Origin of the sequence: Micromonospora sp. NPDC049114, from assembly GCF_040648635.1 — a bacterium.
GTDB lineage: Bacteria > Actinomycetota > Actinomycetes > Mycobacteriales > Micromonosporaceae > Micromonospora.
Genome location: NZ_JBEZEA010000001.1, coordinates 756,135 through 811,067, shown reverse-complemented (window position 1 = coordinate 811,067; position 54,933 = coordinate 756,135). Strand labels below are relative to the sequence as shown.

Annotated in this window: 56 protein-coding genes and 1 tRNA gene; 30 read left to right on the top strand and 27 right to left on the bottom strand. The window is 70.8% G+C overall.

The window, feature by feature from the left end; all coding sequences use genetic code 11:
* Positions 1-85: 85 nt before the first annotated feature.
* Positions 86-2,542: a ricin-type beta-trefoil lectin domain protein gene (locus AB0B39_RS03855; protein ID WP_357573418.1), complete on the bottom strand. Its 2,457-nt coding sequence runs from the start codon at positions 2,540-2,542 to the stop codon at positions 86-88.
* Between the two features lie 335 nt (positions 2,543-2,877).
* On the bottom strand, positions 2,878-4,248 hold the full coding sequence (locus tag AB0B39_RS03850; RefSeq protein ID WP_357573417.1) for a lectin: 1,371 nt from the start codon (positions 4,246-4,248) through the stop codon (positions 2,878-2,880).
* A gap of 560 nt (positions 4,249-4,808) precedes the next feature.
* Between AB0B39_RS03850 and AB0B39_RS03845 the strand changes: the two genes are divergently transcribed.
* Complete coding sequence (locus tag AB0B39_RS03845; protein WP_357490789.1) at positions 4,809-5,171, top strand: STAS domain-containing protein; 363 nt, start codon at positions 4,809-4,811, stop codon at positions 5,169-5,171.
* On the opposite strand, the gene AB0B39_RS03840 is transcribed toward AB0B39_RS03845, so the two are convergent.
* Entirely contained in the window at positions 5,172-6,395 is a 1,224-nt protein-coding gene (locus AB0B39_RS03840; protein ID WP_357573416.1) for a PP2C family protein-serine/threonine phosphatase, read from the bottom strand.
* Between the two features lie 192 nt (positions 6,396-6,587).
* On the opposite strand from AB0B39_RS03840, the gene AB0B39_RS03835 reads away from it, so the two are divergent.
* The 3 genes from AB0B39_RS03835 to AB0B39_RS03825 all read left to right on the top strand — a co-directional run bounded on the left by AB0B39_RS03835 (position 6,588) and on the right by AB0B39_RS03825 (position 10,015).
* Positions 6,588-7,121 carry a SigE family RNA polymerase sigma factor gene (locus AB0B39_RS03835; RefSeq protein WP_234584297.1) on the top strand — a complete coding sequence of 178 codons (534 nt, stop codon included), beginning with the start codon at positions 6,588-6,590 and terminating at the stop codon, positions 7,119-7,121.
* Entirely contained in the window at positions 7,108-8,343 is a 1,236-nt protein-coding gene (locus tag AB0B39_RS03830) for a hypothetical protein (protein ID WP_357573415.1), read from the top strand. Before AB0B39_RS03835 ends, AB0B39_RS03830 begins: the two co-directional genes overlap by 14 nt.
* Before the next feature lie 268 nt (positions 8,344-8,611).
* Positions 8,612-10,015 (top strand): glycoside hydrolase family 6 protein, encoded by a 1,404-nt coding sequence (locus tag AB0B39_RS03825; protein WP_357573414.1) that lies wholly within the window; start codon positions 8,612-8,614, stop codon positions 10,013-10,015.
* A gap of 199 nt (positions 10,016-10,214) precedes the next feature.
* Here AB0B39_RS03825 and AB0B39_RS03820 read toward each other — a convergent pair whose 3' ends face one another.
* Complete coding sequence (locus AB0B39_RS03820; protein WP_357573413.1) at positions 10,215-11,435, bottom strand: MFS transporter; 1,221 nt, start codon at positions 11,433-11,435, stop codon at positions 10,215-10,217.
* A gap of 254 nt (positions 11,436-11,689) precedes the next feature.
* On the opposite strand from AB0B39_RS03820, the gene AB0B39_RS03815 reads away from it, so the two are divergent.
* Complete coding sequence (locus tag AB0B39_RS03815) at positions 11,690-12,340, top strand: CGNR zinc finger domain-containing protein (RefSeq protein WP_357573412.1); 651 nt, start codon at positions 11,690-11,692, stop codon at positions 12,338-12,340.
* Positions 12,341-12,436: 96 nt separating this feature from the next.
* Positions 12,437-13,840: a nitrilase-related carbon-nitrogen hydrolase gene (locus tag AB0B39_RS03810; RefSeq protein WP_357573411.1), complete on the top strand. Its 1,404-nt coding sequence runs from the start codon at positions 12,437-12,439 to the stop codon at positions 13,838-13,840.
* A gap of 1,156 nt (positions 13,841-14,996) precedes the next feature.
* On the opposite strand, the gene AB0B39_RS03805 is transcribed toward AB0B39_RS03810, so the two are convergent.
* From AB0B39_RS03805 to AB0B39_RS03795, 3 genes are read right to left on the bottom strand one after another with little or no spacing between them, the layout of a single operon-like run.
* Positions 14,997-15,668, bottom strand: a complete 672-nt coding sequence (locus AB0B39_RS03805; protein WP_357573410.1) for an HAD family hydrolase — start codon at positions 15,666-15,668, stop codon at positions 14,997-14,999.
* Positions 15,668-16,423: a phytanoyl-CoA dioxygenase family protein gene (locus AB0B39_RS03800; RefSeq protein WP_357490773.1), complete on the bottom strand. Its 756-nt coding sequence runs from the start codon at positions 16,421-16,423 to the stop codon at positions 15,668-15,670. Before AB0B39_RS03800 ends, AB0B39_RS03805 begins: the two co-directional genes overlap by 1 nt.
* Positions 16,420-17,448: a DUF5919 domain-containing protein gene (locus AB0B39_RS03795; protein WP_357573409.1), complete on the bottom strand. Its 1,029-nt coding sequence runs from the start codon at positions 17,446-17,448 to the stop codon at positions 16,420-16,422. The genes AB0B39_RS03800 and AB0B39_RS03795 overlap by 4 nt, the downstream gene beginning before the upstream one ends.
* 132 nt (positions 17,449-17,580) lie before the next feature.
* On the opposite strand from AB0B39_RS03795, the gene AB0B39_RS03790 reads away from it, so the two are divergent.
* From AB0B39_RS03790 to AB0B39_RS03765, 6 genes are all read left to right on the top strand, one after another.
* The gene (locus tag AB0B39_RS03790) at positions 17,581-17,769 is read left to right on the top strand and encodes a hypothetical protein (protein ID WP_357490769.1); all 189 of its coding nucleotides are present in this window, start codon (positions 17,581-17,583) and stop codon (positions 17,767-17,769) included.
* Positions 17,770-18,447: 678 nt separating this feature from the next.
* A complete protein-coding gene (locus tag AB0B39_RS03785) occupies positions 18,448-18,975 on the top strand; it encodes a DUF6244 family protein (RefSeq protein ID WP_357492030.1) in 528 nt (175 codons plus the stop codon).
* Between the two features lie 185 nt (positions 18,976-19,160).
* Positions 19,161-19,571, top strand: coding sequence for a hypothetical protein (locus tag AB0B39_RS03780; protein WP_357490767.1), 411 nt, complete (start codon positions 19,161-19,163; stop codon positions 19,569-19,571).
* A gap of 14 nt (positions 19,572-19,585) precedes the next feature.
* Positions 19,586-20,041, top strand: coding sequence for a SitI3 family protein (locus AB0B39_RS03775; RefSeq protein WP_357490765.1), 456 nt, complete (start codon positions 19,586-19,588; stop codon positions 20,039-20,041).
* Positions 20,038-20,175 (top strand): hypothetical protein, encoded by a 138-nt coding sequence (locus tag AB0B39_RS03770; RefSeq protein WP_357490763.1) that lies wholly within the window; start codon positions 20,038-20,040, stop codon positions 20,173-20,175. Before AB0B39_RS03775 ends, AB0B39_RS03770 begins: the two co-directional genes overlap by 4 nt.
* Before the next feature lie 284 nt (positions 20,176-20,459).
* Positions 20,460-20,532 (top strand) — tRNA-Arg (locus AB0B39_RS03765).
* A gap of 156 nt (positions 20,533-20,688) precedes the next feature.
* Here the strand turns inward: AB0B39_RS03765 and AB0B39_RS03760 are convergent.
* Positions 20,689-21,654 carry an aminoglycoside phosphotransferase family protein gene (locus AB0B39_RS03760; protein ID WP_357573408.1) on the bottom strand — a complete coding sequence of 322 codons (966 nt, stop codon included), beginning with the start codon at positions 21,652-21,654 and terminating at the stop codon, positions 20,689-20,691.
* Positions 21,655-21,841: 187 nt separating this feature from the next.
* Here AB0B39_RS03760 and AB0B39_RS03755 point away from each other — a divergent pair, with 187 nt between their 5' ends.
* A complete protein-coding gene (locus AB0B39_RS03755; protein ID WP_357573407.1) occupies positions 21,842-22,363 on the top strand; it encodes a GNAT family N-acetyltransferase in 522 nt (173 codons plus the stop codon).
* A gap of 9 nt (positions 22,364-22,372) precedes the next feature.
* Here the strand turns inward: AB0B39_RS03755 and AB0B39_RS03750 are convergent, their stop codons facing one another.
* Positions 22,373-23,275 (bottom strand): NADP-dependent oxidoreductase, encoded by a 903-nt coding sequence (locus tag AB0B39_RS03750; RefSeq protein WP_357573406.1) that lies wholly within the window; start codon positions 23,273-23,275, stop codon positions 22,373-22,375.
* Between the two features lie 105 nt (positions 23,276-23,380).
* On the opposite strand from AB0B39_RS03750, the gene AB0B39_RS03745 reads away from it, so the two are divergent.
* Positions 23,381-23,779: a helix-turn-helix domain-containing protein gene (locus AB0B39_RS03745; protein WP_234584306.1), complete on the top strand. Its 399-nt coding sequence runs from the start codon at positions 23,381-23,383 to the stop codon at positions 23,777-23,779.
* A 40-nt stretch (positions 23,780-23,819) separates the two neighbouring features.
* Here the strand turns inward: AB0B39_RS03745 and AB0B39_RS03740 are convergent, their stop codons facing one another.
* Positions 23,820-24,170, bottom strand: a complete 351-nt coding sequence (locus AB0B39_RS03740) for a DoxX family protein (RefSeq protein ID WP_357573405.1) — start codon at positions 24,168-24,170, stop codon at positions 23,820-23,822.
* A 120-nt stretch (positions 24,171-24,290) separates the two neighbouring features.
* Positions 24,291-25,061 (bottom strand): hypothetical protein, encoded by a 771-nt coding sequence (locus AB0B39_RS03735; RefSeq protein ID WP_234584308.1) that lies wholly within the window; start codon positions 25,059-25,061, stop codon positions 24,291-24,293.
* 258 nt (positions 25,062-25,319) lie between these two features.
* Between AB0B39_RS03735 and AB0B39_RS03730 the strand changes: the two genes are divergently transcribed.
* The 3 genes from AB0B39_RS03730 to AB0B39_RS03720 are packed head-to-tail and all read left to right on the top strand — an operon-like array spanning position 25,320 to position 27,966.
* Positions 25,320-26,156 carry a CPBP family intramembrane glutamic endopeptidase gene (locus AB0B39_RS03730; protein ID WP_357573404.1) on the top strand — a complete coding sequence of 279 codons (837 nt, stop codon included), beginning with the start codon at positions 25,320-25,322 and terminating at the stop codon, positions 26,154-26,156.
* On the top strand, positions 26,156-27,310 hold the full coding sequence (locus tag AB0B39_RS03725; protein ID WP_357573403.1) for a histidine kinase: 1,155 nt from the start codon (positions 26,156-26,158) through the stop codon (positions 27,308-27,310). The genes AB0B39_RS03730 and AB0B39_RS03725 overlap by 1 nt, the downstream gene beginning before the upstream one ends.
* Positions 27,307-27,966: a response regulator transcription factor gene (locus AB0B39_RS03720; protein ID WP_357573402.1), complete on the top strand. Its 660-nt coding sequence runs from the start codon at positions 27,307-27,309 to the stop codon at positions 27,964-27,966. Before AB0B39_RS03725 ends, AB0B39_RS03720 begins: the two co-directional genes overlap by 4 nt.
* Before the next feature lie 10 nt (positions 27,967-27,976).
* Here AB0B39_RS03720 and AB0B39_RS03715 read toward each other — a convergent pair whose 3' ends face one another.
* Together AB0B39_RS03715 and AB0B39_RS03710 are read right to left on the bottom strand one after the other, a co-directional pair.
* On the bottom strand, positions 27,977-28,576 hold the full coding sequence (locus AB0B39_RS03715; RefSeq protein WP_357490745.1) for an ATP-dependent Clp protease proteolytic subunit: 600 nt from the start codon (positions 28,574-28,576) through the stop codon (positions 27,977-27,979).
* Positions 28,577-28,711: 135 nt separating this feature from the next.
* Positions 28,712-29,299 carry a helix-turn-helix transcriptional regulator gene (locus AB0B39_RS03710; RefSeq protein ID WP_357573401.1) on the bottom strand — a complete coding sequence of 196 codons (588 nt, stop codon included), beginning with the start codon at positions 29,297-29,299 and terminating at the stop codon, positions 28,712-28,714.
* 265 nt (positions 29,300-29,564) lie between these two features.
* On the opposite strand from AB0B39_RS03710, the gene AB0B39_RS03705 reads away from it, so the two are divergent.
* Positions 29,565-30,578, top strand: a complete 1,014-nt coding sequence (locus AB0B39_RS03705; RefSeq protein ID WP_357490741.1) for a potassium channel family protein — start codon at positions 29,565-29,567, stop codon at positions 30,576-30,578.
* 10 nt (positions 30,579-30,588) lie between these two features.
* Here AB0B39_RS03705 and AB0B39_RS03700 read toward each other — a convergent pair whose 3' ends face one another.
* Positions 30,589-31,068, bottom strand: coding sequence for a MarR family winged helix-turn-helix transcriptional regulator (locus tag AB0B39_RS03700; RefSeq protein ID WP_234584315.1), 480 nt, complete (start codon positions 31,066-31,068; stop codon positions 30,589-30,591).
* Positions 31,069-31,150: 82 nt separating this feature from the next.
* On the opposite strand from AB0B39_RS03700, the gene AB0B39_RS03695 reads away from it, so the two are divergent.
* Positions 31,151-31,795: an NAD(P)H-dependent oxidoreductase gene (locus AB0B39_RS03695; protein WP_234584316.1), complete on the top strand. Its 645-nt coding sequence runs from the start codon at positions 31,151-31,153 to the stop codon at positions 31,793-31,795.
* Between the two features lie 69 nt (positions 31,796-31,864).
* Here AB0B39_RS03695 and AB0B39_RS03690 read toward each other — a convergent pair whose 3' ends face one another.
* From AB0B39_RS03690 to AB0B39_RS03680, 3 genes are all read right to left on the bottom strand, one after another.
* Entirely contained in the window at positions 31,865-32,899 is a 1,035-nt protein-coding gene (locus tag AB0B39_RS03690; protein WP_357490737.1) for a 2-oxoacid:ferredoxin oxidoreductase subunit beta, read from the bottom strand.
* The gene (locus AB0B39_RS03685; RefSeq protein WP_357490735.1) at positions 32,892-34,739 is read right to left on the bottom strand and encodes a 2-oxoacid:acceptor oxidoreductase subunit alpha; all 1,848 of its coding nucleotides are present in this window, start codon (positions 34,737-34,739) and stop codon (positions 32,892-32,894) included. Before AB0B39_RS03685 ends, AB0B39_RS03690 begins: the two co-directional genes overlap by 8 nt.
* A gap of 223 nt (positions 34,740-34,962) precedes the next feature.
* Entirely contained in the window at positions 34,963-36,405 is a 1,443-nt protein-coding gene (locus AB0B39_RS03680) for a hypothetical protein (RefSeq protein ID WP_357573400.1), read from the bottom strand.
* 127 nt (positions 36,406-36,532) lie between these two features.
* Between AB0B39_RS03680 and ndhC the strand changes: the two genes are divergently transcribed.
* Positions 36,533-36,910 carry an NADH-quinone oxidoreductase subunit A gene (ndhC, locus tag AB0B39_RS03675; RefSeq protein ID WP_234584320.1) on the top strand — a complete coding sequence of 126 codons (378 nt, stop codon included), beginning with the start codon at positions 36,533-36,535 and terminating at the stop codon, positions 36,908-36,910.
* A gap of 70 nt (positions 36,911-36,980) precedes the next feature.
* On the opposite strand, the gene folP is transcribed toward ndhC, so the two are convergent.
* Positions 36,981-37,850, bottom strand: a complete 870-nt coding sequence (gene folP, locus AB0B39_RS03670) for a dihydropteroate synthase (RefSeq protein WP_357573399.1) — start codon at positions 37,848-37,850, stop codon at positions 36,981-36,983.
* A gap of 151 nt (positions 37,851-38,001) precedes the next feature.
* Between folP and AB0B39_RS03665 the strand changes: the two genes are divergently transcribed.
* Both AB0B39_RS03665 and AB0B39_RS03660 read left to right on the top strand, forming a co-directional pair.
* Complete coding sequence (locus AB0B39_RS03665; protein WP_357573398.1) at positions 38,002-38,637, top strand: DivIVA domain-containing protein; 636 nt, start codon at positions 38,002-38,004, stop codon at positions 38,635-38,637.
* Positions 38,634-39,131 (top strand): SRPBCC family protein, encoded by a 498-nt coding sequence (locus AB0B39_RS03660; RefSeq protein WP_357573397.1) that lies wholly within the window; start codon positions 38,634-38,636, stop codon positions 39,129-39,131. The genes AB0B39_RS03665 and AB0B39_RS03660 overlap by 4 nt, the downstream gene beginning before the upstream one ends.
* On the opposite strand, the gene AB0B39_RS03655 is transcribed toward AB0B39_RS03660, so the two are convergent.
* Complete coding sequence (locus AB0B39_RS03655; RefSeq protein WP_357573396.1) at positions 39,076-39,969, bottom strand: sterol desaturase family protein; 894 nt, start codon at positions 39,967-39,969, stop codon at positions 39,076-39,078. The genes AB0B39_RS03660 and AB0B39_RS03655 overlap by 56 nt on opposite strands.
* A 138-nt stretch (positions 39,970-40,107) precedes the next feature.
* Between AB0B39_RS03655 and AB0B39_RS03650 the strand changes: the two genes are divergently transcribed.
* Both AB0B39_RS03650 and AB0B39_RS03645 read left to right on the top strand, forming a co-directional pair.
* Entirely contained in the window at positions 40,108-40,677 is a 570-nt protein-coding gene (locus tag AB0B39_RS03650) for a DNA-3-methyladenine glycosylase I (RefSeq protein ID WP_357490725.1), read from the top strand.
* Between the two features lie 25 nt (positions 40,678-40,702).
* Entirely contained in the window at positions 40,703-41,326 is a 624-nt protein-coding gene (locus AB0B39_RS03645) for a hypothetical protein (protein ID WP_357573395.1), read from the top strand.
* Here the strand turns inward: AB0B39_RS03645 and AB0B39_RS03640 are convergent.
* Genes AB0B39_RS03640 through AB0B39_RS03625 form a run of 4 tightly spaced genes read right to left on the bottom strand, consistent with a single transcriptional unit; the run spans position 41,323 to position 45,553 of the window.
* Positions 41,323-42,564, bottom strand: coding sequence for a DUF1501 domain-containing protein (locus tag AB0B39_RS03640; RefSeq protein WP_357573394.1), 1,242 nt, complete (start codon positions 42,562-42,564; stop codon positions 41,323-41,325). The two genes, AB0B39_RS03645 and AB0B39_RS03640, sit on opposite strands and share 4 nt — an antisense overlap.
* 16 nt (positions 42,565-42,580) lie before the next feature.
* Entirely contained in the window at positions 42,581-43,879 is a 1,299-nt protein-coding gene (locus tag AB0B39_RS03635; protein WP_357573393.1) for a DUF1800 domain-containing protein, read from the bottom strand.
* 59 nt (positions 43,880-43,938) lie between these two features.
* The gene (locus AB0B39_RS03630) at positions 43,939-44,730 is read right to left on the bottom strand and encodes an enoyl-CoA hydratase-related protein (RefSeq protein WP_234584328.1); all 792 of its coding nucleotides are present in this window, start codon (positions 44,728-44,730) and stop codon (positions 43,939-43,941) included.
* A 4-nt stretch (positions 44,731-44,734) separates the two neighbouring features.
* Entirely contained in the window at positions 44,735-45,553 is an 819-nt protein-coding gene (locus AB0B39_RS03625; protein WP_007455243.1) for a PaaX family transcriptional regulator C-terminal domain-containing protein, read from the bottom strand.
* 190 nt (positions 45,554-45,743) lie between these two features.
* Between AB0B39_RS03625 and AB0B39_RS03620 the strand changes: the two genes are divergently transcribed.
* Both AB0B39_RS03620 and AB0B39_RS03615 read left to right on the top strand, forming a co-directional pair.
* Positions 45,744-45,911, top strand: a complete 168-nt coding sequence (locus AB0B39_RS03620) for a DUF3117 domain-containing protein (protein WP_007455245.1) — start codon at positions 45,744-45,746, stop codon at positions 45,909-45,911.
* A gap of 148 nt (positions 45,912-46,059) precedes the next feature.
* Positions 46,060-47,535, top strand: coding sequence for a leucyl aminopeptidase family protein (locus AB0B39_RS03615; protein ID WP_357573392.1), 1,476 nt, complete (start codon positions 46,060-46,062; stop codon positions 47,533-47,535).
* Positions 47,536-47,538: 3 nt separating this feature from the next.
* On the opposite strand, the gene AB0B39_RS03610 is transcribed toward AB0B39_RS03615, so the two are convergent.
* Positions 47,539-48,126 (bottom strand): O-methyltransferase, encoded by a 588-nt coding sequence (locus AB0B39_RS03610; protein WP_234584332.1) that lies wholly within the window; start codon positions 48,124-48,126, stop codon positions 47,539-47,541.
* Positions 48,127-48,407: 281 nt separating this feature from the next.
* Between AB0B39_RS03610 and AB0B39_RS03605 the strand changes: the two genes are divergently transcribed.
* Positions 48,408-49,754 carry a trypsin-like peptidase domain-containing protein gene (locus AB0B39_RS03605; protein ID WP_357573772.1) on the top strand — a complete coding sequence of 449 codons (1,347 nt, stop codon included), beginning with the start codon at positions 48,408-48,410 and terminating at the stop codon, positions 49,752-49,754.
* A gap of 76 nt (positions 49,755-49,830) precedes the next feature.
* Positions 49,831-50,253 (top strand): preprotein translocase subunit TatB, encoded by a 423-nt coding sequence (locus AB0B39_RS03600; protein ID WP_234584334.1) that lies wholly within the window; start codon positions 49,831-49,833, stop codon positions 50,251-50,253.
* A 70-nt stretch (positions 50,254-50,323) separates the two neighbouring features.
* Here the strand turns inward: AB0B39_RS03600 and AB0B39_RS03595 are convergent, their stop codons facing one another.
* From AB0B39_RS03595 to AB0B39_RS03585, 3 genes are all read right to left on the bottom strand, one after another.
* The gene (locus AB0B39_RS03595; protein ID WP_357573391.1) at positions 50,324-51,472 is read right to left on the bottom strand and encodes an Mrp/NBP35 family ATP-binding protein; all 1,149 of its coding nucleotides are present in this window, start codon (positions 51,470-51,472) and stop codon (positions 50,324-50,326) included.
* 87 nt (positions 51,473-51,559) lie between these two features.
* The gene (locus tag AB0B39_RS03590) at positions 51,560-52,186 is read right to left on the bottom strand and encodes a DUF1003 domain-containing protein (protein ID WP_234584336.1); all 627 of its coding nucleotides are present in this window, start codon (positions 52,184-52,186) and stop codon (positions 51,560-51,562) included.
* Positions 52,179-53,465: a CBS domain-containing protein gene (locus AB0B39_RS03585; protein ID WP_234584337.1), complete on the bottom strand. Its 1,287-nt coding sequence runs from the start codon at positions 53,463-53,465 to the stop codon at positions 52,179-52,181. Before AB0B39_RS03585 ends, AB0B39_RS03590 begins: the two co-directional genes overlap by 8 nt.
* A 33-nt stretch (positions 53,466-53,498) precedes the next feature.
* Here AB0B39_RS03585 and AB0B39_RS03580 point away from each other — a divergent pair, with 33 nt between their 5' ends.
* Together AB0B39_RS03580 and AB0B39_RS03575 are read left to right on the top strand one after the other, a co-directional pair.
* On the top strand, positions 53,499-54,374 hold the full coding sequence (locus AB0B39_RS03580; RefSeq protein ID WP_234584338.1) for a PhzF family phenazine biosynthesis protein: 876 nt from the start codon (positions 53,499-53,501) through the stop codon (positions 54,372-54,374).
* 12 nt (positions 54,375-54,386) lie between these two features.
* On the top strand, positions 54,387-54,917 hold the full coding sequence (locus tag AB0B39_RS03575; RefSeq protein ID WP_234584339.1) for a hypothetical protein: 531 nt from the start codon (positions 54,387-54,389) through the stop codon (positions 54,915-54,917).
* Positions 54,918-54,933: the final 16 nt, after the last annotated feature.

Below are 54,933 nucleotides of genomic sequence, written 5' to 3'. Positions count from 1 at the left end.
TCCCTGGCGACGTCGGCCGCCCGCACGGACGGCGGCCGGCCGCTCAGTTGAGCGGCCGGCCGTCGCGAATCGGGTAAGCGTCAGGTCAGCTACGAATCCACTGCTGGTTGCTGCCGCCGGTGCAGGTCCAGATCTGCACGGCGGTGCCGTTGGCGGTGCCCGCGCCGTTGACGTCGAGGCAGAGCCCCGATCCGACGCCGGTGATCGTGCCGTCGGCGTTGACCCGCCACTGCTGGCCGCTACCGCCGTTGCAGGACATGATCCGCGCGCGGCTCCCCGCGGCGGTGCCCGGCACGTCGAGGCACTTGTTGCCGTAGACGGTCAGCTGGTTGCTCGCGGTGAGCGTCCACTGCTGGTTGGCGCCGCCGTTGCAGTCCCAGATCTGCACGACCGACCCGTCGGCCTGGCTGGCCCCGTTGACGTCCAGGCACCGGTTGGAGCCCGCGCCCCGGATCGCCCCGGTCGCGCCCGGCTCACCGGAGTTGCCGACCGGCGTGATGGAGAGGTTGTCGAACTGGGCGGTGACCCCCTGACCCGTGCCGTACCCGATCTGGCCGGCGACCCAGGTCGAGTCGGAGACCGTCCCGACGGTGTTGCCGTCGATGGCCCCGGTGAGGGTGCTCCCGTTGAGCGTCAGCGACAGGGTGTGCCAGCGCCCGGTGCCCAGCGCCGAGGTGTTCCCGCTGGCCAGCGTGCGCCAGTTGCCGCTGGTGTTGTTGCTCCGGATGGACCACGCGCCACCGTCGGTCACCCGGAAGTAGTAACCGTTGAGGTTCTGCGGCCCCTGGTGGTTGTACGTGTTGGCGCGTCCGATGAGCTGCGCGTAGCCGGACTTCTCCAGCATCACGTCCGAGGAGACCGTGTAGTTGCGCCACGACAGGTCACCCAACAGCGTGTACGGCTCGGCCTGACCGGACGTCCAGAAGATCGGCGTCTGCTCGGACATCTGGCGTACGCACTGGCCTGCGCGACCGCCCCCGCAGCCGGCGATCTCGAACGAGCCCTGCTGGTCCATCAGGTACTTCGCCTCGCGCCCGACGGCGTAGCTGTCGAAGGTGTCGCTGTACGGCAGCTTCAGGTTGCCCGCCGCCGGGCTGGTCGCCGTGCTCTTACCCTGCCCGGTGGTGGTGGTGATGCTGTAGACGTAGCCGGGCTGGACGGTGAGCGAGAAACGACCGCCGCTCGGCGTGATGTCGCTGCCCCTGACGAAGTGGTCGGCGGTGTTGTTCGACCGGACGTTCGTCGACCAGACGTGCACGGCGCCGGTGGACAACCCGCCGGTGACGGTGAAGTCGAGGGTCTGCGCGGAGCCGGCGTCCATCGTCTCGATGATGGTGCTGTAGTCACTGTTGTTGGTGGACTTCAGCGAGACGTAGCTGCCGTTGTTGCGGTTACCGCCGAGGTAGCCGGTCGACCCGTCGAGGTAGCGCCAGCCGGGAGCGGTGAACTGCGTGGTCTGCGCCATCACCCACGTGCTCTTGCCGATCGAGTACGCACCGGACCAGGGCTGCTGGGCCACCGCCACGCCCGTGGTCGCCCACGGGATGTTGGGCGTGATGGCGGCGATGGCGGGCCAGTTGATGTAGCCGGTCATCTTGCCGTCGATGTAGCCACGGTTGATGCCCCGGGCGAGGGCCTGCGCGCCGGCGTTGTAGTCGTCGGAGCCGTTCTCGCTGGCCCAGAGCGACTTGCCGGTGGATATCGCGTTGTTCGAGCTGGGGCAGCTGGTCTGTGCGCTGCGGTAGCCGCAGACGTAGTGGCTGCCGAAGACCTGCACGGCGTTGGCGAACGCCGGGTCGCGCAGCGATTCGTCGGCGGCGCCCCACCCGAAGTCGTCCGAGGCGACGATCTTCACGCTGCTGTAGCCGTGGGAGTTGAGGGCCGAGCGCAGGTTCTTGTACCAGGTGGCGTTGTAGCCCTTCTCGTTCCACCCGCCGAGGTAGTTGATGGTGAGCCCGTGGGTGGCCGCGCAGTCCAGCCAGGCCACCAGGTAGTCGATCGAGTCGTTGGACCAGAAGTTGCCGTTCCCGATCCAGCCGGGCGCTCCCCAGGCCAGGCCCGCCAGGGCGATGTTGGCGTTGCGCGACCGCGCCTGCTCCATCAGCCACCACTCGTAGCCCCGGTTGCAGTTGATGTTGCCCCGGGTGTGCTCGTGGCTGGGCTCCGCGCCGGAGGTCGAGTTGGTGTCCCCGCCGATCTCCGTCTTCAGCAGCTGCATGGCGGCGCCGCGGCCCGGCTTGAACAGGTAGTCCAGGATGTCACTGCGCTGAGGCTCGGGGTAGTCGATCAGCAACCTGCTGTTGCCGCCGCCGCCACTGACCGCGCCGATCCCGTCGAGCGCCCGTCCACCGGATCCGCCGTTGATGGTGATGGCGGTCGCCGCCTGGGCGGGGGAGGCGAATCCGGTGAGCACGGCTGCCGCCAGGACCACCCCTCCCAGCACCGAAGCGGTCAGCCGACGCGGAGGTCGCGTGCTTCGCCATGCCCAGCGGCGCGGCCCGCCCTCGCCAGTACTGCGCCGATGACTCCCTCTACCGAACATCTGACTCGCCTCCCCAACCGCTTCCGACCCCAGAAGCCGTACGGCAGGTGTCGAGCTGTCGTACCGCAGAAGGCCGTTAATCGAAGATCATTAATAACTAGACGTCATATGTTAGGCACCGCATGGATCGGCGGTCAACGGGTTCGACCAACCACAAATGCCGCGATCTTGGGCGGCGGGATCACCGGGCGCCCTCGAAAGATTTGATGAATGCCGCGAGCACGCACCGGCAGGGCGGGCCGGCTCGGCTGCGGAACCGGGTGGTTCCGCAGCCGAGCCGGCCCCGTGGTGGGCTCAGCGATCCCGATCGGTGCGCCCCTAGGTGTTCGCCGGGTTCAGCTCCGACTCCATCGCTGGTTGGCCCCGCCGTTGCAGTCCCAGATCTGGATGCGCGTGCCGTTGGCCGTACCGTTGCCGACCACGTCCAGGCACCGGCCCGAGCCAACTCCGGTGATCGAGCCGTCGGCGTTGAGCCGCCACCGCTGGTTCGACTGGCCGTTGCAGTCCCAGATGATCACCGAGCTGCCGTTCGCGGTGGCGGCGCCGTTGACGTCGAGACACTTGTCGCCGAAGACGCGCAGCTCCTGAGCGGCGGTCGAGGTCCAGCTCTGGTTGCTCTGGCCGTGGCAGTCCCAGATGATCGCCGCCGTGCCGTTGGCCTGCGAGGCGCCGTTGACATCCAGGCACCGCCCGGAGGCCGTGTTGCGCAGGGCCGACGTGCCGCTCGGAGGCGGGGTGGTCGGAGCGCCGGTGGGTGACACGGTCGGGGTCGGCGTCGGATCGGTGCTGCCGAACTGGGTGAAGAACCGCCACACCTCGCCCTTGGTCCAGGTCCGGGCTCCGCTGTCCCCGCCGCCGTCCACCGGGCCGGGGGTGTGCCCGCCGTCGAAGGCGGCCCACACCACGGGATAGCCGGCACGGCATCCGGAGTAGGTGGTGGTGATGTGGGTCAGGCTGCCCGCTCTCGGCTCGGGCGGACTCTGTGGGGTACAGCCGTTGTTCCGCACGAACGTGTCCCGCAGGGACCGTCCGGCCGAGATGTTGAGCACCGGGTCCCCGATGCCGTGGATTCCCATGTACGCGATCGGTTGGGTGCCGCCGCCGCACCCGCTGAGCTGCCCGCCGGAGTAGACCGCGACCGCGCGGAAGACACCCGCGCGCGAACAGGCCAGCGAATAGCTCATGCCTCCGCCGTAGCTGAAGCCGAGGGCGAAGAGCTGCGTCGTGTCGACGCAGAGGTCCGCCTCGATCAGGCTGATCATGTTGTCGACGAAGGTGACGTCCTGGCCGCCGGGGTTGGCCCAGCCGTTGCCGTTGCCCTGCGGGGCCACGAAGATGGTGCTGTTGTTCGCCTGCTGCCGCAGTCCGTAGTAGGACCAGGCCGCGCCGTCCGAGCCGCCGCCGTCGACGTCGTTGGCGGTGCCGCCGTTCCAGTGGAATCCGAAGATCAACCGGTACGGGTGGTTCCGGTCGTAGTTGTCGGGGATCCTCAGGATGAAGCTGCGGTTCTGGCCGCTGCTCTGGATGGACCGTGAACCGCTGGTCAACGTGGGCGCCTTGCCGCATCCGGCGGTCGCCGCGGCCGCTGTGACGTTCGCGGTCGACGCGTTGGCGCTCAGGCCACCGGTCATTCCCGCCACGCCCACGGTCGCGACGACGAGTGCGGCCGTCGCAAGAGAACCAAGGAGGGGTCTACGTCTTGTCATGAGGGGGCTCCCGCCATTCGGCACGAACTGATTCAGGTCAAGGGGTGCGGGACGACCACCCTCGGTCACCCCGCCGACTCCGCTCGTCGTCGAGGAACGTGGAAGACGCGATCTGCCCACGACGACGGCCGGCTCATCGCCACAGGTTTCCGCCCCTGGCCTCGCCGCCCATGCGGGACCAGGTGGTCGTCGAATCGTCGGTGGCCACGTCGTTCGCCCGAACACCACACGACCGGCCGCCGAAGGACGCCGGAGGTGTTCGGCAGGTGGCCGAACCGATTCGACCCGACGCTAGATCGCACAGTGAAATATGTCAATGCCGTGTCCGGCGGGTTGCGATTCGGTCAGCCGGGGCGTCCGCACTGCGGTACGGGGCCACTCGTCGGTCGGCGAGGCGCCTGGCGATGCGGAGCGGCGCCGGCCCCGGTGCGTCGGGAGGAAAGGCGACCACGTCGGCGAGTGCGCTGGTCAGCGGCAGTCCGCGGCCGGCGATGGCCGACGGCGGTTCACCCCTCGGCGAATTAGGGTAAGGGTGAGGTCAACGGCGTGGGGAGGCTGTAGTGGATCTAGGGTTGTCGGTCCGGCCGGGCCGCGGCTGCACCGTTCTCGAGGTGCGCGGCGAGCTGGACATGGCGACGTCCCCACAGTTGCGCGAAGGCCTGCAACGGCTGGTTGAAGCCGGGGAGCGTCTGGTGGTGGTGGACCTGGCCGAGGTGGGGTTCATGGATTCCAGCGGGCTGGGCGCGCTGGTGGTGATGTTCAAGGCGTTGCGCGAGGCCGGGGGCCGACTGTGCCTGGCCACTGTGCAGCCCGCCGTCCGCAGCGTCCTGTCGGTCACCTCGGTGGACCGGGTCATCGGCGTCTACGACGACGTGCCGGCGGCTGAGGCGGATCTCCGCCCCGCCGACGCGACCGGCCGCTAGTCACCCCAGAGAGCTGGCGCGTTCCTGGTCGGCGCCGGCGCTGGTCCGCCGGTCCTCGCTGTGCCCGCCGTGCCAGTCGACGACGAACAGGGTGGCGTCGTCAGCGAGGGTCGGCCCGCTGACCTCCAGCACGGCGTCGGCCAACGCCCGGACGGCCTCGCGGGGGTGCAGACCGGCGATCGACCGCAGCATGGATGGCAGATCCAGGCTGGCCGCGTTGCGCTCGCGCACCCCGTCGGTGACCACCACCAGACGGTCGCCGGGGCGCAGCGTGACCTCGCCGGCGCTGTACGTGGCCTCGGTGAACATTCCCAGCGGGAAGTTGCCCGGCAGGGACAACGCCCGGGTGTCCCCGTTGCGTACCAGCATCGGCGGGACGTGCCCGGCGTTGAGCAGCGTGCACACCCCGGTGCGCAGGTCGAGACGGCCCAGTAGCGCGGTGACGAAACTGCCGGGCACGGCTGTGTGCCCGGCCACGTCGGCGTTCGCGGCCTCGGCCTGCTCCACCAGGCTCACCCCGCGACGTCGACCGTTGCGCAGACTGCCCACCCCCAGAGTGGCCGTCAGCGCGCTGGCCACCCCGTGGCCCATCGCGTCGGTGACGCTGAAGTGCAGCACGTCGCGGGCGAGGCTGTAGTCGAAGGTGTCCCCGCCGACGCTCGCGGCGGGCTCCAGCCAACCGGACAGGGTGAACGCGCTGGCCTCACACGTGAACGAGCCGGGCAGCAGGCGGCGTTGGATCTCTCCCGACAGGGTGAACGGGGTCGTGCGTTGCCCCCACTCGAAAAGGTCGGTGTGCCGCCGGTTGGCGATCACCACGAACGCCAGCACGTGCGCCGTGCGGCCGATCTCCTCCAGCTCCCGTGAATCCGGGTCCCTCGGCAGGACCATCTCGAGCAGGCCGATCGCCTCACCACGGTCGGTCACCGGTGCCAACACCGTCCAACCATCGGGCTGCCCGAAGACCCGCACCGTCTGGCTCCGCAACGCCTGCTCCACTGGGCCGCTGTCGAACGGCAGGACCGTGGCGAACTCAGCGCCGTCCCGGCGTCCGCCACCGGCGTCGGCCCCGGCGAACGGCACATGGGCCAACCGGACCAGGGCCCGGCCGCTGAGGTCGGCGATCAGAAACGCGACGCTACGTGCTCCCAGCGCCGCACCGAGTTCCCGGGTGACCGCCTCGACCGCGTCGACAGGCGAGGCGTTCTCCGCCGCATCCAACATGTGAGCCATTATCTGGCTCCGACTGCTCTCCACCATCCGAGCCTACGAGAGGCCCGAGCTGCGGCGCACAGGCGGCGAAGGTCCGCGCTGAGCCGCGCCGTCACGGTCGGTGCGCGAACAACTACTTCTTTCGGCGTGCAACTTCCCGGGCGACCGGCTCCGTTCTACCTCCGTCACGAGGAGGCAGTGGACTTGAGAGCCGAAGACGAGCAGGCATTCCGCGAGTTCGTGACGTCCGAGATGGCGTCGCTGCGCAAGCTGGCGTACGTGACCTGCGGCGACTGGCACACGGCGGAGGACGCAGTGGCCAACGCGTTGGTCAAGCTCTACCCCCGCTGGCGCAAGCTGGACCGACCCGATCTCTACGTCAAGACGATGGTCTATCGGGCAGCGGTCGACGAGACCCGCCGGCCCTGGCGGCGTGAGCGGGCGGCCGGCGACGCCATGCCGGACGTCGCGCTGCGGGACCCGACCGGTGCGACCGACGAGCGGATGCGCCTGCGGGCGGCGCTCGACGCCGTACCGCCCCGACAGCGGGCCGCGGTCGTGCTCCGGCACTACCTGGGTCTGAGCCTGGAGGACACGGCCGGCGTCCTCGACTGCACGGTCGGCACCGCCAAGAGTCAGGTCTCCCGGGGCCTGGCGAAGCTGCGCGTGTCACTGGCCGCCGAACGCATCAATCTCACCGGAAAGCCGATCGAGGAGTGGACAAATGCAGTTGCATGAGTTCGTGGACGCCGTGACGGGCGAGGAGCCACCGATGGCCCGCACCGCGGACGACATCATCGCGGCAGGGCGGCGGGCCGAGCGGCGTCGCCGGGCCGGGTTCGCGTCGGCCGGCGCGGCCGGTCTCGTCGTGGTCGCGGTCGCGGGCGCGTTCGTGCTGCCCACCCTGGGCGCCGAGCGGAACACGCCGGCCCCGGTCGGCGCGGCGACGTCCAAGCTCGCCGCGGCCACGTGGTCCGACGCCGCGCCGTTCACCTTCACCTTCCAGGGGTACGACGCCGGCACCCTGCACGTGCAGGACCCGATCGTCGCGTCCACCGCCTACCAGATCGCCTCCGTCTACTCCGACGGTCACACCTCGAACGACAAGCCCCTCACGGAGGAAGAGGCCGCGGCGCTGGGCGGCGCCACCGAGCAGGACAAGAAGAAGGCCGCCGGGGGAAAGCCGAGCCTGTGGGCGTACCTGACCGTCTACCGGCCGGGCGTCTTCGACCCCGCGAAGATCAAGGACGGCACGGACGTCACAGTTGCCGGGCGCAGGGCCGTGCAGGCGCTGCTGCCGGTCGGCCTCGACCCGCGGAACGATGCCGACGCAGGCAACAAGCTGTTCGCCTGGGAGTACGCCGACAACGCCTGGGCGGCTGTCACGTCGATCTCCAGCGACGAGGCCACGCCGAGCTTCGAGAATCTGGGCGGCCTGGTCGAAGGTCTGAAGCCCACCAAGCCGACGCCGGCTCTGGTGCCGTTCACTCTGGGCTACGTGCCGGGCGGCTACGCGCCGTTGCAGATCGGCAGCCACGCGATGCCCGGCCTCAGCGGCATCGCCGCGGCCCGTGCCGGTGACTACGGCGGCGCGACGTACACCAAACCAGCCGCGCCCACGACGGGCCTTTCCGCGCCGTACGACACCGTGGAGGGCGCCATCAAGGACGGGTTCCACATCTTCGTCACGCCGAGCACCAGCTCGAACCAGTCGCCGGAGGCCGGCGCGACGACGTGCCACAACGTGTCCGATCAGCGCGGCCAGGACGCCGGCACCGGAGACGGCGGCTTCTGCAACGTCTGGAGCGCCGACGGGAAGGTCGTCGTCCAGGTGAGCACCAGTGGCCTCGGCAACGGCCTGCCCCGGGCGGAATTGGAGAAGATCGCCAAGGGGATCACGGTCGCCGACGTCGGGAACGAGTCGACCTGGACCCCGGCCGCGGACGCTCTGCAGCCGTAACGATCAGCCTCTGACCGACCGCGCACCACCACGGCGGTGATCGCACAGACAGGTGCGGTCACCGCCGTCGCGCGTTCGAGGGTCGTCCAGCGACAGCGGGCCAGCCCGCCGCCGCCCACCCCCAGGCCGCTGCGCGAACCTGCAACGCCCGCGGCCGCCGCCGCAACGACGAGCCCGCACGTCTTGGCAGCGACGCCCGCCTCCGCTACCGTCTTGGGAACGCTCCCATGAACTTAGATACATCAATGTGATCAGGAGGAAACACGTCGTGGCTATCCTCTCCCCCCGGCGCCGTAGATCGGTGGCCCTCAGTGTGGCGGCCATCGCGGGCACCGCCGCCGCCAGCATCTGCTACGCCGTCGGCGGCGCGTCCGCCGGCACGGTGTCCGGGTCGCTCTACCGCGATCCGAGTTCGGCAGTCGTCCGCTGGGTCGCCGCCAACCCCGGCGACTCGCGTGCCGGCGTCATCCGCGACAAGATCGCGAGTCAGCCGCAGGCCCGCTGGTTCGCCAACTTCAACCCGTCAACCATCCAGTCCGAGGTCTCCGGGTTCGTCGGCGCTGCCAACGCGGCGCAGCAGATCCCGGTGCTTGCGGTGTACGAGATCACCAACCGGGACTGCGGCGGGGCCAGCGCCGGTGGCGCCCCGGACCTCAACCAGTACCAGACGTGGGTGTCGAACTTCGCCCGAGGTCTGGGCAACCAGACGGTCCTGATCATCCTGGAGACCGACTCGCTCGCCCTGCAGACATGCCTGAGCAGCAGCGAACTCAACGCCCGCAACCAGGCGATCTCGACTGCCACCCGGACCATCAAGTCGGGCAACCCCAACGCCAAGGTGTACCTCGACGCCGGCCACTCCACCTGGAACAGCGCGGGTGAGACGGCCAACCGGCTCCGGGCAGCGGGCGTGCAGTACGCCGACGGCTTCTTCAGCAACGTGTCGAACTTCAACTCGACGTCCAGCGAGGCGAACTTCGGCCGGGCGGTCATCTCCGCCCTCAACGGCATGGGCCTCTCGGGCAAGCGCCAGGTCATCGACACCAGCCGCAACGGGGGTGCCAGCGGAGACTGGTGCGGCGACGACAACACCGACCGGCGTATCGGGCAGTACCCGACGACGAACACCGGCGACAGCAACATCGACGCGTACCTCTGGGTGAAGCCGCCGGGCGAGGCCGACGGCTGCCGCTACACGGCTGGTTCGTTCCAGCCCGACCTGGCCTACAGCCTGGCCAACGGGGTGCCGAACCCGCCGACGACCGCGCCGCCGACGACGGCCCCGCCGACCACGGCTCCGCCGACCACCGCGCCGCCGACGACGGCCCCGCCGACGACCGCTCCGCCGACCACCGCGCCCCCCACCACTCCGCCGCCGACCGGTAACGGCTGCTCCGCGTCGGTGGCGGTCAACCAGTGGTCCGGCGGATTCACCGCCAGCGTGACGGTCACCGCCGGCTCCGCGGACATCAACGGCTGGACCGCGACCATCACGCTGCCCAGCGGCACCGCGATCACCGGTACCTGGAACGCCCAGGCCAGCGGCACCAGCGGAACCGTCCGGTTCACCAACGTGGGCTACAACGGACACGTCGGCGCGGGACAGTCGACCAACTTCGGCTTCCAGGGCACCGGCACCGGCCCGGCATCGGTCATCTGCGCAGCCAGCTGACCCCCCGAGGCGACGGCCCGGCGTGGAGGACCACCCTCCACGCCGGGCCCGACCTCGTGCTCAGTGGCGGCCACATCGACGCTGGCACACCGGCCATCGTGGCCCGGCGAGCGGCCGCACCGGTGCGACCTTCGGCGACACGTCGTGGACCGTGCCCGGCGGGGTGGTCGTGATCCAGGAGCCCGATGGAACAAGGGGATCAAGCGTGAGCTGCGCGATGTCCGGCCGGTGGTAGCTGGGCATCGATCCGGGCAGCCTCATCGCCGCGCCTTCTCCTGCGGGACATCTCGTGGCAGGCGAGCAGGGCGAACGCCGCGGCCGTCAGCAGGCCACCGAACAGCGGGATGACTCGTATCCCGGCCGTCGCCAGCAGGCCCGCGCCGATGAGCGAGCCGGCCGCGAGGCCGACGTTGAACGCGACGCTGAGACCGGCCGACGCCATGTCGGTGGTCGACGGGGCCACCTGCATGATGCGGTGTTGGATTCCCGCGATCAGCGAACTGAACGACATGCCCGCCACGGCGAGCAACGGGATCGTCAAGGCCTTGCTCGTGCCGAGCCCGTAGAGGCCGAGCATCGCTGCGGTGATCAGCCCGAGCAGACCCAGCACGACACCGAGCGGGAACTGGTCCAGCGCCCGGCCGACCGCCCAGGTGCCGACGACGCCGAACGAGCCCTGCACGAAGAGCAGCACGCCGAGAGACGCCGCGGCGAACCCGCTGACGTCGAGGAGGAAGACGGTCATGTAGGTGAACGCCCCCATGGCGCCGGTGACCGCGAGAATGGTGGCGACGAGGAGCACCACGAAGCGGTGCCGGTCCGGCATCGGCCCGACGTCGCCCGCACTCTCTTGCGGTGTGACTCTCGGCAGGAGCAGCGCGACCGCGATGCACGTGACGAAGCCGAGGACGGCCATGGCGACGAAGGCGGCCCGCCACCCGGCCTGCCCGCCCAACCAGGTGCCCACCGGCACGCCGAGCACCGGCCCCAAGGCGCTGCCGATCGACAGCCGCGCCACGATGCGGCCTCGGATGTTCGCGGGGAACATCGAGATCGCCACGGGAAACACCACCGCCCAGAAGACACCGTTGGTGGTCGCGGCCAGCAACCGCGCGGCGAGCAACACCTCGTAGGAGGTGGCGAAGGCCGACACCGCCGTCGCCGCCGCGAACACGCCGAGGGCGCCGGCGAGCAGTGGGCGTCGGGGCACTCGCCGGGTGACCCGGGTCAGCGGGAGCGCCACGATCATGACCACCACGGCGTACCCGGTCACCAGCAGGCCGGCCTCCGACCTGGACCGGCCCAGGTCTGGCGCGATCAGCGTGAGCAGCCCGATCGGAAGCACCTCGGTGGTGACGTAGCAGAACGTGGCGGCGGACAACGCGGCGAGGGCATAGACCGCGCGTCGGTGGTGCGCCATTGGCTACCTCCAAACCTCGAAGCCGCTACGCGGGCGCTGTGCAGTGAACGCCCGACCACGCTGCCGAGCAGTGATTGCAAGCCCGTCCGTGTGATGCCGGCTAACTGATTTTTGACGGTAGCATGTGATCGTCGAAACATCTCACCGTTTCCCATGTGGAAACTGTCCTGCGCTCATGCCGTGTCGGCCTCGGTGAACACACCGGCCACGATGGAGCAACCGCCTTCGGCAGGTTGGATGGTAGCCTTGCTCGCATGCCACCCGATGTGTGCCAGTTGCCGTTGGTCGGCGGGCACCCTGCACTCGATCTGGCCAACACCCTCGAACGAGGGGGCTCGTCGCCGCACGACTTCCTGTCCGACAGCTCCGCCCTGCTGCGCTGGTCGGTTCTGGCGGGCGTGATCAGCGACGCGGAGGCGGACCAGGTCGGCCGGGCGTGGGGCGACGAGCCCGCGGCGGCACAAGCGGGCCTGGTCGCCGTGCGGGACATCCGTGAAGGGCTGTACCTCGTGATGCTTGCGGTGATCACCGACGCGGACGGTGGTACGGCGGGCGATCCTGTCGCCGCCCGCGCCGCGCTGGTCGCCCTACACCAGCGCTGGTCCAGCGCCGCCGCCCGCGCAAGATTCGTGCTCGACCCGTCGCGGGTACGGCTGGCGTACGGCACGGTGCCGGCCATGCTGGTGCCCGACCGGATCGCCGAAGCCGCCCGCGACGTCATGCTGAACGCCGACCTGACCCGGGTGCGCCGCTGCCCGGTGCGCGAAGGTGGCTGTGGCTGGCTGTTCCTCGATCAGACTCGCAACGGCTCCCGTCGCTGGTGCCGCATGGCCGACTGCGGTAACGCGGTGAAGGCACGACGGCTCACCGAGCGTCGCCGCGCCGCCCGACCCTCGCTCGGTTGACGCGGACCGGCATCGATACGCGCCGGTACCATTCGGGAACTACCCCTATCGAACGGGATTGCCGATGTCCTGTCGGGACGCGTCGTGAGCGGTGCGGTGGTCGGGCAGGTCGCCGTGTGTGTGGCAGTTGCGGTGTTTTCCGGCGGGATGTATCACCTGGGTTCGGGGCTTCGGCCGATTGCGGTTGCCGCGTGGGTGGCGCCGGTGCCGCTGCTCGTGCTCGCGCCGAGGGTCCCGTGGTTCGCGGCGGTCAGCGTGGCGGCTGGTGCCTGGCTCATCGGTCAGCTCCGGCTCTGGTCGTACTACACGCGCGATGTGAAAATGCCCAGCCCGCTTGTCGCGGTGCAGTTCGTCGGCGGCGCCGCAGGGGTCGCGTCCATCGTGGGGCTCGCGCGGGCGCACCTCGTCGGCGGTCACGTCGCGATGGCCGCGCTGGCCCTGCCCGTGGCGTGGGTGGCAATGGAGTTTCTCGTGGCGCGCGGATCGCCGCATGGTGCGTGGTGGAGCCTGGCCTATTCGCAGGCGGACGTTCCGACCATCACCCAGGTGGCCTCGCTGACCGGGGTCTGGGGCATCACCGCGTTGCTCGTGCTGCCGGCCAGCATGGCCGCTGCGGTGACCGCGCCAGTGGGCGCGGACGGCGAACGGGTGGTGGTGCTCTTCCTCGCCGCGGCCCTGGTCGCCGCACTCATCGGGTACGCCGCCCGGCGCGGCAGACGTGCCGTGGCCGGAGAGCCCACGCACGTTGGACTGGCCGCGGTTGAACAGCCCGGTGGGCCGGTGCCGATCGACTCGCCGGACGGCGTGGTACTGCTGGCACGGTATCTCGAGCGGGTGCGGCTGCTCGCGGGTCGGGGGGCCAGGGTCATCGTCCTGCCCGAGCTGACGTTCAGCGTCGACGAAGCCCGGATGGTTGAACAGATGCGGCCCCTCGCGCGGGCGGCGGTCGACCTGAACGTGGACGTCGTGGTCGGCGTGGCCCGCCTAGCTGAGACCGGGGCGGCCAACGTCGCGGCGGTGTTCGGCGCCGGCGGCGACCCACCGAGCATGTACGAGAAGCATCACCTCGTGCCGGGGTTGGAGGCCGCCTACCGACCAGGTCGGGACCTGCTCCACCTGCCCAGTGACCGGCGCATAGGTGTGCTCATCTGTAAGGATCTTGATTTCCCCGGACTGGTTCGCGCCTACCGGCGAGGTGGCGCGCAGATGCTGCTCGCGCCGGCGTGGGACTTCGCCCGTGATGGTTGGTTGCACAGCCGGATGGCGGTGGTGCGAGGTGTGGAGTCGGGTGTCGCAGTGGCACGCGTTGCCCGCACTGGCCGAGCCACGATAAGCGACGCGTTCGGCAGAGTCCTCGTCGATGTCGACACCTCCGAGGACGGGACCGTTGACGCCACATTCGCGCTGGCCGCGACCCCGACCATCTACAGCCGAGTCGGAGACTGGTTCGGGTGGTGCTGCGTTACAGCTGCGGTCCTGACCACGGTGACGCTGATCTGACGCAGACGGCCACCGACCTTATCCGTTTCGATCGATCTCTACGTGTGGCCTGTTACCACCGCCGCCGTACCCGCCGATGGTCGGCTCTTGATGTATCGCGCGACACCGCGCACCGGCTTGGCGTTCATGCCGCTGCTGGATCGGCACCGCAGCCCGGACTCCACCGGCGCCGCCGGTCTCGGGAGGCGACGCTGCGTTAACAGGCGGCCGTCCGACGAAACGACGTCGGCTTCCGGATCTGGCGGGAAGCGGATGTTGGGCAGGTGGGCGCTTGGTGCAGACCGCTACGCTTCGCACCTGAGAGGTGAACTCGACTCTCGACCTCCCAGGCTTTGGGGGTGGTGGTGCCGGTCGTACTTGGGCCATACCCGCTGTGTTTGCTGTGCCAAAAGACCAACGGCGGTCTGATCGCCGTCAGACACCGCCAGATTCACCTCCGAGCTCACGGCAAGGAGGCGTGTGTAGATGGTGGCCTTGCCGGACTCTTGGCCAGCCTGTGGGCGGTCTGCGACACGCGGAGCTGTTGCGAGAACGGCGGCGGGCGCGCGTACGTCGTGCCGACCGCGGATACCTGTGACGCGGCAGTACGTCTGCTGACCAAGCTTGGACTGCACCCGACGGTCCTCGACGGGACCATCTATTTCCAGACGCCCAGCTCATTGCGGTTGGACGACGTTGACCAGGTACGACGAGTGCTCGAACAACCAGGCGGTGCGCGCTCGCGCTGGCGGGTGAACGAGAACGGGGTGTTCGAACCCCTCCGACCTGTCGACGGGTCTGCCGTCCCTGACGCCTGAACATGAGGAGCGTCTGCCGCGTTCCGGGCGCGGATGTGTCTGCGATGGGCTAACCGGGCGTAGTCGGACAGAGTGCTCCGCCTGAGTGGCGAGGGGCCGGTCATGAGGCGGTCGAGGCCTCAGTCGTAGGCAAGGTCCATCCTCGCGCACTACGACCGCGTGTCATGCCGGCGTCGTCCATTGTCCGGGCCACAAACCGACACCCGTGACTGATCTCGAAGTGCCGCAGCCAGCAATGCATTGGGTATCGCCCCGGACCGGCGTCCGTCGGATGTCCTCGACAGCACCCGCCCACTGGCCCTACTCAACATCACCTGACGACTGTGCCAGGGCCCTGACTGGCATACATGTCGCCGGGGCTACTGCAGCCGGTGGGGGTCCGGTGCCGATCGTGCGGGCCGCACGATCGCGATTGCCGCTTCGAGGACGCTGTCCACCTCCAGGTCGGGACGGCAGGAATGTTCGTTCCACCGCCGCCCACGTCGCACCCAGGCAGTCCGCAGACCCGCCCGCACGGCCCCACAGATGTCTTCGACAGGCGCATCGCCGATCATCCATCCATCCAGCGCGACGCCGCAGCGGCGCGCAACCTCGACGAATATGCGCCGGTCCGGCTTGCGGATTCCAAATTCCTCAGCTACGCATAGTGCGTCGATTAAGGGCTCTAGGCCGACCCTTGCCAGCTTTTCCGCCGTCCGGACCTTGGATCCGTTAGTCACCACACCGATCCTCCACCTTGCGTCACGTAGAAGGGTTAGTGCGTGGATAGAGTTGGCGTCCGGAAGGTAGCAAGAGGCGTAGTTGGCCATGTACCAGTCCTGGAGTTCCTTAAGGCTCATCCGCATGCCCGGCAAAGCCTGCACAACTGCGAGGAATTCGCGGCGTGGCATCTCTCCTTCGCCGTCCGCGTCGACGATTGCCTCCACCGCACTTTCGGACAAGCCCTCGTGCCGGGCGAGCAGCTGCGCCCAGCGCCGCATTGCCGCGGAGCGGTCGACCAGCGTGTTGTCCAAATCGAATAGCGCGAGCATCAGAGCCCTCTTGGCGCTTTCCGTAGCGACCCAGAGACCTCAAGCACGGAGTTGGCAACAAAGCGGCGCTGTCCGAACAGCCGGATCACTGCGGGATTCTCCAGCTGGCTGAGCTCATCAGAACTACGGCATGCAAAGACCGCGCTGCGCCGCGAGTGGCTAGTCATGTTGCGTCCGACGCTGTGAAAGCACAAGCAGTTGAGCAATAGCACCCCTCCGGCAGGCATCTCCAGCGGAAGCTCCTGCCCTCTGAGGTGGCGGTATTCGTCATGTTCATCGGCCCAGTTGCCGCCGCCATCGTTCGACTGTGGGCCGACGTAAGGCAGCCGGTGGGTGGCCGGAACCACGTGGGTACATCCGTTCATGACGGTCGCCGGCTCTAGGTAGAAGAAAACGGCCACGAGTGGCTGGGACCATTGTTGGATGTCGCGGTGGAGCCGGAATGGGATATCGTCGGCGTTGTTCAAGGTCGCGTGATTGTGCCGGTTCAGCACGACGTCCACGGCCGGGCCGAGGACTTGTCCCAACGGGCCTGCGACATGCTCGTGGCGGAGGGCTTCGAGGAAGACCTCGTGGCGTTCGAGCAGTGCATCCAGCCGGCACGGCTCTCCCCGGTGGTTCACTCGGTACGGCGGCACGGCACGGGCGAAGTGGTCGTCTATCACAGACCGCATCCGGTCGACCAGCGAAGCCGGCAGGCCGGTGGGTAGCCGTGCGTAGCCTGCGGCGTCGAAGAAGCGTGCGAGATCGTTCATGGCTGGCCTCCGCCCGTAATCTCCTGGGTGTCGTCGTCGTCCCACATGGCTTGGAACTGGCTCCTGAAGCGCTCGTACCACAGAGGGTCGCTCGACCGCGCAAGGAGGAATCCGGGACGCCACGAGGACGGCTGCCGCCATGACCAAAACCAGATGTAGGCGTGCGCGGTTTCATCGTCGGGGTTGAAGAAGTACGCGGTGAAGGGCGGCATGATGTCGTACGCCCGTAGCTGGAGGCTGTCTGCGGTGGCGTCTGAAGCCGAGCGGATCGCATGGAATGTCGCGATTCCGCTGCGATGCTGATGCCGCACCGATCCCGGAGATGCCTTTGGGGTGGAGCTGCGCCGGTTCGCATCCAGGACAGCCAGGCCCTCTGGGTCCTGCATTAGCACCCGGACGCGACCGCCCGACTTGAGGATCCGGCCAATCTCCGCCGAGTAGGCGACCGCCATCCGGTTGTGACCAAAGCCGCACATGTCGACGGCATGCGCCGCCTCCCACGACGCCGCAAAACGCGGGCTGTTGCGGACGTAGTCCTCGGCGAAGAACGTCAGGGCGCTCACCGAATTGCCGCGGGAGCCTCCAACGTTCTTGCCGTCCAAGGCGGAGAATGGTTCGAGCTCGGCGGCCGGGCGGGTGCGCATCAGTAGCTGCAAAAGAGCGAGATCCGCGCGATGGCGGACGTTGCGCGAGCTGCCGATCCACTCGTGGTCGATCGTGAAGTTCTCGGCGCGTTCCAGCCAGTTGAAGTTGCCAAAAGCGCGATCGATGTTGAAACACAGCAGTAGCAGTTCCCGCTCGTGCGGAGGTGACTTGTCGATGAGCTGCCTGAGGTTGTCCAGGCCGCGTCGGAGTTCGCTCTCTGTGTCTCTCTCGATACGCAGCATCCGCTGTTTGACGTACGCGGATAGATAAGAGAGGTCATCGGGCCCAGTGATGCCTCTACCTCTGCGCAGGCGTTGAAGACTGTCGAAGTCCTCCCCGAAGCCCTGCGCCTTGGCCAGCACGGCCACATTGACCCTCATTCGGCCACGATACGGCAGTTCGCTCGTGTCCAGTGGTGTCCAGCGGGCGCCATGGAACCGCCATGACGGGCTGGTGCCGCGTCCGGTGGCTTGGGCAGGGTTTGGCTAACAACAACCGATGGGAGGTCTGTCATGACGCCATCGCCCGGCCCGCTCATGACCGTCCGCACCGCCCTCATCCTGCTCCTGACGCTCATCACCGGTCTGCTCGCTGGCGGCATGTCCTACCTCGTGGACCACTCGGTCCCGTCGGCGGTGCTCGTAGGTGGCGGCACCGCCGGCAGCGCCCTCCTGCTGTTCCACTCCGTCATCGAACCGTGAGCATCGAGGGTGTCAGGGCTGACAGGTCTCCGCCCCGTGAGTGGCTGAGCCGTCGGGAGCAGCTCTAGGAGAGCGGGACCTGCCGCCGAAGGCCGCGCACGAGATGCCGCGGCAGGTCCTCGATTCTGTGCACGGTGGAGACGTCAGCGTCAGGGGCCGAGTCAGCGGGTGCGTCCATCGGCTCGTGCTCGACCACGGTGATGGCCACACCACAGCAGCCCGGCTCGCCGGTGGCGCGGATCGGTCCGATGACGAGCTGCGCTCGCCTCAGGGATCGGCAGCGATCTTGAGCTGGTCAGCTATGACGTCTGCAGGGCAGAGATGGACGGGCGTCCCTTGTTCCAGGCCGAAGACGAACTGGAGCACTGCTATGCGGGCCCGGACCCCGCCTTAGCTCGGTCGCTAGGTCACCGGTGTTTCGGCGGCGTGAACCAGATGCCAGCCCTTGGGCACGTGCCCGCCAGACCGCAAAGCATGGATCAGCCGATGCCAGGCCGCCCTCACCTCTTCAGGCGGATCCAGAACCTGCACAATCCCTTTCGCCTCCGGCGAACCGGGGGAATCTCAGGGGCGGATGCCAGTTGCCGACCGCCTCGCCGTGTCTGGTGGCCCCGCAAGAGACCCGGTAGTTTCAGCTGTCGGGCACTTTAGCTTTCGTCCATGGGGGATGTCGGTCACGTGTCGCAGCTCGAGAAGCTCGCCGGTGAACTCCGCGCGTTGATGGCCGGGGTCGAACGCGCGCAGGGGTTGGCAGCCGCCGCGGACAGCCAGGCGCAGGAGGTGGCGCTGCGGGCTGCGGGCGCGGGCTTCGTCGCCGTCGCGGCGGGTGTGGCGCGGTTGCGCAACGCGATCACGGGCATCCAGGGCGGCCTGGGGAGTCTCGCCGGTTCGATCAGTGAGGCGACGAAGGCCACCGCGGCGGTGCCGAACGAAGCCACCCCCCAGGAGACGATCGCCGGGCTGGCGCCCGTGCAGAGCGCCGTGGACGCCGCTCGTGACGCTGCGACCGGGGCCATCACCGGAGTCGGTGAGGCGCAGCAACTCGTCGCCATGGTCCTGCAGGGTGGGCAGCCTGGGCCGCTGTTGCAGGCGTTGGAGGCCATCAAGCAGGTCCTGGTGCTGATGGTTCAGCGCACTGGCGGGGCCCGGCAGGCCGTCGAAGCGGCGATCGCGCAGGCCCGGCAGTTGGGGTCGTCGGGAAACTGACAGGGGCTGGCGGTCATCCACCGGCCAGCCCTACCCCTTTCGAGCACGGTGACCCGCCGTCGACACCTCATGCCGCCGGCGACGCCACATCTGCTGACCGCGGCCACGGCACGCCCTGGACCAGACAGCCAACCGGTGTCCCGGGCGGGACGCCGACCGGTCCGAAAACCAGAATTCCACCCCGGTTGGACGACGAAGGCCGGCGTCCGTTGGAGCTCGAGAACGAATGCGCCGATATAGTCGCCAGCAAGAGCTACCGGGTCCACCAGAACCCCACCAGGCAGGAGATCGCCGACGCCCGGCTCCGTACCGGCGACTCGGGCAACCCGAACAAAGACCCGGATTACTTGATCGAAGGTCACGTGTTCGACTGCTATTCGCCCACTCTCGGCAAGCCAGTGCGGGGCGTCTGGAGCGAGGTCCGCGCCAAGGTCGACAAGGAGCAGACCCAACGCGTGGTGCTGAACCTGCACGACTGGCACGGAGACCTCGCGGCCCTGCGGACACAGTTCGACACCTGGCCCGTCGAGAGGCTGAAAGAACTCGTCGCGGTAACGACGAGTGGCGCGATCGTGCAGATCGTCCGTCGAGACTGAGGAGAGGCGCAGAGATGGCTGTCGAGTTCAGGTTGACCCTCGCCGGTGACCTGCCCCTGGACCACGTGGCTGATCTCGTGGCGGCGGACGCCGCCGAGAAGCCCAAGCCGAGCGGCACCAACCCGCGGCTGTTCAGCGCTCGCCTCTACGACACCCGCGGGTACGCGCTGACCGTCTCCTCAGGGAGCCAGGGTTATTTCGATGCCGAGGCCGACGACGGTGCCCGCTGGGAGTGGGAGCCGGAGACGTACGTCGACATCGACTTCTCCATGCGGGCAGACGACGTGGTCGACAAGGGGATCCCAAACATGATGAAGGCCGTGGCCCGGGTGTTGGCCGCCCGGCAGGAGGACGCGGCGCTGGTCCAGAACGGCAACTGGCTCCTGCTGACCCGCGTCGGAGGCAAACTCCGCAGACACCGGCCTACCTGGTGGAGCCACTACGGCATAGACGACCTCATCACCCAATGAACCAGCCCAGCGCCGGTGACCCGCTGACGAACGAAGCCGCTTCGACCCCGCCGTCCGTGCGCGACGTCGACGTCGCCTCTCTCGACTCGACGGACCTGACCCGTTACAAGGACGACCAGTCACCGCGCGGCTGACTGCGACCTGGCCAGAATCCCCCTTGGGAGGCGGTGCCTAGCCGGCGGAGCGGGCAGTCCAGATCATCTTCCATGATGCGCGCGCTGTGTGCTCTCCAGCGGATGGCAACCCGGGTGAACCGGTGCCAACGCGGGTCACCGCAGCTGGTCGCCGGTCGCAGACCGGGGTTCGTGTGCTCAGAGGTGGCCTTGGGCTGGGAGAACGGCCGCCCGGGGAACGCGGTGAACCCGGGCCACTCCCTGCCGTCCCTGGTGAACCCCAGGTCGCTAGACTGGGCCCTCGCGCCCTCGTAGCTCAGGGGATAGAGCATCGGTTTCCTAAACCGTGTGTCGCAGGTTCGAATCCTGCCGGGGGCACCTCGAAGATCAGCCAAAGCGCCACCTGACCTGCGGATACGCTCGCACGTCGATCGGTTTGGCACGCGCAGCCCTCCACGCAGATGCTGCATTGATGGATCAACCGCAAGTGCGAAGCGACAGGTTGTGGCAGCGCGCTGACCGGTCGGGAGCAGGTCAGGGCGTGTAGGTGGTCTCGGCGACGGTCTCGGCGATGCGGGTCAGCCAGTGCCTGTCGTTGGCCTGGGATTCCGGACTGGAGTGGCGGCTGAGGACGCTGGACAGAAATGCGGCGACGTCGTCGAGCTGCCGCTCGGCGCGGTAGTAGCTCAGCATGGTCTGGTCTGGTTCCAGCGGCCCGTAGCCTCGGCGGAAGAGCTCCGCCCGGTGGGCGTTGACCGGGTGGTCGCCGAAGTCCTGGCTGTAGACGAACATCAGGTCCCGCTCGCGCGGTGCCAGGATCGGCGCATCCCAGTCCACGACGTGCAGCGGACCGTCGCCGTCAGCGAGCAGGTTGCCGGGGTGGATGTCGGCGTGGCAGATCACGTGGTGCGCGTGCGTCACTCGGGAGGCGAGCTCATCGACCGTTGCCGACAACCGGTGCAGCGCCGCACCGTACCGGTCCCAGAAGGCGCCGAGGGCCTCGCTCGCCGCAGCCTGCTTCCCGAGGACGCGTAGCCGCTCGCCCGCGTTCGATCGGTAGGTCTCGACCGGCAGGACCCCGGCGAGGTCGGCGCTCGGCCTGACCGCGTGCAGCCGACCCAGGAACTCGCCGTACTCGACCCACTGACGGTCGGTGAGACCGCGATCCCACAGACTGCCGCCGTCGTGGAACGGATAGAGCAGCAGCTGGTAGTGCCCGAACCCGCGACCGGCTCCGCCCTCGGGAAGGTCGATCGGCGCTACGACCTGCCGGACGCCCTGCGCTCGGAGAAAGCGGGGCAACAGGACTGCCGCCTCGGTGAACTCACCGCGGCGCATCTTCAGGAAGTAGCGGTCGCCGGCAGACGTGTCGACCCGGTACGCCCACGCACTCTCGTCGAGCCCGACCGGCAGAAAGACGAGGTCGGTGACGTCCACGGCCCAGGCGGCGGCCACCTCAGCGGCCAGCAACCGCTGGTCGACGCGAGGCTTGTCGAACATCGACGGAGCGTCGCAGAGTGCAGTCCGCCCGGCAACAGATTTGCCATCGGTAGGCGGACTCAGCGGAAAGCGTCCGGCTCGCGGCCGGAACGGCTGTCGACAGCAACGTCATGGGACGGCGGCGCTCTGACGAGCGTTGGGACGGTAGTGCTGGCCCGGCCGCTGGGCCAGCATTACCGTCGGCCGCATGCCCGAACTGATCCTGCCGACCATCGACCTGCATGCTGCCTTCCTGCGGTGCCGCGACGACTGGGGCCCCGGCGTGCACGAGGACGGCTTCGGTCTGGGCGCTGACGACGACGTGGATTCGCCGGATGGCTTCGCCGACTGGGTGCGTCAGCGGACCCGGCTGGTCCATCCCGCCGGAACTCCGTGCCCGGACGAGGAGCACGGCTCGCCCCGGTGGATCGTCGCAAACGGTCAGGTTCTCGGTGGAATCGCGCTGCGGCACACGTTCGACGACGCCCTCGGGCAGATCGGCTACGGCGTACGCCCGTCCGCGCGTGGACGCGGCGTGGCGAGTTGGGCGCTGGGCGAGATGCTCAAGGAGGCCCGGGCTGCGCTGGGCCTGGACCGTGTCCTTGTCATCTGCCTCGCGGACAACCTTGCCTCGGCGCGAACCGTCGAACGCAACGGCGGTGTTCTTGACGGCATCCGCGACACCGGACATGGCCCGGTGAGGCGCTACTGGATCAACCTGGTGGGGTGATTCCGCCGGTCAGGGGATGATGACCACGCCGCCGCGTACGCCGCCCTGGGCGAGCCGTTCGTGGGCGGTGGCCGCGGCGGCGAAGGGGTACACGCCGGCGACCCGCAGCGGGATGTCGCCGCTGGTGACGAGCTTGACCAGTTCTGCCAGCCGGGATCCGTCCGACTCCACCTCCAGCGCGAAGGTTTGGATGCCCCGCACCGGCTCCGGGCGCAGCGGAGGTGACGCGGCCACGTAGCCGCCGCCGTCCCGGACGCGGTCCAGCAGCGAGGAACCGATCACCGCCAGGTCGATGACCGCGTCGTACGTCCCGGTCGGTTCGTCGGAGCGCGACAGGAACGCCGCGCCCAGCGATTCGACGAACTCGCGGTCGTCGGGGCCGGCGAGGCCGGTGGCCCGCAGGCCGGCCGCCCGCGCCAGGGCCAGGACGAACCCGCCGACCTGCCCGGCGGCGCCGGTGACGAGCACTGTCGAGCCCGCCGGGAGCGCGAGCAGGTCGAGAGCCTGGGCGGCGGCGAGGCCGTTGGTCGGCAGGGTCGCCGCCTCGGTGGCGGGGACGCCGGTGGGTGCGGGGGTCAGCGAGGTGGCGTCGAGCACCACGTACTCCGCGTGGGCGCCGGTGGTGGTTTGCAGCCACGGCGAGAAGCCGATGACCTCATCGCCGATCGTGTGCTCGTCGACCGATGGCCCGACGGCGTCGACGGTGCCGACCACGTCCCACCCGGGCGTGTACGGCAGGCCGGTCGGCAGCGGCGCCGGGAACCCGCCGGAGCGGACGATGAGGTCGACCGGGTGGACGACGGACGCGGCGACGCGCACCCGCACCTGTCCCGGGCCGGCTTCGGGCGTCGGTACGTCGGCCACGTGCAGGACCTCCGGGCCTCCGAACTCTTCGTAGCGGACTGCGCGCATCGTCGTCTCCTTCGTAGCTGTCGTGATCACCTCGACCGTACGAAGTGGCGGGCACCATAAGGAAGTAGGTACCTTGGAGTGCCTAGGGCACCGCAGGAGGGCAAGATGGCGACGACAACGGCGGCGCAACGCCGCGAGCAGGCAAAACGTGATTACGACGCGTTCCTGGAGCGCTGCCCGACGCGGGAGCTGCTGAGCAGGCTCACCGACAAGTGGGTGGCGCTGGTGATCCCGGCGCTTGCCAACGGCCCGCAACGGCACGGCGAGCTCGCCCGCCGCATCGCCGGCATCAGTCAGAAGATGCTCACGCAGACCCTGCGGACGCTGGAGCGCGACGGCCTGGTCACCCGCACGGTCACGGCGTCGGTGCCGGTCCGCGTCGACTACGAGCTCACCCCGCTGGGCCATGAACTGTTCCCGGTCATGATCTCCATCAAGGACTGGGCGGAATCACACATGGACCGGGTGTTCGAAGCCCGAGCCCGATTCGACGCACTCCCCTGAGGAGTCGCGGTCCAGCGGCGACCGTGGGGCGTCCGGGCAGTCACCAGCGGTAGGCCAGGTGAACGGCGAGCGCGGCCAGCACGGTGACGAAGAAGACGGCCCATCCCACGAGATCGCGTGATCCCACCCGGAGGTGGGCGATGAGCGCGCCGACGAAGTAGAGCACCAGCCCCGCCGCGGCGAGCGTCCCCAGCAGCGGTACGGCGAAACCGGCAAGGAGCCCCACGGAGCCGGCCGCCAACAGCAGGCCCAGCACCGGTAGCCAGGACCGTGGCACCCGCTTCATGTCCGCCTGGGCCTTGGGATAGTCGTGGCCGATGAGGTAGGTGACCGCGGCGGTGCCGGTGAACACCGAGGCGATGATGGTGACTGTCACGTAAGCGGCGAACATGCACCCTCCCTGTGGTTGTCACCTCAGGGACGGGGCAGCTCCGCGAAACGTTACGGGCGCGCGCTCAGCAGAAAGCGGTGCCCTCCGGGTCATCCCGGAGGGCACCGCTTCGTCGCAGGGTCAGAGGAACTTGTACATGTCCGCGGAGGCGGGCTCGGTGTCGCCGGCGGGCGGCGCGGTCACCGAGACCTTCTCGCCGAAGCCGCTCATCTTCATGTCGGTGACGAGATCACCGAGGCTCTTCGTGGCGACCGTGTAGGAGAGCGCGGTGAGCCGGCCGTCGGCGTCGACTGTCGCCTCGAAGGGGACCGCCGCCGGGTCCTTCGCCAGCTTGGCGGTGGACTTGAGGCCGTCGCGCATCCCACCGTCGGTGCCGGCGGCCTCCGCGGCCTTGTTCAGGTCGGCGGTGCCGCTGTAGCGGCCGGGGCTCACCTCCTGGGCGGTCACGATGCCGCCGATGATGCCGGTCTGCGCCTTGAGGTCGAACGACTGGCGCAGCGAGCTGGTCGGCCGGAGCTTGTTGAGGTCGATCTTCATCCAGGGCTTCTCGCCCTCGAGCGAGTCCGACTTGATGTAGGCGGCATCGCCGATCAGCCGGGCCTCGATCGGCTCCGGGGCGTTCCCGGTGACGTGGATCGCCTTGGCGGCGGGGTCCATCTTGCCGCTGAGGGTGATCGACTGGTTGCCGGCCTTGACCGAGGCGTCCATGGTGACCGTGCCAGCGAGACTGCGGTCCATGGCCTGTCGCACGGCGGCGACCGGTTCGACCTTGGACGTGGCGGGGGCCGCGGAGGGCCCGGCCCCTCCGGTGCTGTCACCGGAGCTGGTGCCGCAGCCGGCCACGAGGGCGGCGGCGAGGGCAATCGAAAGGGTAGGGATCAGTCGACGCATAGACGTGACCCTAACCGCCCACCGCTACCCGATTTTCACGAGTGGCGGACGCCGCGCGAACAGGCCGAGGCGACAGGTGCAGGAGCCGGACGGTTTTCAGCTGTCCCGCTCGGCTGAGAACCTGGTCGACGAGGCCGTTGTCCCTCGTGCGAGCTACCCGCAAGTGTCCACCGCGCGGTGACGATTCCTGACCGGCGGCTCCATAGCGTTTGACGTGGCCGCGGCGCTACCGCCGGGGACCTCGTTGAAGGAGTCATCATGCGCCTGTTGAAGCAGCTCGTGACCGTTGCGGCGGTCGCCTTCGTCGGTGGCCAGGCCATCGCCGCGGTCGAGGGAAACGACTTGCTCACCCTGCTCCTCGGTCTGTCGACGGCCGTGGTCGCCGTCCTCGTCTACGGGTGGGTGGTACGGCGTACCGAACGTCGCCCGGTCACCGAGTTGGAGCGGTCCGGGGCAGGCGCTCGGATCACCCGAGGACTTCTGATCGGGTTCGCGATGTTCGCGGCGGTGATCGTCAACATCGCCTTCGTTGCCGACTACGACATCGACGGACTGGGGTCGGTGACCGGCGCGGTGGCGCTGCTCGGGTTCATGGCCGCCGCCGCCGTGACCGAGGAGTTGATGTTCCGGGGTGTGCTGTTCCGGATCGTCGAGGAGCGTACGGGCACCTGGATCGCGCTGGCGCTCACCGGCGCGGTGTTCGGCCTGATGCACCTGTTCAACCCCGACGCCAGCGTGTGGGGTGCGATCTGCATCGCGGTCGAGGCCGGGTTCATGCTCGCGGCCTGCTACGCCGCCACCCGCAACCTGTGGGTGCCGATCGGCCTGCACTTCGCTTGGAACTTCGCCGCCGGCGGTATTTTCAGCGTGGTGGTGTCCGGGAACGGCGAGTCCGAGGGCCTGCTGGACACCTCGCTGTCGGGCCCGGCCCTGGTCACCGGCGGCGACTTCGGACCGGAGGGCAGCCTGTACACGGTGGCGGCGGGTGTGGCGCTGACCGTGGTGTTCATGTGGCTGGCTCGCCGCCGGGGTCACATCGTTCCGCGTCGCCGCAAGGCGGTCGTCGCCGAGCCGGCGCCGGTTACGGTTTCCTGATGATCGACCTTCGGATGGTCCCGGGCTCGTGGCGGCGGTGGCCCGTCACGGTCCGGGATCTACCGTTGGCGCTGCTGCTCGCTCTGGCGTCGGTGGTGCCGCCGCTCCGCAATCACGGTACGCAGCTCGGCGACCTGCCGGGGCGTCCCTTCGACGCGCTGACCGTCGCGGTGATCGCCCTGGAGTGCCTCCCACTCGCCGTCCGCCGGCGCTGGCCTGCCCTCTGCCTCGCCCTGGTGTCGGTCGGTTTCGTGATCGACCAGCTGCGCGCCTATCACACGGTGGCGGGCTCCGCGTTGGCGATCGCGCTGCTGAGCGCAGGGGCACACGTGCAACGTCATCGACGTGCCACCATGGTGCTGGGCTCCGCCGCGTACGTGGCGCTGGCCGTCGCTCTCGACCGACAGGGGTCGACCGAGGGCGTGCTCGGCTTCGCCACGTTCTACCTGTTGCTGGTCCTCGCGTGGGGCGTCGGCGCGTGGTTGCGGGAGGCCCGGGCCGTCGAAGCCGAACGCCGTCGCCATGTCGCGGCGACCGCCCGCGCCGCCGAACGCACCCGCATCGCGAGCGAACTCCACGACATCGTGACCCACCATGTGACGGCGATGGTCGTGCAGGCCGAGGCGGCCCGCTACCTGACCGCCGCCCCGGAGCGCCTCGACACGACCCTGACCGCCATCACCGACACCGGCCGCCGGGCCATCACCGATCTGCGGCACCTGCTCGACCTGCTCAACCCCGACCACAGCACCGACCCGCGTACGCCGGCCGTGGGCGAGCTGCACGCCCTCGTGGCGCAGACGCGGCAGGCGGGTCAGCCGGTGGATTTCACCGAGGACGGCAGCCCCGCGGAGACGACAGGCGGTGCCGAGGTGGTTGCCTACCGGGTGGTGCAGGAGGCGCTGACGAACGCCCTCAAGTACGCGCGCGGCAGCCGCACCACTGTTCACGTACAGCACGGCGAGATGGAGACCACTGTGCAGGTCAGCACCGAGGGTTCGGGTTCGTACTCCGAGGGTCCCGGCGGGAGCGGGCGTGGCCTCGCGGGACTGCGCGAACGGGTCGACGTGCTCGGTGGCGACTTCAGCGCGGGACGGCAGGCGGACGGCAGCTTCGTCGTGCGTGCCCGCATTCCCACCGGCAGCCCGTCATGACGACGCCGATCCGGGTGCTGGTCTGCGACGATCAGGCGTTGATCCGCACCGGCTTCGCGACGATCATCGGCGCTCAGCCCGATCTCGAGGTGGTGGGTGAGTGCGGCGACGGGCGTGCCGCGGTCGACCTCGCCCAGCGCCTGCATCCGGACGTGGTCGTGATGGACGTACGGATGCCGGTGCTCGACGGCATCAAGGCGACGCGCCTGCTGGCCGGTGCCGGGGTGGCCCAGCCCGTGAAGGTGCTGGTGGTGACGACGTTCAACCTCGACGAGTACGTGTACGAGGCGCTGCGCGCGGGAGCGAGCGGGTTCCTGCTGAAGGACGCCCCGCCGACCCAACTGCTGCACGGTATCCGCACCGTCGCGAGCGGTGCGGCACTGCTGGCGCCCGAGGTGACCCGACAGCTCGTTGGCAGGTACGCGGCGCGGATCCGCCCCGCCGAGGGCACGCCGGACGACGTCGGGCTGACCCCACGTGAGCTGGAGGTGTTGCGCCTCATCGCGGATGGCCTGTCCAACAGCGAGATCGCCGCGACGTTGGTGATCAGCCAGGAGACCGTCAAGACGTACGTGTCACGCATCCTCACCAAGCTCGACCTGCGCGACCGGGTACAGGCGGTGGTCTACGCCTACCGCGCGGGCCTGGTGACGTAGGAGTCCGACGTCAGTCCGCCGGCAGTTGATCGGCGCGGGTGAGCACCCGGTCGACGAGGCCGTACTCCCGGGCCTGCTCGGCGGTGAACCAGCGGTCCCGGTCCCAGTCCCGCTGGATCTCGTCGAGCGTCCGTCCACTGTGCTCGGCGATCAGCTCCTGCATGGTCCGCTTCACGTGCAGCATGTTCTCGGCCTGGATGGTGATGTCCGAGGCGGTGCCGCCCATCCCGCCGGAGGGCTGGTGCATCATGATCCGCGAGTGCGGCAGCGCGTACCGCTTGCCGGCCGCGCCCGCGCACAGCAGGAACTGCCCCATCGAGCCCGCGAACCCGAGCGCCAGCGTGGCCACGTCGTTGCGGACGTAGCGCATCGTGTCGTAGACCGCCATTCCGGCGCTCACCGAGCCACCCGGCGAGTTGATGTAGAGGTAGATGTCCCGCTCGGCGTCCTCGGCCGCGAGCAGCAGGATCTGCCCGCAGATCTGGTTGGCCGACTCCTCGGTCACCTCGGTGCCGAGAAAGACGATCCGCTCCCGCAGCAGCCGCTCGAACACCTGGTCACCGAATGTCGGTTGCCCACTGTCCCGCATCTGTACGCCGTACCCGATCATCTGTCGCCGCCCTCCGCCGTGCCGGCGGGCGGGGAAACCACCCGGGGGACCGGCACCTCCAGCCTGCGGCGGTGACCGGCGGCCAGCCAGGGATTCTGCCGCCGGCAGATCCGCCGACGGCAGAACCCGGCGGGCCTACACCAGGGTCAGCCGCCGCCGGCCCGTCAGGGCCCGGCGGCAGGCCAGCATCTTGGAGGTACGCGGGCCGGGGCGCCCGGTCGGCGCGGAGGCGATCAGCCGGACCCGCAGCCCCGCCCCGCCGACTGTCGACCCGACCGGCGATGCCGGACCGCCGACGTGCAGGATCGGCCCGCCCAGCCGCAGCACCGGCCCGGCCGGCTGCCGAACGGGGGCCGGGACGGCGGCCACGGGTGGCGTGGACCCACCCGGCTGGAAGCCGATCCGGAAGGTTGAACCGGTCTCGGTGCGCGCCGAGGGCACCCGCTCCAGCCGGGCCAGCGCGGCCCGGGGTGCGGCGGGGAGGCGACGTTCGACGCGGCGCAGGTCGTCGCGGGCCGCTTCGAGCAGGTCGGAGAGTTGGATGCCGAGCGCCCGGCAGATCGCCGCGAGCACCTCCGAGGATGCCTCCTTGCGGCCGCGCTCGACCTCGGACAGGTAGGGCACCGAGACCCCGGCGGACGCGGCCACCTCGCGCAGTGTGCGGCCCTGGCTCTGGCGCAGCCGGCGCAGCACCCCGCCGATCACTCGTCGCAGCAACGACATGCGGACCTCACTCTCGCGGTCGTCGGAGGAACACCTCCATCATGCCGGTTGTCGGACCGGTCGGCGGTCCCGTGCGGTCGCGCGCCGCAGCCGTCCGCCGCTCGTCACGGATCCCGGCTGCCGGCCCGCACCGGGCTCGGTGGTGTCGTCCGACAGTGGCGTGCCGGGGGCGGTGCGGTGTCCGCTGCGCGACCCGGGCGTGCGGCGTGCGGCGTACCCGCTATGTTGTGCTCGTGCAGGCGACGGCGGCGGAGCAGGTTCGACGGTGATCCATTTTCCCGCGCAGCGCCGGGGCCCGCTGAGCGCGCTGAGCCTTCGGCTCGCGGCCGCCCTGGGTCTGGTCTTCGCCGTGGTGGCGGCGGTCTATCTGGACCGGGACGGCTACCGCGACGTCAACGAGGACGGCCTCACCCTGCTCGACTGCTTCTACTACGCGGTCGTCTCGCTCTCCACGACCGGTTACGGGGACATCACCCCGGCCGCGCCGTCGGCCCGGCTGGTCAACGTCCTGTTCGTCACCCCGGCCCGGGTGCTCTTCCTGATCATCCTGGTCGGCACCACCCTGGAAGTCCTGACCGAGCAGTACCGGACCGGCCGTCGCCTGTCGCGGTGGAGGAGAGTCGTGAAGGACCACGTCATCATCTGCGGCTACGGCACCAAGGGCCGCAGTGCGGTCAACGCCCTGATGGAGAACGGCCTGGACAAGTCGAGGATCGTGGTGGTGGAGCGCAGCAGCGCCGCCCTGCGGCAGGCCACGTCGGCCGGGCTGGTGGCGATCGAGGGGTCGGCGACGCGGTCGTCGGTGCTGAACGAGGCGCACGTGCGCAACGCGAAGGCAGTGATCATCGCGACCGACAGTGACGATGCCTCGGTGCTGGTGGCGCTGACCGTACGGCAGCTCACCGCCGGGCAGGTCCGGATCATCGCGGCGGCGCGGGAGGCGGAGAACGCCCCGCTGCTCAAGCAGAGCGGCGCGCACCACGTCATCGTCTCCTCGGCGACCGCCGGCCGGCTGCTCGGCCTGTCCACCTCGGCGCCGCCGTTGATCGACGTGGTGGAGGACCTGCTCACGCCCGGGCAGGGCATGGCGCTGGCGATGCGCTCGGCGGAGCGGGACGAGGTGGGTCGCTCGCCGCGCGAGCTGGATTCCCTCGTGATCGCCCTGGTGCGACGCGGCAAGGTGGTCACCCTGGCCGACCGGGCCGGTGCGGTGATCGAGACCGGCGACATGCTGGTGCACGTCCGCGACGACCGCCCGCAGTCCACGGCGACTGTCTGACGCTGGCACGTCAGCAGGCGTCGGGCTCCTCGATGAGCGCTTCGCCGCAGCTGATCGGTGTCGTGGTGGCGGCCCGCCTGAGCAGCTCGTAGAGCGTTTCCCGCTCGGCCGGCTCCAGCGCCCCGAACACCTCGTCCTCGGCGCCCGCGAGGGCGCATTCCGCCTCTTTGAGGCGTTTCGCACCATCTTCGGTGAGTTCGACGACGTGTCGGCGGCGGTCCTGGGGTGACCGTCGCCGCTCGACCAGGTCTTTCGCCTCGAGATCGTTGAGCAGCCCGACGATGTTGGTGCTGTCCATCTCCAGGGTGCTGGCGAGCGCCTGCTGGCTGGTGCCGCCGCCCGCGCGCAGCACCGTGAGCGCGACCAGGTGTCGGGGCCGCAGGCCCAGTGGCGCGAGCACCGACTCGGCCCGCAGTCGCATCCGCCGCGCCAGGTGATCCAGCAGGGCTCCTGAGCGGTGCTCCGAGGGATCCAGCGGTAGGGCGGACATGTGACCCAGTCTACCGAGCCGTCGGAACATCTGCCTGCTATAAATAGTTGGCGCTACACAGACGATCCTTGGAGGAGAAATCATGAACCTGCTGCATATCGATTCGAGCATCCGGGGTGACTGGTCGGTCAGTCGGCGGCTCACCGCCCGTGCCGCCGCGGCCTGGCGCGCGGCACACCCCGACGGCACGGTGACCTACCGTGACCTGGGCGCCGAGCCGCTGCCGCACCTGGACTCGGAGGGCGGGCTGGCGCGGATGACGCCGCCGGAGCAGCACACTCCGGCCCAGCGCGAGTCCTGGGAGCTCAGCGTGCGGTTGGTCGACGAGGTGAAGCAGGCCGACGTGGTGCTGCTCGGGCTGCCGCTCTACAACTACGGGGCGCCGAGCAGCGTGAAGTCCTGGGTCGACCACCTGATCGTCGCCGGCCTCACCTACGACCCGACGACGCAGGAGGGCCTGCTCAGCGGCCGCGAGTTCGTGGTGCTGGCCACCCGGGGTGGCGGCTACGGCGAGGGCACCCCGCGACACGGCTGGGACCACGCGGAGCAGTGGCTCCCGCACGGCCTGTCGATGACCGGCCTGGAGCCGCGTTTCATCAGCACCGAGCTGACCCTGGCCCCGTCGGTGCCGGCGATGGCCGAGCTGATCCCGCTGCACGAGGCGAGCCTCGCGGCGACCGAGAAGGAGATCGACAACCTCTGGCTGCCGGCCTCCGCCCAGCGCTGAAGCAACGCCGGAACGACGAGAGCGGCCGCCCCCGAACTGGGGACGGCCGCTCTCGTCAGGTACGCCGAATCAGAGGATCGTCCAGGTGTCGCCACTGCCCAGCAGGCCGGCGAGCTGCTGCTCGGGGGTCTCGGTGACAGTCGCCTTCGCCGCCGCGAGCTGGCCCTGGACCACGCTGTCGTAGGACGGCCGGTCCACCGACCGGAACACCCCGATCGGGGTGTTGCGCAGGTCCAGGCCGGGCAGCCGGGACAGCGCGAAGGCGTACGCGGGGTCGGTCACCGTCGCGTCGTGCACGACGATCTCCTCCGGGCGGACCGAGGCGGTCTCCCGGACCTCCAGGCCGAACGCGCCCGGCGGGTGCACCACGCAGAACCGCCCGTCCGCGCCGAAGGTGATCGGCTGCCCGTGTTCGAGGCGGATCAGGTAGTCGTCCCGGGTGGACGGGTCCTTGAGCTGTTCGAACGCCCCATCGTTGAAGATGTTGCAGTTCTGGTAGATCTCCACGAAGGCCGAACCCTCGTGCTCGGCGGCGGCCCGCAGCACCGACTGCAGGTGCTTGCGGTCCGAGTCGATGGTCCGACCGACGAAGCTGGCCTCCGCGCCGAGCGCGAGCGAGAGCGGGTTGAACGGTGCGTCGGCCGAGCCGGCCGGGGTCGACTTGGTGACCTTGCCGACCTCGGAGGTGGGCGAGTACTGACCCTTCGTCAGGCCGTAGATCCGGTTGTTGAACAGCAGGATCTTGAGGTTGACGTTGCGGCGCAGCGCGTGGATCAGGTGGTTGCCGCCGATGGACAGCGCGTCGCCGTCACCGGTGACCACCCAGACCGACAGGTCCGGCCGGGACACCGACAGGCCGGTCGCGATCGCCGGGGCGCGGCCGTGGATCGAGTGCATCCCGTACGTGTTCATGTAGTACGGGAAGCGGGACGAGCAGCCGATCCCGGAGACGAACACCGTCCGCTCGCGGGGGATGTTCAGCTCCGGCATGAACTGCTGGATGGCCGCCAGGATCGCGTAGTCACCGCAGCCGGGGCACCAGCGCACCTCCTGGTCGGACTTGAAGTCCTTCGCGGTGAGCTTGAGGGCGACGGGCTCAGACATTCTTCAGGACCTCTTCCAGCGTCGTCTCCAGCTCGGCGGCCGTGAACGGCAGGCCGCGGACCTGGTTGTAGCTGATCGCGTCGACCAGGTAGCGGGCCCGGATGACGTGGGCCAGCTGGCCCAGGTTCATCTCCGGGATGACCACCTTGTCGTAGGAGCGCAGCACCTCACCGAGGTTGGCCGGCATCGGGGCCAGGTGCCGCAGGTGCGCCTGGGCGATGGACAGCCCGCGCTGGCGGACGCCACGGCAGGCGGCGCCGATCGGCCCGTACGTCGAGCCCCAGCCGAGCACCAGCACCCGCGCGTCGCCGTCCGGGTCCTCCACCTCGATGTCCGGCACCGGGATCGTCTCGATCCGGGCCGCCCGGGTGCGGACCATGAAGTCGTGGTTCGCCGGGTCGTACGAGATGTCACCGGTCTTGTCGGCCTTCTCCAGCCCACCGATGCGGTGCTCCAGCCCCGGGGTGCCGGGGATCGCCCACGGCCGGGCCAGGGTCTCCGGGTCACGCAGGTACGGCAGGAAGGTCGTGCCGTCGTCGCCGTTGGGCCTGGTGGCGAACTCGACCCGCAGGTCGGGCAGCGACTCCACGTCGGGCAGCAGCCACGGCTCGGAACCGTTGGCCACGTAGTTGTCCGACAGCAGGATCACCGGCGTGCGGTAGGTCAACGCGATCCGCGCCGCCTCCAACGCCGCGAAGAAACAGTCCGACGGCGACTTGGGCGCGATCACCGCGACCGGCGCCTCGCCGTGCCTGCCGTACAGCGCCATGTTGAGATCGGCCTGCTCGGTCTTGGTCGGCATGCCCGTCGACGGCCCGGCCCGCTGCACGTCCACGATCACCAACGGCAACTCCAACGCCACCGCCAGGGAGATCGTCTCGCTCTTGAGCGCCACACCCGGCCCGCTGGTGGTGGTCACCCCGAGCGACCCGCCATAGGACGCGCCCAGCGCCGCGCCGACCGCGGCGATCTCGTCCTCGGCCTGCATGGTCAGCACGCCGAAGCGCTTGTGCTTGCTCAGCTCGTGCAGGATGTCCGACGCCGGAGTGATCGGGTACGCCCCGAGGAAGACCGGCAACCCCGAGCGCACCCCGGCGGCGACCAGGCCCAGCGAGAGCGCGGCGTTGCCGGTGATGTTGCGGTAGGTGCCGGGATGCATCTTCGCCGGCTTGACCTCGTAGCGGACCGCGAAGTCCTCGGTGGTCTCGCCGAAGTTCCAGCCGGCCTTGAAGGCGGCCACGTTCGCGGCGACCAGCTCGGGACGGGCCGCGAACTTGCGCTCCAGAAAGCGCAGGGTCGACTCGTACGGCCGGGAGTACATCCAGGAGAGCAGACCGAGGGCGAACATGTTCTTCGACCGCTCGGCGTCCTTCTTGGACACCTCGTACGCGGCGAGCGCCCCGACCGTCATCGACGTCAGCGCCACCGGGTGCACGACATAGCCGGCCAACGAGTCGTCGTCCAGCGGGCTGGTCTGGTAGCCGACCTTGGCCAGGTTGCGCCGGGTGAACTCGTCGGTGTTGACGATGATGTCCGCGCCGCGCGGCAGGTCGGCCAGGTTGGCCTTGAGCGCGGCCGGGTTCATCGCCACCAGCACGTTCGGCGCGTCGCCCGGCGTGAGGATGTCGTAGTCGGCGAAGTGCACCTGGAAGCTCGACACACCGGGCAGGGTGCCGGCGGGAGCCCGGATCTCAGCGGGGAAGTTCGGCAGCGTGGAGATGTCGTTGCCGAGCTGCGCCGTCTCGGAGGTGAACCGGTCGCCGGTCAACTGCATGCCGTCGCCGGAGTCGCCGGCGAACCGGATGACCACCCGGTCGAGTTGACGGATCTGCTTGGTCACTGTGCCACCTTCGTTCGCGACTGCGGGCCCGCAAGCGCTGTCGTTCCTCCCCCAGAGCCTACGTCGAACGGACCCCCGACCCTCCCCGGAGGTCCGCCGACTGAGACCCGATCGACCCGATATTTGCCCAAGTTTGCGGGGTTTCGCCCTGGCCGCCGTAATTCAGATCACCGTCCCCGGCCGGCCGCGACCCCGGCCGGGGACGGCCAGGGTCGTCGATCGGTCATTCGGTGGGCGGAGCCGTGGGCTCTGCCGGCGGCCCGCCGAGGCGGCGGCGCAGCGAGGTGGTCGCCAGCGTGAGGGCCAGCACCACCAGCAGCGCGGAGACCGCGATCAGGATGACCGCGGTCCGCTGCACCGAGGACATGCCGCCGTCGTCGTCGGTGGTCGCGCCCGCCGGGAGTACGCCCTGCGAGCCGGTCGGCGCGGGCGGCGAGACGACAGGCGTGGCCATCGCGGCGGCCGCGGTGATGCGGAAGCTCATCTGCACCCGCCGGGTCGCGCCGTTGCGCGGGTCGAGTTGACCGATCACCGCTCCGGACAGCGGCGCCTCCCGCTGGGCCTGCGGAGTCGCCTCCACCGGCAGCCGCAGCTCGCGGGTCTCGCCGGCCGACAGCAGGCCCGCGTCGCACCGGGTGCGGGACGCCTCGACCGGCAGGCAACCCGCCGGTGGGGTCGGCACGTTCACCCCGGCCGGCAGGATCACCTCCACCAGGCCGGCGGCGTCCACCGTGCCGGTGTTGACCAGCCGCACCGCGAGGGTGCTCGCCGCGCCGCTGATGTCGAACGCGACCTCGTCGGCGGCCAGCGAGATGCCGGGCACCGGCGGGCCGGGTGGGAACAGCACCGCGAAGCCCTGGTCGTCGGCCACCTCGCCGGACACCCCCGGCGCGTCCGCGACGACCCGCACGGAGCCACTGAGCGGCATCCGCTCCCAGGCGTCGCCGGCGACCCGCAGCCGGATCAGGCTGCTGAACCGGACGCCCGCCTCGGCCGTCCAGGCACCGCACTGGTACGCGTCGCCGCCCGCTGCGGCGCACCCCTTCGTCCCGGCGTCGCTCAGCCCGGCCGGCAGGGTGTACGAGAGCCGGACGCGCTGCGCTGCGGTGCCGGTGTTCGCCACGGTGACCCGCAGCGTGGTGGTGGTGCTGGCCGCGTTCCAGTACGCCTCGGGCAGGGTGACGTCCTCGGTGGTCACCTGCACGCCGAGCGGGCTCGGCACCGGCGCCGGCGTGCCACCCGGCGCGGGCGGCTGAACCGGGGGAGGCGGCGGCCCGGGCGTCGGTGGTCGCGTGCTGCCCCCCGGTGCGGGAGCGGTGGTGGTGGGCGGCGGCACGTTCGGCGGGGTGGTCGGCGGAGGCGCCGGGGGCGTCGTCTCCGGCGGCGGCGCGGTGGTCTCCGGGGCCGGGTCGGTAGGTGCGGGATCACCGCCCGGATCCTCGGTGGGGGTGGGCTCCTGGGCCGGGGTGGTCTCCGGGTCCGGATCGGGATCGGGCGCCGACTCCGTCACGGCGGCGATCGGGTGGGTGTGCGGCACCGCCGCGCTGGCGAGGGCCGGAGCGCCCGCGAGCGCCGCGAGCAGCCCGAGCGCGAGCGACGCCGCCAGCAGGGGCGCGGGATGTCGCCCCGCAGCCCGGCGTTCGGGCGATACCTTCACGCGGGCCATCTGTCCTCCGGTGCCATGGGTGGAAGTCCAATGTTCGTAACAGTTGTCTCAGTGCACTAGTCCCACGCGGAAACAAATCCGTAACGTGTTTGGGACGGCCTGTCCGTCTGGGCGGTAGGCTCCCGATGTGACCGGTTACCTGGGCTCGTACGCGACGCTCGGGCTCTTGCTGCTCGCCAGTGTCCTGTTCTTTGTGACGGCGTTCTCGGCCAACCGGGTGTTACGTCCCGCCCGTCCGGCCGACCCGTTCGGCAAGCGGACCAGCTACGAGTGCGGGCTCGACCCGGTCGGCGCCGACTGGGCGCAGATGCAGATCCGCTACTACGTGTACGCGTACCTGTACGTGCTGTTCGCGGTCGAGGCGGTGTTCCTCTTCCCGTGGGCGGTGGTCTTCGACCGGCCGGGCTTCGGCCTGGTCACGGTGGTGGAGATGGCGGTGTTCGTGGCGGTGCTCGCCCTCGGCATCCTCTACGCCTGGCGTAGGAACATCCTGCGCTGGACCTGAGCGCCCCGTCCTCCGGCGATCGTGCCGCTCCGCCGACCGTTCACGGTGGTCGCCGCACCGACCGGACGACTCAGGCCAGACCCCGCCGGGTCGCCGCGGGCGGTCGGTCGCCGCGGATCGAGGCGACCATGTCCAGCACCCGACGGGTGGGCCCGACCTGGTGGGCCCGGAACACCCGAGCGCCCAACCAGGCGGAGACCGCCGTCGCGGCGAGCGTGCCCTCCAGCCGCTCGGCCACCGGCAGGTCCAGCGTCTCGCCGACGAAGTCCTTGTTGGAGAGCGCCACCAGCACCGGCCAGCCGGTCGCGGTCAGCTCGTCCAACCGGCGGGTGATCTCCAGGGAGTGCCGGGTGTTCTTGCCGAAGTCGTGCGCCGGGTCGATGAGGATGCCGTCGGGGCGTACCCCCGCCGCCACCGCGCGCTCGGCGAGCCCGGTAACCGTCTCGACCACGTCGGCGACCACGTCGTCGAAGGCGGCCCGGTGCGGCCGGGTCCGGGGGACCAGCCCGCCGGCGTGCGAGCAGACCAGGCCGGCGCCGGTGCTCGCCGCGACCCGGGCGAGCGCCGGGTCGGCGCCCGACCAGGTGTCGTTGAGCAGGTCCGCGCCGGCTGCCACGGCCTCCGTCGCCACCTCGGCACGCCAGGTGTCGATGGAGATCACCACCTCCGGGAACGCGGCCCGTACAGCGGCGATGGTGTCCACGGTGCGGCGGATCTCCTCCGCCACGTCCACCTCGGCGCCCGGTCCCGCCTTGACCCCGCCGATGTCGATGATCGCCGCGCCCTCGTCGACCGCCCGCTCGACGGCACGCAGCGCGCTGTCGGCGGCGAAGGTGGCGCCCCGGTCGAAGAACGAGTCCGGTGTGCGGTTGACGATGGCCATCACCACCAGCTCACCCGGGGCGAACGTCCGCCCACCAAGCCGAAGTGCCCCGGCCATCACGCCTCCCGACTGTCCGCACCGTCGCCGCCGCTCCGGCCGCCACCGACGCTAGCCGGTCGGCCGGCCGGCGCGCGGGGCGGGCGTGGGCGTCGATCGCGATCGGGGTGGTGGGGTCGCTCCCAGCCGCCTGTCGTGCCACGATCAGTGCATGGGTCAGCTTCTGCTCCTCCTGGTCGTGGCATTGACGGTCGCGGCGGTCGTTTTCGGCGTGACGGTGTTGGTCAGTGGCCGGGATCCCGGCCTCGCGCCGACCGAACCGGATTCGCAGGCCATCCCGCTGCCCGGCACCCGACCACTGCGGGAATCCGATGTGGGCGCGGTCCGGTTCGACACCGGTTTGCGCGGGTACCGGATGGCCCAGGTCGACCAGGCGATGCGCCGTGCCGCCTACGACATCGGCTACAAGTCCGAGCTGATCGGCGTGCTGGAGTCGGAGGTCATCGCGTTGCGTGAGGGCCGCATCGACGACGCGGACGCGCTGCGCCAGGCCCGCGAGCAGGCCGCGACGGTGGTGCCGGCCGCGGCCACCGCGGAGTCGGATGCGGACGGATCGCCGGCCGACGCCGTGCCCGCTCCCACCTCCTCGGCTGCCGATTCGGACGGCGTCGCACCGGGGGACAGCGAGCCGACCGACCGCACGCGTACCGACAGCGGGCCAACCGCCCACAAGCCGGCGGACGGCGAACCGACTGACCGCGAGCCGGCCGCTGACGAGCCGGCCGCTGACCAGCGGGCCGGTGGCGCCGGGCAGCACGGCGCGGTGGTCCGGTCGGAGTCGGCGTGACCGGTCCGGAGGGCGCCGACGATCTTCAGGAGGCGGCGCAACCCGGTGCCGGTGAGGTGACCGCCACCGTCATCGTCAACGCTCCGGCGGCCCGGGTCTTCGCCGCGTTGCTCGCCTGGGAACGACAGTCGGACTGGATCCCGTTCACGCAGGTCCGGGTCGTCGAGGGCGACGGGCGCGAGGGCAGCCGGATCGAGGCGGTGACCGCGCTCGGCCGGGCGACACTGCGCGACGAGATGCGGGTGGTCCGGGTCGACGAGCCGTACGAGATCGGCGTCGTGCACCACGGCCAGGTGCTACGCGGGCCGGGTGTCCTGCGGTGCACCGCACTCGGCGAGGCCCGCACCCAGGTCGTCTGGCACGAGTGGTTCCACCTGCCGGGCGGCCGGGCCGGCCGGCTGGCGTGGCCGGTGCTCTGGCCCGGCTCCAAGCTGGGCCTCACCCAGGCGCTGAAGAGGTTCGCCCGTCTGGTCGAGCAGGGCCGACTGCCCTGACCACGCCCGGCGCCGGCTGCCAGCCCGGCGCGCGGAGGAGATGCCCCAGGCGGTGCCGCCACGTCCCGGCGGCGCGCAGGTCCCGGGCGATCGAGACGTACTCGTGGAAGGCCACGCGCACCGGGTTGTAACTGCCCACGTTCTTGGTCAGGCCGTAGACGCAGCGCTCCCGCTCCGCCGCGAAGGAGCCGAACAGCCGGTCCCAGGCGATCAGGATGCCGCCGAAGTTGCGGTCCAGGTAGCCGCCCTGGGAGGCGTGGTGGACGCGATGGTGCGACGGGGTGTTGAAGACGAACTCGTACCAGCGTGGCATCTTCTCGATGCGCTCGGTGTGGATCCAGAACTGGTAGAGCAGGTTGACCGAACCGCAGAACGCGACGACCGCCGGGTGTACGCCGGCCAGGATCAGCGGGACGTAGAAGACCCAACTGGTCAGCCCGGTCCACGGCTGCCGCAGCGCGGTGGAGAGGTTGAACCGCTGCGACGAGTGGTGCACCACGTGCGAGGCCCAGAGGATCCGGATGACGTGGTGGCCCCGGTGTGACCAGTAGTAGCAGAAGTCCTGCGCCAGCAGGATCAGCGGCCAACTCCACCAGATGTCGGCGATCCGCAGCGGGGTGAGCGCGTAGAGCAGCGCGTACGCGGCGGCGATCGGCACCTTCCAGAGCAGGTCCGTGAAGACGCTGCCGAGCCCCATCGCCAGGCTCGTCGCGGTGTCCGCGCCGCCGTAGCCGACCTCGTCGTCGTCGCGGTGCAGCAGGTAGGAGACCCGTTCCAGCACGATGAGCAGCAGGAAGGCCGGGATCGACCAGGCGATGACGTCCGGAAATTCCTTCATCGCGCCGCCTCCACTCGCCGTCGTCGGCCGGGGACGCCCCGCTGGGTGACCCCGACCTACCGGTCGGTAACAAGCACGATAGGCAGTGGAGCGGCAGGTGGCAATGGGCTGTCGGTGCGATGGCCTAGCGTGTGCGACGTGAGTGACCTGGTGATCGGCGCCGACGGGCTGGCCCGCTGCGCCTGGGGGGCGAGCACCCCGGACTACGCCGTCTACCACGACACCGAGTGGGGGCGGCCGCTGCGCGGTGACGACGCGCTCTACGAGCGGATGACCCTGGAGGCGTTCCAGTCCGGCCTGTCCTGGCTGACCATCCTGCGCAAACGCCCGGCGTTCCGGTTGGCCTTCGACGAGTTCCACCTCGCGACGGTGGCCGGCTACGGCGAGGCCGACGTGACCCGGCTGCTCGCCGACGCCGGCATCGTCCGCAACCGGGCCAAGATCGAGGCGGCGATCGCCAACGCCCGTGCCGCCCTGGAACTGCCCGACGGGCTGTCCACGCTGCTCTGGTCGTTCGCTCCGGAGCGCCGGCCGGCCCGCCCCGCCTCGTTCGCCGAGCTGGCGCCGATCACCCCGGAGTCGACGGCGATGGCCAAGGCGCTCAAGAAGCGCGGCTTCCGGTTCGTCGGCCCCACCACCGCGTACGCCCTCATGCAGGCCACCGGGATGGTCGACGATCACATCGTCGGCTGTCACGTCACCCGCTGACCGGCGGCGTGATGGGATGGCAGGCATGACGACCGAGACCGCGTACCGGGCCGGTGCGGCCGGCAACACCGACGGGCCGGGCACCTGGGCCGTGCTGCTGCCCCCGGAGCGCTACGAGGCCGAGCGGCTCGTGCACCACGACTCGCTGGAGCTGACCGGGCTGACCGACGTCGGTCGTCCCGGCCCCGGTGACCGGGTGGCGGTGCTGGCCGACGCGCCGCCGCGACTGGTGGCCCTCGGCCGGGTCACCGCGCCGACGCAGCGGCACTCCGAGGACCCGGACGATCCGCAGTCCGACATCGAGCCGGGGACGCTCGTCGTGACGTACACCCGCAGGGCCTTCGACGAGCCGGTGCCGACCGACCTGCTCACCCTCGACGGGCCGGTCACCGCACTGGAGCCGGCCGCCTTCCGGGCGTTGGCCGACCGGCTCGGCCCGCCCCCGGCGCGGCGCACCTGGCTGGTCAGCCTCGACCTGCCGATCGAGGCCGGCACGCCGGCCGAGGCGGTGCGTCTGTTCTGGTCGTACGTGCAGGAGTTGGGGCCGCGCGAGCTGCCGGCGTTCGTGTCACCGGCCGGCGACGAACTCGCCATGCAGGCGTTCGTGCTGGGCGCGGAGGCCAACCAGGACCCGGAAGAGGACGACTAGAACAGCTTGTCGAGGCGTCCCCGCCAGTCGGCCAGCACCGGCCCCGGGTCGGTGTCCAGGACCCGTTCCAGCAGCGTGGCGTAGACGTCCCGGAAGTCCGTGGTGTATTTCAGGTCGCCATCGTCGAGGTCGGTGAGGCTGGGCGCGTCCCCGTGCCAGCCGCCGCGCACTCCCGCGCCGAGCAGCAGCATGTCGGAGGCGGTGCCGTGGTCGGTGCCGTCCGAGGCGTTGGCCTTCACCCGGCGGCCGAACTCGGAGTAGACCGCCACCACCACCTTGCGGCCCGCCTCGGTGCGACTCATCCGGTCGGCGAACGCGGTCAACGCCCGGTCCACCTGCCCCAGCAGGACGGCCTGCAACTGCTTCTCGTCGGCGTGCGTGTCGAAGCCGCCCAGCGACACCGAGAAGACCCGCGTGGACACGTTCGCCTCGACACACTGCGCGACCAGGTCCAGTTGGGCGTCCAGCGGGGTTCGTGCCCCGCCGGTGGCCGTGGCGGGCGCCTGCTCGCCGTCCGGGTCGTCCGCCTCCGTGGCGGCGGAGTCGCGTACCTGGTGGATCATCTCGTCCACCGACCGCAGGTCGGCGAAGCAGGCGGCGGCTCTCGCCCGTGCGGCTGACTCACCCGGCTCGGCCGCTTCGAACGCGGTGAGCGTCTCCGCCGGCAGGCCCTTGGTGGCCTTGCGGTCGGTCACCGGCACGGCAGCGCCCGCGCTGCGCGCCCCGGCCAGCAGCGGCGGCAACGCCGGCTCGAACGACACGGCCAGCCGGGGGTCGCCGCCCGTCCCGTCCAGCCAGCGGCCGAGCCAGCCGGTGTTGCCCGGCCGGTCGGGCTGCGCCGTGTGCCAGATGTCCATCGACCGGAAGTGGCTGCGGTCCGGCTTCGGGTAGCCGACCCCGCGCACGATCGCGAGCCCACCGCCCGACCAGCGCTGGTGCAGCCCGGCCAGCGCCGGGTTGAGGGCGAAGTCGTCGTCGAGCCGCCGCACCTCGCCGTCGGGGTACGCCAGCTCCGGGCGGGCCGCCCGGTAGGCCGGGTCGCCGTACGGGATGACGGTGTTCAGGCCGTCGTTGCCGCCGTAGAGGGTGACCAGCACCAGCGTGCGGGACTGCGGATCACGGTCTCCGGCGGTGTCCAGGAGGTCCCGCAGGCCGTACGCGCCGGCACCGGCGGCCAGCGCGCCCGCGCCGACCACCCCGCTGGTGAGCAGGAACCTGCGTCGGGTCAGGGTGTCCACTTCTCGACTCCTCCGCTCAGCTGACGGTGTATTCGGGGCTGACCAGCCCGGCGGCCAGCAGCTTGCGCGGCTCGCCGGCCAACGGTGTGAGGGCGGCCCGGGTGCGGGCGCCCCAGCCGTAGACGACCAGCAGTCGGGCCAGCGCGTCCGGCCGGCCGGCGACGGGCGCGGCGGTCAGCCGGGCCAGCACCGCCGGGGTGGCCGCCGCGGCCAGCATCCCGGCCATCCGGAGCCGGGCCTGCAACGACGAGGTGGTCAGCCACGCGGCGCCGGCCGGCCAGCCGCCCACGCTGGGCGGCCGCAGCGGCACCTGGTCCAGCGCGTTCAGACCGGAGAGCAGTTGCTTGCGCTGCTGCTCGGGCAGGGCGGAGGGCCGGACGCCGAGCTGTCGCAGCGCACCGACCATCCACTCCACCGGCTGCTTCACGAGGGTGCCCCGGGTCTGGGCGAAGGCCGGCGACGAGAACAGCGCGCGCAGGGTGGCGACGCTGTCCGCGCCGGCCAGGCCGTCCGGCGCCGGGACGTCGGTGCCGGCGTAGCGGAACCAGAGCCGCCCGGCAACGAACGTCGCCGCCGTCGGCTGGGCGGCCAGCAGCCCGGCGTACGCCTCGGCGTCGAAGCGGCCGGTCTGTCCCAGGATCGTCTTCTCCCCCGGGTCGTGCCGTTTGGCCTCCAGACGGGCGACGCCGGTGCGCCGGTCCACCACCCAGCCGGTCAACGCCCGCGCGCCGGCCTTCACGTCGGCCTCGGTGTAGCCGCCGATGCCGAGAGTGAACAGCTCCATCAGCTCGCGCGCCAGGTTCTCGTTCGGCGCCTTGCGGGTGTTCTTCTGCCCGTCCAGCCAGATGATCAGGGCCGGGTCGCGCACCATCGCAGCGACCAGCGGGGCCAGCGGCCCGCGCCCGTGGCGGCGCAGGGTCTCCAACTGGCCCAGCATCACGCGCGCCGACTTGACTTTCTGCGCGCTTGTCGCCCAGTGCCCGTGCCAGAAGAAGAGCAGCTTCTCGGTCAGCCCGTCCTCGGCGGCGACCATCCGGTCCAGCCACCAGAGGGTCACCTGCTGGAGCTGCTCGCGGCGCTGGGCGTTGGCCTTCTGACGCTCTTCGCGGGTGGATTCCTTCGTCAGCGCGGCGTACGGGTCCGGGGGCAGCGTCGGCGCTGGGGTGGCCGCCGCGCCCCGGTCGGCCCCTTTCGGGGCGAGCAGGTTGTCCAGGGTCGCCGCCGGCCCAACCCGCTCGGCCGCGTCCACCTCGTCGGCGGTCGGCCCGAAGGTGGCCCGCCGCAGCAGGTGCGCCACCGCTTCACGATCGCTCATGCGGCCCGACGCTAGGCGGCCCGCGTACGAGGACGGTAAGGGCGGGGTGCGAATCGCGTTCAGTGTCCCTCGAAGACCGGTTTCTGCTTGGCGACGAACGCGAGGGTGGCCGCCCGGTGGTCGGCGGTGGCGCCGCAGATCGCCTGAGCCTGGGCCTCGGCCGAGAGGGCGTCGGCGAGCGTGCCGGCGTCGGCGATCGAGAGCTGCCGCTTGATGGCCCCGTACGCGACCGTGGGGCCGGCGGCGAGCCGGGCGGCCAGGTCCTGCGCGACAGGCAGCACCTGCTCGTCGTCGTCCGTCAGTCGGGTGATCAGCCCCAGCCGGCAGGCCTCCTCGGCGCGGACCGGCTCGGCCAGCATCAGCAGCTCCACGGCCTTGGCGTGACCGACCAGCCGGGGCAGCGTCCAGGAGGCGCCGGTGTCGGCGGCGAGGCCGACCTTGGCGAAGGCCATCAGGAAGCTGGTGCTCGGGCCGCCGATCCGGATGTCGGCGAGGAAGGCCAGCGACGCGCCGGCGCCGGCGGCCATTCCGCGGACCGCTGCGACCACCGGCTTGGGCAGGTTGGCCAGCCGGGCGGCGATCGGGTTGTAGTGCGCCCGCACGGTGTCCAGCGGCGGGCCGGAGGAGTTGCCCAGGGTCGCCACGTGCTCGCGCAGGTCCTGCCCGGCGCTGAACGCTCCACCGGCCCCGGCCAGCACGACCGCCCGGCAGGACCGGTCGGTCTCCAGCTCGGCCAGCGTGTCCCGCAGGGCCTCCTTGAGCGCCAGGTCGAGCGCGTTCATCGCCTGCGGCCGGTTGAGGGTGAGGGTGACGACGGCGTCGGTCCGGTCGACGAGCAACGGCTCGGTCACGTGTCTAACGACCCTTCTGTCGAACGATGCGGTTGCCGGCGTCGAGGCACTGCTCGACGTACCGGTCGGCGGCCGGACGCAGGCGGGCCGCGTGCCGGTCGAAGAAGCTGGCGGCGGCGGTGCCGGGCCAGCGCTCGGGCAGCAGCGCGGGGGGCAGTTGCGGGTCCCGGAACAGGAAGGTACGCCACGCGTGCACCAGCCGGAATCGGGCCGCGTACGCCTCCTCGTCGCTGCTGCGCACGGTGACCGCGCCGAGGAGGGGGCGCTGGTCGGCGACGAACCGCTCGTACGCGCGGCCGATCTCGGCCAGGTCCCAGGCACGGCGGACGACGCCCATCGCACCGGGGGTGCCGGAGAAGTGCGAGGCCGTGAACCGCTCGAACCGGATGCCGGCCTCGGCGAGCAACAGGTCGACGTCCTCGGCGGGCCGGGTGGCCACCCAGGTCTGCTCGTCGAGCGTGCCGTAGCCGAGGAAGCTGAGGGTGGCGGCGAGTCGCTGCCGGTCCCGCCGGGAACCCGGGGCGTCGAGCACGAGCAGATCGAAGCGGCCGTCCCAGGTGACCCGGCCGGTTCGGTAGATCCGGGCCGCCGCCTCGTCGAGTCGTCGGGCGGCTTTTGGTGTGATCGAATATCCCGGTCCGGAGGCCAACCGGAGCGGGTCGAGCCAGCCTTGACGCACCATCCGGGACACGGCGGTGCGAACGGCGGGCGGCGCGATTCCCAACGGCGCCAATAGCTTGACCAGGGCGGCGACCGGTGCCCGGCCACCCCTCGGCCGGAGGTGGTCGCCGTACAGGTCGAAGAGTGCCGACCGTGCCTGCATGACCGCACATTGTGACAGGCCTTCTCAAGATAAGCTAGATGCTGTTACATCAATGCTGCTCCGGTTTGGGTCCGGCGGTGTTCATCAGGGAAAATCGTCTGTCGACACCCCCGCGAGAGTTGCGGGAGGTCGTGACGAAGTGGCTGTGGGGCAACCCACCGACCCTGGTGTAGGTCTGAGGGGAGACAACATGGCGGCGATGAAGCCGCGGACGGGCGACGGTCCGCTGGAAGTCACCAAGGAGGGTCGGGGCATCGTCATGCGGGTCCCGCTGGAGGGCGGTGGCCGGCTCGTCGTCGAGATGACTCCCGACGAGGCCAACGCGCTCGGTGACGCGTTGAAGGCAGCCGCCGGCTGAGTGAGGAGCGACCCGGACGGCGTACGCCGCTCGGAGCGTTTCTTGGACCCTGAGCCACCGGGATCGCCGGTGGCTCAGGGTCTTCATCGGTGTGGGCGGGCGATGGCCCGGTCCCACTCTGCGACATTTCCTGGAGGTGCGGTTCCGCGTGCTCGCCATCCGTCCGCTTGCCGAGCCCGATCGGCTCGACGTCCTCGTCCTGCCCGTCCGCCCCACCGATCCGGCGGCGGGAGGTGACGCCCCGGCGGAGTTGGCGCCCACCGCCGTGACGCCGCCGGACGGCACCGCCGAGGAGGCTGCCGCGCTGGTGCCGGTGGCCCGAGTGAGCGGCCGGGCCGGTGAGATCGCCACCCACCTGCGCCCAGGGCGCAGCCCCGGTCGGCTGGTGCTGCTCGGTATCGGCGACGGCGGAGAGTCGTCCTGGCGGGCTGCCGGCGCTGCTCTGGCCCGCTCCGCGTCCGATGAGACGCAGATCACTATCGCGCTGCCGGCCGAGGTGACCTCCGAGGCGGTCCGTGGGTTGACCGAGGGGCTGCTGCTCGCCTCGTACCGGTTCCGGCTGACCGAGGCCGGCGACCCGCCCGCGCTCACCGGCGTCGACCTGCTTCTCGACGACCCGGAGGCGTACGAGAGCACCGTGGCCACCGCGCGGACCACCGCCGCGATGACCCGCCTCGCCCGCGACCTGACCAACACCCCCTCCTCGGTGAAGACCCCGCAGTGGTTCGCCGACCAGGTGGCCTCCGCCGCCGCCGACCTGCCGGACGTGCGCCTGACGGTGCGTGGCCCGGCCGAGCTGGCCGCGGAGGGCTTCGGTGGGATCCTCGCCGTCGGCGGTGGCTCGGCCAGCGGCCCACGGTTGGTCGAGGTGGACTGGCACCCCGCGAACGCGCGCACCCATGTGGTGCTGATCGGCAAGGGCATCACCTTCGACACCGGCGGCATCTCGATCAAACCGGTGCCGGCGATGAAGCTGATGCGCAAGGACATGGCCGGCGCGGCGGCCGTCGTCGCCGCCACCCTCGGCGCGGCGGCGCTGCGCCTGCCGGTCCGCGTCACCACCCTGGCCCCGCTCGCCGAGAACATGGTCAGCGGCTCGGCGTTCCGCCCGGGCGACGTGATCCGGCACTACGACGGGACGACAAGCGAGACGACCAACTCCGACGCGGAGGGCCGGCTGGTCCTCGCCGACGCGCTGGCGTACGCGGTGCGGCAGCTCAAGCCCGACCTGCTGATCGACCTGGCCACCCTCACCGGCGCCAACGCCGTGGCGCTGGGCAAGCGCACCGCGGCCCTCTACAGCGAGAACGACGATCTCGCCGCCGACCTGCTGACGGCGATCGAGGCGGCCGGCGAGGCGGCCTGGCGGATGCCGCTGCACACCGACTACGTCGAGTACCTGGGCAGCGAGATCGCCGATCTCTACAGCGCGCCCGCCCAGGGCGCCGGATCGGTGACTGCCGCGCTCTACCTGCGCGAGTTCACCGGCGACCTGCGGGACCGCTGGCTGCACCTGGACATGTCCGCCCCGTCCTGGGCGGACGGCGACCAGGCCGAGCTCACCCGCGGTGCGACGGGCTGGGGCGTCCGCTCGCTGCTGCGCTGGCTGGCCGCCGTCGACTGACCGTCAGCACTTCACGGCGGCGAGCACCCCGTGCCCGACCGGGAGCAGCGCGGGAATCCAGTGCTCCGACTCCCGGACCGCCTTGATCGTTTCGCGGACCGTCACCGTCTCCGCGTCCCGGGCGGCCGGGTCACCGATCCGACCGTGCGCGAGCATGCCGTTGAGCGCGAGCACGCCGCCCGGGCGCAGCAGTCGCAGCGCCGCTTCCACGCAGGCGTGGAAGCCGGTCGCCTCGGCGTCGACGAAGACCAGGTCGTACGCCCCGTCGGCGAGCCGCGGCAGCACGTCCAGCGCGCGACCGGTGATGATCCGGGTGCGGCCGGCGGCGAAGCCCGCCTCGGTGAAGATCCGCCGGGCGATCCGCTGGTGCTCCACCTCCACGTCGATGGTGGTGAGCACGCCGTCGGCGCGCATGCCTCGCAGCAGCCAGACGCCGCTCACGCCCGTGCCGGTGCCGATCTCCACCACCGCGCGGGCGTTGCCGGCCGCGGCCAGCAGCCGCAGCGCCGCCCCCGCTCCGGGGGTGACCGCGTCGAGGCCCACCTCGTGGGCCAGGCTGCGGGCGGTCCGTAGGACGAGATCCTCGGTCACGTACGACTCGGCGAACTGCTGAGCCTGGGTCGTCGAACTGCCGGAACCGGCGACCGTGGCGATGGGGCACCTCCGGGCGGTGCGTGGTGCGGGGGCGGGTTGGCACTGTGAGCGTAGAGGCGACCCGACCGAGGCGCAGCCGCGCCTCCGTCCCCTCGCGATCGCCGGGGGCAACCGCTGACTCCACCGCGCGCATCCGTGCAATCCTGGAAGCGGTATTCCGTCAGCCTCGACCGCGCCGAACCGTGGCCGGGCGACGCCGCGCGGGATCCGGGGACGGACTGGGAGGCACCGACGTGACCGACGGCTGGGATTGGCGCCGGGGCGGTGAGACTCCGGCTCCGGCGAGCCCGCCCGGGGCAGGGACCCCGCCGGCGGGGGCGCCGACCACGCCGGGGAGCGACGCCGCGCCTGCGGCTGCGGCCGGCGCGTCGCCCTGGTGGTCCGACGCGCTCGGTGATCCGTGGCGTGATCCGGCGACGCCCGCCGCAGTGGTGGTGCCGGGGGTGGTGGCGGCCGGCACCGAGCCCGAACCGGTCACCGACCCGGACGCGCCGGGTCGACCGACGCTGCGTCACCTGCTGCTCATACCGGTGATCACCGCGCTGCTGGCAGGCACCCTCGGTGGCGCGCTGGGCTACGCGTTCGCGGTCCGTGGTGGCGCCGCCGGCACGGTGCTCGGCGCGCAGGCCGCGGAGCCGCCCGTGCTGGCCCAGCGCAAGCCGGAGTCACTTGCCGGAGTCGCCGAACGTGTCCTGCCCAGCGTGGTCACCGTCCGGGTGAGCAGCCTGGGCGGGACCAGCGAGGGCTCCGGCTTCATCGCCAGCGCCGACGGTCATGTGATCACCAACGACCACGTGGTGTCCGGCAGCAGCGGCAAGGCCTCGGTGATCTTCAACGACGGCACCTCCGCCCCGGCGACAGTCGTCGGTCAGGACCCGGAGTCCGACATCGCGGTGATCAAGGTGAACCGGACAGGGCTGCGACCGGTGGAGTTCGGCGACTCCGACGCGCTGGCCGTCGGCGACCCGGTGCTCGCCATCGGCTCGCCCCTGTCGCTGGCCAACACGGTCACCGCCGGCATCGTGAGCGCCCTGGACCGGACGATGCAGGCCGGTGAGCCGGGTGGCCCGGTGCGCTACTACGCGGCCATCCAGACCGACGCCGCGGTCAACCACGGCAACTCCGGCGGCCCGCTTGTCGACGGCGCCGGGCGGGTGGTCGGGGTCAACTCCACGATCAAGTCGCTGGTGGCCGAGGGCCAGGAGGCCGGCAACATCGGGCTCGCCTTCGCCATCCCGATCAACCAGGCCAAGCGGGTCACCCAGGACATCATCGGCACCGGCAAGGCCCGGCGTACGGTCATCGGCGCCCAGGTGGGTGGCCCAGGCGCGGGTGCCAACGGCGGCGTACGGCTGGCCGCCGTGGAGCCCTCCGGGCCGGCGGCCGGTGCCGGGCTGAAGGTCGGCGACGTGATCCTGAAGCTGAACGGCCGGCCGATGACCGAGCCGACCGACCTGATCGCCCTGGTCCGCAAGTTCGCTCCGGGTTCGGTGGTGACTGTCGAGTTCCGGCGGGGGGCCGCTCGGCAGAACACGTCGGTGACCCTCGCCGCGGATGCCAAGTGAACAGCGGGTCACCCCCTGCCGGAAAGCCGTCCGACGTGCGTAGTCTTGCTGCTGACGCCGAGAGGAGGCCCACGGGATGTTCGAGAACCTGAACATGTGGGAAGTCGGGGCGCTGCTGCTCCTGGCGCTGTTGATCTTTGGTGACCGGCTGCCTGCCGTGATCAACGACGGCCTGCGGATGGTGCGCAATCTGCGCAACATGGCCCGCAACGCCACCGGCGACCTCAGTCGCGAGCTGGGCACCGACATCCAGCTCGAGGATCTGCACCCGAAGGCCTTCATCCGCAAGCACCTCCTCAGCGAGGAGGACGAGGCGGCGATCCGCAAGCCCATGCAGGGCGTCTACGACAACCTGCGCGCGGACGTCAGCGGCGTGCACAACGAGCTGAAGGACGTGGCCAACGCCGTGGACCCCCGCGCGAACGGCTCCCGGCCCGGCACGGCCACCGGCGCCTCGCCGGCACCGGCTCCCCGGCCCAGCTACGACGACGCCACCTGACTCGTACGGCACAGCGACGACAACGCCCCGCAGGCCCGAGTGGGCCGGCGGGGCGTCGTCGATCGGGGGGTCAGCGCCCGGCCGGCTTGAGGCCGAGCGGCTTGCCGAGCAGCGACTCGCGGCGCAGCGCGAGCCGGTCGGCGATCGTGCCGAGCGCCTGCGCGGCCGGGGACTCCGGCTCGGCCAGCACGATCGGGTTGCCGGCGTCGCCGGCCTCGCGGACACGGGTGTCCAGCGGGATCTGACCGAGCAGCGGCACCTGGGCGCCGATGGTCCGGCTCAGCGAATCGGCGACAGCCGCACCACCGCCGGCGCCGAAGACCTCCATCCGGGAGCCGTCCGGCAGCTCCAGCCAGGACATGTTCTCGATGACGCCGACCACCCGCTGGTGGGTCTGCAGGGCGATCGCACCCGCCCGCTCGGCCACCTCGGCGGCGGCGGTCTGCGGGGTGGTCACGATCAGGATCTCCGAGTTGGGCAGCAACTGGGCCAGCGAGATGGCCACGTCGCCGGTGCCCGGGGGCAGGTCGAGCAGGAGCACGTCCAGGTCGCCCCAGTAGACGTCGGCCAGGAACTGCTGCAACGCCCGGTGCAGCATCGGGCCGCGCCACACCACTGCCGCGTTGCCCGAGGTGAACATGCCGATCGAGATGACCTTCACGCCGTGCGACTGCGGCGGCATGATCATGTCTTCGACGCGGGTCGGCCGGCCGTCCGCGCCGAGCATCCGCGGCACCGAGTGCCCGTAGATGTCGGCGTCGACCACGCCCACGGAGAGCCCACGGGCGGCGAGCGCCGCCGCCAGGTTGACAGTCACGCTGGACTTGCCGACACCACCCTTGCCGCTGGCCACCGCGTACACCCGGGTGCGCGAGCCCGGCTGGGCGAACGGGATGACCGGCTCCTCGCTGGCGCCACCGCCGCGCAGCTGCGACTGCAGCGACTGCCGCTGCTCGGGGCTCATCACACCGAAGTCGATCTCCACGCCGGTCACGCTCGGCACCGCCGCCACGGCAGCGGTGATGTCCGTGCGCAGCTTGTCCTTGAGCGGGCAGCCGGCGACGGTGAGCAGCAGCTCGACCCGTACGACGCCGTCGGCGCCGATCGTGGCGGAGCGGACCATGCCCAGCTCGGTGATGGGCCGGCGGATCTCCGGGTCGTTGACGGTGGCCAGGGCGGCCTGGATCGCGTCCTCGACGGTGCTCACGGGTGCTGACATGCCCGCAATGCTACGTCGCGGGGCATCCGCTCCGACCGCTGGCCGACGGTGGTGTGAGCCATACGATTACCGAACCCGACCCGCTGATCAGCGGTCGGGCCGGGCGTCGCGGGCGAAATCCCCGTCCAGGTCGTCGCGGGGCTCGTCCAGACCCAGGCCGTCGGTCGCGCGCTGCGCGCGCCGCTCCTGCTGGCTGTCCTTCTCCTGCTGCCGGCGCTCCAGGCGTTGCCGGCGCTGCCCCGCCTCGTCCAGCTCCTCGGCCAGCCGGGTCAGCTCGGAACGCAGGAAGTCGCGGGTGGCCACCTCGCCGAGCGCGATCCGCAGCGCGGCGATCTCCCGGGCCAGGTACTCGGTGTCCGCCTTCTGGGCGGTGGCCCGCCGCCGGTCCTCCTCCAGCGCCAGGCGGTCCCGGTCGGCCTGCCGGTTCTGGGCCAGCAGGATCAGCGGCGCGGCGTAGCTGGCCTGCAACGACAACACCAGCGTGAGGAACGTGAAGGTGTACGGGTCGAAGCGCAGCTCGGCCGGGGCGAGAGTGTTCCAGCCGAACCAGATCGCGATCACCACGGTCATGACGACGATGAAGTTCGCGGTGCCCATGCCCCGGGCGATGCCCTCCGACCAGCGACCGAACGCCTCCGCGTCGAACCGGGGGAGTTTGATGCCCCGGGGCTCGCGGGGCTGGTCGAGCCGCTCCGTGCGCCGCTGCTCAGCCACCGTCGCCATCCAGCACCGCGTCGGAGGTGCCCGGGGCGGCCAGGGCGTCCCGGTCGCGCCAGTCCCGGGGCAGCGAGTGGTCCAGTACGTCGTCGACGGTCACGGCGCCGACCAGCCGGTTGCTCCGGTCGATCACCGGCATGGCGACGAGGTCGTAGGTGGCCATCCGGCGGGTGATCTCCGGCAGTGGGGTGGTGGGACGCAGCGGGTCGATGTCGTTGACCACCACCTTGCCCAGCAGGTCGGCCGGCGGTTCACGCAGCAACGCCTGGAAGTGCACCATGCCCAGGTAGCGGCCGGTCGGGGTGTTCTGCGGGGCCCGGGTCACGAAGACCTGGGCGGCGATGGCGGGGGAGAGCTGCGGCTCCCGGATCCGTGCCAGCGCCTCGGCGACCGTGGCGTCCGGCGGCAGGATGACCGGCTCCGAGGTCATCACGCTGCCCGCCGTGCCCGGGGTGTACTTGAGCAGCTGCCGGACCGGGTCGGCCTCGTCCGGCTCCATCAGGTCCAGCAGCACGTCCTGCTCCGGTGGGGGCAGCTCGTTGAGCAGGTCCGCCGCGTCGTCCGGGTCCATCTCCTCCAGCACGTCCGCGGCCCGTTCCCGGTCCAGGGCGGCGAGGATCTCCACCTGGTCGTGCTCCGGCAGTTCGCTGAGCACGTCGGCCAGCCGCTCGTCGTTCAACGCCGCCGCGACCTCGTTGCGCCGCGCGTCGGGCAGGTCCTGCAGCGCGTTGGCCAGGTCGGCCGGGCGCATGTCCTCCAGGACGGCGAGCAGGTTCGCCGTACCCCGGTTGTCGGCGATGCCGCTGAGCCCGCGTACCCGGTCCCAGTCGACCTGGTGCAGGTGGCCGCGGCGGCTGAGCCGGCCGGTCTGCTCGCGGACCGCGACCCGGCTGAGCGACCATTCGCCGCCGCGCGTGCACTCCATCGCGACGTCCACCACCGCGCCGGGCTGGCCGCCCGGTTCGAGCTGTACGCGCCGGTCCAGCAGCTCCTGGAGCACCAGCAGCTCGTTCGGGCGCTTCTCGAAGCGCCGCAGGTTGAGGGTGCCGGAGCCGAGGACCACCGCGTCCGCGTCGATCGAGGTGATGCGGTTGATGGACAGGAAGATCCGTCGGCGCATCGGCATCTCGGCGACCAGACCCACCACCTCGGGGGGTCGCTTGGTCGCCCGCAGCCGTGCCACGGCGTCACGAACCCGCCCCACCTGGTCGCCGTTCGGATCGAAGACGGCGACTCCGGCGAGACGGGCGATGTAGACCCGGGTCGGCGTGCTCACGGGCACCAGCCTAAGCGCCTAGTGTTTATCAACATGTCGACCTTGGCCTACGAGATCGTTGACGTCTTCACCGACCGCCCGTTCGCCGGCAACCCGCTGGCCGTGGTGTTCGGTGCGGAGGCGTTGGCCACCGAGCAGATGCAGGCGCTCGCGCTGGAGTTCAACCTCTCCGAGACGGTGTTCGTGCTGCCGCCGACCCAGGTGGGGGCCACCTACCGGGCCCGCATCTTCACGCCGGCCGAGGAGTTGCCGTTCGCCGGGCACCCGAGTGTCGGCGCGGCGGTCACCGCGAGTCGGCGCGGGATGTTCGGTGTGGGGCAGGTCACCCAGGAATGCGGCGCGGGTGTGCTGCCGATCGAGGTGACCGCGACCGGCGCGACGCTCACCGGAGGCAGCCCCACCCTCGGTCCCGAGCTGGATCCGGAGCCGTTGCTGGAGATCGCCGGGCTGGTCGCGGACGACCATGACCAGGCTGGGCCCGCCCCTCGGGTGGCCGGCTGCGGGCTGGAGTTCCCCTACCTGCCGGTCCGTCCGGAAGCGGTGGCCAGGGCGCGGGTGAACCCGGCGGCGGCGGAACGGTACGGGGTGGCGCACGTCAGCGTCTTCTCCTGGGACGCCGGCACGCAAACCGCGCACGCCCGGGTCTTCGTGCCGGGGCTCGGCGTTCCGGAGGACCCGGCGACCGGCTCGGCGGCGCTCGGGCTCGGCGTCTGGCTGGTGGCGACCGGCCTGCTGCCGGGCGACGGCCTGGCGCACTACGCGGTGCGCCAGGGCATCGAGATGAACCGCCCCTCCGCGCTGGCCTGCACGGTGACCGCGGCGAACGGTGTGGCAGTCGGCGCGACAGTCGCCGGTCAGGTGATGCCGGTGGCCCGGGGCGAGATCGCCGTGCCGCCGTTCGTGGGCTGAGCGACGGTGCCGATGCGGGAGAATGCCTGTGTGACGGACGAGAATGCCTCCGCTGGCACGCCGCTGGTCGACGAGGCGATGAAGAAGGCCGCGGTGGCCTGGGTCAGCGTGTCCGGTGGCCCGGCGCTCGCGCTCTGGTGCGCGCCGCTGGAGGGTGCGCTCCTCGTGGTGAGCGGGCCGGGCGAGCAGGCGGCGCCGGGGCTGGCCGACGCGACCGAGGCGCAGGTCACCCTGCGCGGTGACCACGGAGGGCGGATCGTCACCTGGCCGGCCCGGGTGACCCGGCTGGCACCGGGCACCGACGAGTGGGACACCACCGCGCCGCTGGTGGCTGCCAAGCGCCTGAACGCGCCCGGCCCGACCGCCGATCTGGTGGCCCGCTGGGCCGCCGAGGGTTGCGCGGTGAACCGACTCGTCCCGGCCGGTGAGCCGCTGACCGGCGCCGGCCTGCCGTCCGACGCGCAGGCCGAGCAGCCTCGGGAGACGCCGGCGGTCCGCGCCACCCGCAAGCCGTTCCGCCTGCACCGGGTCCGCCGCCGCTGACCACGGGCCCGGCTCG

Excerpts from the sequence above, each read along its gene's own strand:
- AB0B39_RS03855 (WP_357573418.1), bottom strand. The coding sequence starts at position 2,542 with ATGTTCGGTAGAGGGAGTCATCGGCGCAGTACTGGCGAGGGCGGGCCG.
- AB0B39_RS03850 (WP_357573417.1), bottom strand. The coding sequence starts at position 4,248 with ATGACAAGACGTAGACCCCTCCTTGGTTCTCTTGCGACGGCCGCACTC.
- AB0B39_RS03840 (WP_357573416.1), bottom strand. The coding sequence starts at position 6,395 with ATGTTGGATGCGGCGGAGAACGCCTCGCCTGTCGACGCGGTCGAGGCG.
- AB0B39_RS03830 (WP_357573415.1), top strand. The coding sequence starts at position 7,108 with ATGCAGTTGCATGAGTTCGTGGACGCCGTGACGGGCGAGGAGCCACCG.
- AB0B39_RS03820 (WP_357573413.1), bottom strand. The coding sequence starts at position 11,435 with ATGGCGCACCACCGACGCGCGGTCTATGCCCTCGCCGCGTTGTCCGCC.
- AB0B39_RS03815 (WP_357573412.1), top strand. The coding sequence starts at position 11,690 with ATGCCACCCGATGTGTGCCAGTTGCCGTTGGTCGGCGGGCACCCTGCA.
- AB0B39_RS03805 (WP_357573410.1), bottom strand. The coding sequence starts at position 15,668 with ATGCTCGCGCTATTCGATTTGGACAACACGCTGGTCGACCGCTCCGCG.
- AB0B39_RS03800 (WP_357490773.1), bottom strand. The coding sequence starts at position 16,423 with ATGAACGATCTCGCACGCTTCTTCGACGCCGCAGGCTACGCACGGCTA.
- AB0B39_RS03795 (WP_357573409.1), bottom strand. The coding sequence starts at position 17,448 with ATGAGGGTCAATGTGGCCGTGCTGGCCAAGGCGCAGGGCTTCGGGGAG.
- AB0B39_RS03790 (WP_357490769.1), top strand. The coding sequence starts at position 17,581 with ATGACGCCATCGCCCGGCCCGCTCATGACCGTCCGCACCGCCCTCATC.
- AB0B39_RS03775 (WP_357490765.1), top strand. The coding sequence starts at position 19,586 with ATGGCTGTCGAGTTCAGGTTGACCCTCGCCGGTGACCTGCCCCTGGAC.
- AB0B39_RS03770 (WP_357490763.1), top strand. The coding sequence starts at position 20,038 with ATGAACCAGCCCAGCGCCGGTGACCCGCTGACGAACGAAGCCGCTTCG.
- AB0B39_RS03760 (WP_357573408.1), bottom strand. The coding sequence starts at position 21,654 with ATGTTCGACAAGCCTCGCGTCGACCAGCGGTTGCTGGCCGCTGAGGTG.
- AB0B39_RS03755 (WP_357573407.1), top strand. The coding sequence starts at position 21,842 with ATGCCCGAACTGATCCTGCCGACCATCGACCTGCATGCTGCCTTCCTG.
- AB0B39_RS03750 (WP_357573406.1), bottom strand. The coding sequence starts at position 23,275 with ATGCGCGCAGTCCGCTACGAAGAGTTCGGAGGCCCGGAGGTCCTGCAC.
- AB0B39_RS03745 (WP_234584306.1), top strand. The coding sequence starts at position 23,381 with ATGGCGACGACAACGGCGGCGCAACGCCGCGAGCAGGCAAAACGTGAT.
- AB0B39_RS03740 (WP_357573405.1), bottom strand. The coding sequence starts at position 24,170 with ATGTTCGCCGCTTACGTGACAGTCACCATCATCGCCTCGGTGTTCACC.
- AB0B39_RS03735 (WP_234584308.1), bottom strand. The coding sequence starts at position 25,061 with ATGCGTCGACTGATCCCTACCCTTTCGATTGCCCTCGCCGCCGCCCTC.
- AB0B39_RS03730 (WP_357573404.1), top strand. The coding sequence starts at position 25,320 with ATGCGCCTGTTGAAGCAGCTCGTGACCGTTGCGGCGGTCGCCTTCGTC.
- AB0B39_RS03725 (WP_357573403.1), top strand. The coding sequence starts at position 26,156 with ATGATCGACCTTCGGATGGTCCCGGGCTCGTGGCGGCGGTGGCCCGTC.
- AB0B39_RS03720 (WP_357573402.1), top strand. The coding sequence starts at position 27,307 with ATGACGACGCCGATCCGGGTGCTGGTCTGCGACGATCAGGCGTTGATC.
- AB0B39_RS03715 (WP_357490745.1), bottom strand. The coding sequence starts at position 28,576 with ATGATCGGGTACGGCGTACAGATGCGGGACAGTGGGCAACCGACATTC.
- AB0B39_RS03710 (WP_357573401.1), bottom strand. The coding sequence starts at position 29,299 with ATGTCGTTGCTGCGACGAGTGATCGGCGGGGTGCTGCGCCGGCTGCGC.
- AB0B39_RS03700 (WP_234584315.1), bottom strand. The coding sequence starts at position 31,068 with ATGTCCGCCCTACCGCTGGATCCCTCGGAGCACCGCTCAGGAGCCCTG.
- AB0B39_RS03695 (WP_234584316.1), top strand. The coding sequence starts at position 31,151 with ATGAACCTGCTGCATATCGATTCGAGCATCCGGGGTGACTGGTCGGTC.
- AB0B39_RS03690 (WP_357490737.1), bottom strand. The coding sequence starts at position 32,899 with ATGTCTGAGCCCGTCGCCCTCAAGCTCACCGCGAAGGACTTCAAGTCC.
- AB0B39_RS03680 (WP_357573400.1), bottom strand. The coding sequence starts at position 36,405 with ATGGCCCGCGTGAAGGTATCGCCCGAACGCCGGGCTGCGGGGCGACAT.
- folP (WP_357573399.1), bottom strand. The coding sequence starts at position 37,850 with ATGGCCGGGGCACTTCGGCTTGGTGGGCGGACGTTCGCCCCGGGTGAG.
- AB0B39_RS03665 (WP_357573398.1), top strand. The coding sequence starts at position 38,002 with ATGGGTCAGCTTCTGCTCCTCCTGGTCGTGGCATTGACGGTCGCGGCG.
- AB0B39_RS03655 (WP_357573396.1), bottom strand. The coding sequence starts at position 39,969 with ATGAAGGAATTTCCGGACGTCATCGCCTGGTCGATCCCGGCCTTCCTG.
- AB0B39_RS03645 (WP_357573395.1), top strand. The coding sequence starts at position 40,703 with ATGACGACCGAGACCGCGTACCGGGCCGGTGCGGCCGGCAACACCGAC.
- AB0B39_RS03635 (WP_357573393.1), bottom strand. The coding sequence starts at position 43,879 with ATGAGCGATCGTGAAGCGGTGGCGCACCTGCTGCGGCGGGCCACCTTC.
- AB0B39_RS03625 (WP_007455243.1), bottom strand. The coding sequence starts at position 45,553 with ATGCAGGCACGGTCGGCACTCTTCGACCTGTACGGCGACCACCTCCGG.
- AB0B39_RS03620 (WP_007455245.1), top strand. The coding sequence starts at position 45,744 with ATGGCGGCGATGAAGCCGCGGACGGGCGACGGTCCGCTGGAAGTCACC.
- AB0B39_RS03600 (WP_234584334.1), top strand. The coding sequence starts at position 49,831 with ATGTTCGAGAACCTGAACATGTGGGAAGTCGGGGCGCTGCTGCTCCTG.
- AB0B39_RS03595 (WP_357573391.1), bottom strand. The coding sequence starts at position 51,472 with ATGTCAGCACCCGTGAGCACCGTCGAGGACGCGATCCAGGCCGCCCTG.
- AB0B39_RS03580 (WP_234584338.1), top strand. The coding sequence starts at position 53,499 with ATGTCGACCTTGGCCTACGAGATCGTTGACGTCTTCACCGACCGCCCG.
- AB0B39_RS03575 (WP_234584339.1), top strand. The coding sequence starts at position 54,387 with ATGCGGGAGAATGCCTGTGTGACGGACGAGAATGCCTCCGCTGGCACG.